Origin of the sequence: Aeromonas allosaccharophila (assembly GCF_016026615.1) — a bacterium.
Lineage (GTDB): Bacteria > Pseudomonadota > Gammaproteobacteria > Enterobacterales > Aeromonadaceae > Aeromonas > Aeromonas allosaccharophila.
In genome coordinates, this window is record NZ_CP065745.1 from 2,525,788 (window position 1) to 2,580,524 (window position 54,737).

The window sequence follows — 54,737 nt, forward strand, 5'->3', positions numbered from 1 at the left end:
GTTCCGATACCAACCCCATGTTCAACATGCCGTGGCACTGGCATCTGGTACTGGGTGGCTTCGCCTTCGGTATGGCCTTCATGGCGACCGACCCTGTCTCCGCTGCCTTTACCAACAAGGGCAAGTGGTGGTATGGCGCCCTGATCGGCGTGATGGTCGTGCTGGTGCGCGTGGTCAACCCTGCGTTCCCGGAAGGCATGATGCTGGCCATTCTGTTTGCGAACCTGTTTGCTCCCCTGTTTGACCACTTCGTCGCTCAGGCAAACATCAAGCGGAGGATTGCACGTGGCGTTTAATAAAGATTCAACCCTCGGCACCGTCAGCGTGGTTACCGGCCTCTGTCTGGCCTGTTCCATCGTGGTATCCGTTGCCGCTGTGGGCCTGCGTTCTACCCAGCAGGAAAACAAGGCGCTCGACAAGCAGAGCAACATCCTCGCCGTAGCCGGTGTGGATGTGAGCGATGTGGCAAAGCGCGACCTGGCCAAACTGTACGGCGAGAAGATCGAAGCCCGTCTGGTGGATCTGACCACAGGTGAATTTGTTGACGGCGATGCCGACAACTTCGACACCAAGCTGGCAGCCAAAGATCCGGCCCGCAGCATCCGTCTTGCCGCTGCTGACGACAAAGCCAGCCTGCGCCAGATCTCCAAATTGGTTCCCGTGTTCTTCGCCAAAGATGCCGAAGGCAAGGTAGACAACATCATTCTGCCCATTTATGGCCAGGGTCTGTGGTCAACCATGTATGCCTTCGTCGCCGTTGCCGCTGATGGCCAGACCATCAAGGGCATCACCTACTACGACCACGGTGAAACTCCGGGTCTGGGTGGCGAGATCGAAAACCCGGCCTGGCAGGCGCTGTTCAAGGACAAGAAACTGTTCGACCAGAATGGCATGCCGGCGCTGCGCGTCATCAAGGGCCATGCCCCTGAAGGTTCAGAGCATGATATCGACGGCCTGTCCGGCGCTACCCTGACCGGTAACGGCGTACAGCATACCTTCGACTTCTGGATGGGTCCCAAGGGCTTCGGTCCTTTCCTGGCCAAGGTTCGTGCAGGAGAAATCAACAATGGCTGACAAGAGCGAAATGAAGAAGTTGCTGTTGACGCCTGTGCTGGGCAACAACCCCATCGCCTTGCAGGTGCTGGGTGTCTGTTCTGCACTGGCGGTTACCAGCCAGATGAAAACTGCGTTTGTAATGACCCTCGCGGTCATGGCGGTCACCGCCTTCTCAAACCTGTTCATCTCCCTGATCCGCAACCAGATCCCGAACAGCGTCCGGATCATCGTGCAGATGGCGATCATCGCCTCACTGGTTATCGTGGTTGACCAGGTGCTCAAGGCGTACGCCTATGACATCTCCAAGCAACTGTCGGTCTTCGTGGGTCTGATCATCACCAACTGTATCGTGATGGGCCGCGCCGAAGCGTACGCCATGAAGAGTGCCCCGCTGCCCTCCTTCCTGGATGGTATCGGCAACGGTCTGGGCTATGGTGCCATTCTGCTGAGCGTGGCAACCGTGCGTGAACTGCTGGGCTCCGGCACCTGGTTCGGCATCGAGCTGCTGCCGCTGGTGAACAACGGTGGCTGGTATGTGCCCAACGGCCTGCTGCTGCTGCCGCCGAGTGCATTCTTCATCATTGGTCTGATCATTTGGGGCGTGCGCACCAAGGATCCCAAGCAGGTGGAGGCGAAGGATTAAGGTATGGAACACTATCTGAGTCTGTTGATTAAATCGATCTTCATCGAAAACCTTGCACTCTCCTTCTTTCTGGGGATGTGTACCTTTCTGGCGGTGTCCAAGAAGGTAAAGACCTCCATGGGTCTGGGTATTGCCGTTATTGTGGTGCAGACCATCGCGGTTCCTGCCAACAACCTGATCTACAACTACGTGCTTAAAGATGGCGCTCTGGTATCCGGTCTGGATCTGAGCTTCCTGAGCTTCATCACCTTCATCGGTGTGATTGCAGCACTGGTACAGATCCTGGAGATGGCGCTGGACAAGTACTTCCCGGCACTCTACAACGCGCTGGGTATCTTCCTGCCGCTCATCACCGTGAACTGCGCCATCTTCGGTGGCGTCTCCTTCATGGTGCAGCGTGACTACAACTTCATGGAGTCTGTAGTCTACGGTGTGGGTTCAGGGGCAGGCTGGATGCTGGCGATCGTTGCGCTGGCAGGTATCCGCGAGAAGATGAAGTACTCCGATGTTCCGGAAGGCCTGCGCGGTCTGGGCATCACCTTCATCACCGCCGGCCTGATGGCGCTGGGCTTCATGTCCTTCTCTGGTATCTCCCTGTAATCGGCTTTCCTGCAATCAGAAAGGAACGATAGATGGAAATTATTTTGGGTGTGGTCATGTTTACCGTGATCCTGCTGGCACTGGTGGCAGTCATTCTGTTCGCCAAGTCCAAGCTGGTGACCGCGGGCGACGTGACAATCAGCATCAATGGTGACCCGGCCAAGGCTGTGACCAGCCCGGCCGGTGGCAAGCTGCTCGGCGTGCTGGCTGGCAGCGGTATCTTCGTCTCCTCCGCCTGTGGCGGCGGTGGCTCCTGCGGCCAGTGCAAGGTACGGGTGAAATCCGGTGGCGGCGACATTCTGCCGACCGAACTGGATCACATCAGCAAGGGCGAAGCCCGTCATGGCGAGCGTCTGGCCTGTCAGGTTACCGTTCGCTCCGACATGGATATCGAACTGCCGGAAGAGATCTTCGGGGTGAAGAAGTGGGAATGTACTGTTATCTCCAACGATAACAAGGCCACCTTCATCAAGGAGCTCAAGCTGCAGATCCCCGATGGCGAGAGCGTACCGTTCCGCGCCGGTGGTTATATCCAGATTGAAGCCCCGGCTCACCACGTGCACTACAAGAACTTCGATATTCCCGAGGAGTATCGCGGTGACTGGGATCGCTTCAAGATCTTTGAGCTGGAGTCCAAGGTCGATGAGCCGATCATCCGTGCCTACTCCATGGCCAACTATCCGGAAGAGTTCGGCATCATCATGCTGAACGTGCGTATCGCTACGCCGCCCCCGAGCAACTGGACAGCCCCTCCGGGACAGATGTCCTCCTACATCTTCAGCCTGAAGGCTGGCGACAAGGTGACCATCTCCGGTCCGTTCGGTGAGTTCTTCGCCAAGGACACCGATGCCGAAATGGTATTCATCGGTGGTGGTGCAGGTATGGCGCCGATGCGTTCCCATATCTTCGACCAGCTGCGTCGCCTGAAGTCCAAGCGCAAGATGAGCTTCTGGTACGGGGCACGTTCCAAGCGCGAAATGTTCTATGTCGAAGACTTTGACATGCTCGCCGCCGAGAACGAGAACTTCACCTGGAACGTCGCGCTGTCTGATCCGCAACCGGAAGACAACTGGGACGGCTACACCGGCTTCATCCACAACGTGCTCTACGAGAACTATCTCAAGAACCACGAAGCACCGGAAGATTGCGAGTTCTACATGTGTGGACCTCCGGTGATGAACGCTGCCGTCATCAACATGCTCAAAGATCTGGGCGTTGAAGACGAAAACATCCTGTTGGATGACTTTGGTGGTTAATCCATGCACAGTGTTGTAAAGACCTGGCTAGCCTTCGGGCTAGCCTTTTTCTTGACTGGGTGCGGTCAGGAAACGGTCCAATCCAAACCGGAGATCCATATCACCGGTAGCACCATGGGCACTTACTACTCCATCAAGGTGGCGGACAGCGCCATCAGCGATCCGGCCAAATTGCAGGCCGAGGTCGATGTGTTGCTGGAGCGGGTCAACGATCAGATGTCGACCTATCGCCCCGATTCCGAACTGTCGCGCTTCAACCAGCATCGCAGTGCCACGCCGATCGTGGTGTCCCGTGACACCGCACGGGTCGTCACAGAGGCCATTCACATTGGCCGTGAGAGCCAGGGGGCGCTGGACGTCACCGTAGGCCCCTTGGTCAATCTGTGGGGCTTTGGCCCGGACAAGAAGCCGACCAAGATCCCCTCCGACGAGCTGATCACCCAGACTCGCCAGAAGACTGGCCTGGGCAACCTGCACGTAGTGACCTCGGTGGATGCCGACACCCTGCAAAAGGATATTCCCGACCTCTACGTCGATCTCTCCGCCATCGCCAAGGGCTTTGGTGTGGACAAGGTGGCCGAGTATCTGGAGTCCCTGGGTGCACGCAACTATCTGGTCGAGATTGGCGGCGAGCTGCGGATCAATGGCGTCAACGGCAAGGGTCACCCCTGGCGCGTCGCCATCGAGAAGCCCACCGCGGGCACCGGCACGGTGCAAGAGGTGATTGTGCCCGGTGACAACGGGGTAGCCACCTCTGGCGATTACCGCAACTACTATGAACTGGATGGTCAGCGCTTCTCCCACACCATAGATCCGCGCAGCGGCAAGCCGATCCAGCACCGTCTGGTGTCGGTCACCGTGATCCACCCTTCCTGCATGACCGCAGACGGGCTGGCCACCGTGTTTATGGTGATGGGGACCGAGAAGAGCCTGGCCTATGCCAACGAGCGAGGCCTGGCGATCTTCGTGATCACCAAGACGGACAACGGCTTTGAAGAGGCCTACTCCGATGCCTTCAAGCCCTATCTGGTCAAGAAGTAAGAGGTAGAGATGCAGATTTTTCTGATCACCTTCGGGGTATTCATGCTGGTGATAGCCGCCATGGCTATCGGTTACATCTTCCAGAAGAAGACCATCTCCGGCTCCTGTGGCGGTCTGGGTAGCGTTGGCATCGAGAAAGAGTGCGATTGCCCGGAACCCTGCGACAACCGCAAGAAGAAGATGGCCAAGGAAGAGGCCCGTCGCAAGATGCTGGAAGAGAACCGCATCATCTGATGACCCCGACCTTTCGGTAAACAAAAGCGCGCCATCGGCGCGCTTTTTACTGGGCGTGATCTTGCATTAGCCGTCAGGGCTGACGCTCGATATAGAGGATCACCTCCCCCAGATGGATGCCGAACTTGCTGATAGCAGCGCGGTTGATCAGGCGATCATCATCCAGCAGATACATCCAGTCATCGAAGCTCACCCGCACCACCTCGCCATCCGGCAGCACCAGATCGAGCTGGTAGCGCCAGTTGAGGGCAAAGCCTTGGGTTTTACCCACCGCCTCCCCCACCACATCGGAAGCAGTACCACGCCAGTGACCATCATCGCCCTTGCTCAGATACCAGGTACGGGTCTGCTGGCGACCATCATCAAAGTAGAACTGCTCGAACAGCTCTCCCTTACCATCTTTCCAACGACCCACCATATCGACCCGAAAGCGACTGGTCACTTCGCCGCTGCGGTCGGTCACCAGGCCGTGAGCCACCAGCTTGCCGTTGAAGAAACGGGCGAGATCCCAGTTTGGCCCCTGCCCCCGATAGCCATCGAGACTGGCGCCACAGCCGCTCAGCAGCAAAAAGGGGATCAACAGCAACCAGCGGTATGCACGATAGAAAGACATCAGACACTCCATGTTCAGGGTTGGCCACGCAGGCGACGAGTCAGGGCGGGATCGCGGCTGTTGTCAGCCAGCCAGATGGCAAGAAAAGCGGCCGAGAATTGTGGATCGGCCAGGGTGCCGAGCGGCTTCTCCTGCCACCAGAAGTGGCCTGTCCCGCCCTTGTCGACATAGAAGGTGAGCTTGTCGCCCGCCTGCACATCGGGCCAGAGTGCGGCGAGCTTCCCGAGCCAGCGCTGACGCTCGGCATCAGAGCCAAGACCGAGCCGCTGCCACTCGGCGGCAGTAGCGCTCAGCAGATCTTCCCGCTCGATGGATCTGGCATAGGTGAGGGTCAGAGCCTGTGGATAGTGACCGGGCTGATAGTGCCCGCTCGCACTGTAGAGGGTGGCATCGTAGAGCTTGAACCAGAGCCAGTTCATCTCCCCCTGCCCGACCGGGCGCAGCTGCTGCCAGGGGGCGGCAGAAGCGTGCACAGCGGTTGCAGCAAAGAGCGTAAACGCCAGCAGTAGCGGGTTAATTCCACCCCATATGCCAGTGGTTGGGGTCTTCCAGTTCATGCCAGTCCATCTCCTGTTCCTGCAGGGTGTTGATATCCTGCATCACCACCTGCATCAGCTCCCCTTTCGAGTTCCGCTGGCAGGCAACCACCAGATAGAAGCGATCAGCGAGCTCGTGCTGGCTCTCTTTGGTCCATTTGGAAAAAAGCAACGAGTCGGTCGAAAAGGTGTTTGTCATGACTCACCCTCCAGCTTGACCATTACCCACAGGAGTACGGGCAACCACCACATCCAGATCACTGCCAGCAGCGCCGTACTGATCCAGATGCCCCAGGGTAAGTTTACTGCCCCCATGGCGGCCCCCGCCACATAAGAGGAGGCTCCGCCAAACACGCCAAACAGCGCCTGCTGCCAGCGGGGCAAGCGCAGCAGCCAGCGCATGCCGTGGCCCAGCGTCAGGGCAAAACCGAGCCAGAGCAGCACCAGCCAGAGGGGAAAACCGGAAGGAAAGCGGAACAAGCCGAGCTGCCAGAGCAGCACATCCAGCAGACAGCCAGCAACCGCGATGGGAAGCAGCCGCCAGTCACGCTGGCGGCTGGGCGAGAAGAGAAAGTGCAGCAGCAACATTGCCAGCAGCGGGCCCGGCTGCTGCCACTTCACCGCCAGCAACCAGTAGAGGTTGAACCCCAGCAGGTGAGCCCACTGCCACATGGTCAGTGACCGCTTACTGGCAAATCACCCGACCAGCCAGCAGGCCCCGGCTTGGCGGCCTCCAGCTGCACCAGACTGATACTGCGCTCCCAGAATCCCCCCTCGCAATAGGCGAAGTAGAAGTGCCACAGCCGGATAAAATCCTGGCTGTAACCGAGCTTGGGTAGCTCGGGTGCCAGCGCCAGAAAACGCTCGCACCAGTGAGCCAGGGTGCGGGCATAGTGATGGCCGTGATCGTGCAATCGCACCAGCTGCATGTCGGTCTCCCGCGCCAGCAAGCCCGCCATCTGGGAGACGCTGGGCAGGCAGCCACCGGGGAATATGTAGCGTTGGATGAAATCGACCCCGCGCAGATACTGGGCATGGCGCTGATCGGCGATGGTGATGGCCTGAATGAGCAGGCGGCCACCGGGCTTGAGCAGCCGCGACAGCTGGCGGAAATAATCGGGCAGGAAGGCGTGCCCCACCGCCTCGATCATCTCGATGGAGACCAGCTTGTCGTAACTGCCCTCCAGCTTGCGGTAGTCCTCCAGCAGCAAGGTGATGCGATCCCCCAGCCCCTCCCGCGCAATCCACTCCTTGGCATAGTCATGCTGGGCCCGGGAGATGGTGGTGGTCGTCACCCGGCAGCCGTAGTGGCGGGCGGCATAGACGGCGAGGCCGCCCCAGCCGGTACCGATCTCCAGCAGATGATCGTCAGGCCCCAGTGCCAGCCGCTCGCAGATGGTGCGCAGCTTGGCCTGCTGTCCCTCTTCCAGAGTGGCCTCGGCGCTCGGATAGATGGCGCTCGAGTACTGCATATGGCTGTCGAGAAAACCCTGATAGAGGGTATTGCCGAGATCGTAGTGGGCGGCGATGTTGGAGCGCGAGCCGGTCAGAGTATTGCGATTGAGCCAGTGGCGCACCTTGTTGAAGGGGAAACTGAGCCAGCCGAGGCGCCGCTCGAGGGAGTCGAGCAGGGTCAGGTTGCGAGCCAGCAGCCGTACCAGCGCCACCGGATCCGGGCTGGTCCAGAGCCCCTCCACCCAGGTTTCTCCGGCGGCAATGCTGCCCCCCAGCAACAGGCGGCGATAGAAGGCCGGATCCTGCACCACCAGTTCGGCATGCAGATCAGTGCCCGCGACGCCAAAGCTGTGGCGCTCACCACCATCCCACAGCAGCAGCTGGCCATGTTCGAGACGCCCCAGCAGTTTGAGCAGCAATTGCCTTGCACTTTTATCGATGAATGAGGCTGAGAGGGTAGATTGAGCAAGTTCCATTAGCGGCTCTCCGGATGGGTAAATATCGGTGTTCGTTTGATAAAAAGACGCAGGGCCTGCCAGTAGATCCCGAGCAGCACCTTCATGGTCATCCAGGGCCAGCGGGCCAGCAGAGCCACCAGCCCCTTGCGGGACAGGGGCTCGCGTTGCAGCGCCAACGTGGCGTCAAACAGCTTGGCTTCACCGGATACGGGATGACTCTCGATATGGATCAGTGTCTCCTGCGCGGGCGGCCTGATACGCCAGTGGTAACGCATCGCCAGCCCCATAAACGGGGAGACGTGAAAATCCTTGTCATGGGGCGCCAGCGCCGCCAGATCCAGCAGATAATAGTGGCGCTCGTTCCAGGGGGTGTTCGAGACCTCCGCCAGCAGATAGCGGGCTTCTCCTTGTCGGTAGCAGAAGTAGAAGTTGACCGGACTGAAGTAGAACCCCAGACAACGGACATTGCCGAGCAGCAGCACCCGTCCCTCGGAGTCGGCATCGCCACCCAGCTCGCTCACCTTCTGCCACACCGCCTGCTTGAGGCTTCCCTCACTGCCCTTGAGATAGTCATGGCGGTGAAACGAGAGCAGCCCCGCCCGCTCCACCCCGAACCAGCGCCCCTGATCGAGCTGCGGCAGTTCGTCGAGATCCAGTCCCAGCATAAAGAGGCTGTAGGAGAAAGCGTGGGCCCGCGGCGCAAAACGGCGGTGGCGCACCGAACCCTGCCAGATGGCGCTGGTGACGCCAGCCAGTTCGTCGGCACGCTCATGTTCAGTGGCCACGGTGGCGCCGCTCATAGCTCGGCTCCGAAGCGCCTGGCGACGTCCAGCGCGCTGCGCACCCCATCCTCATGAAAGCCGTTGTACCAGTAGGCGCCGCAGAAGTGGGTATGATGCTGGCCGCAGATCTCCGCGCGCCGCTGCTGGGCAGCAATAGAGGTCTTATTGAACACCGGATGGTGGTAGACGAAGCGGCGCAGCACCTTGCTCTCATCCACCTTGCCCTTGGGGTTGAGGCTGACGCAGAAGGGCTCCGGCGAGTTAACCCCCTGCAGGATGTTCATGTTGTAGCTCACCAGCGGCCGCGCCTCGTCGTTGCCATCGAGCTGATAGTTCCAGCTGGCCCATGCCTTGCGACGGGTGGGCAGGCAGCGCGCATCGGTATGGAGCCAGACATCGTTGGCCTGATAGGGCATGTCGCCGAGAATAGCCTGCTCCCGCTCGCCGGGATCTGCCAGCAGCGCCAGCGCCTGATCGCTGTGGCAGGCGAAGATCACCTCGTCAAACCGCTCCTCGCCATAAGAGCTCTGGATCACCACGCCGTCCGCGTCCCGCCGCACGCTCTGCACCGGACAGGCGAGGCGGATCTGCGACTGCCAACCCGCCGTAAGGGGGCCGATATATTCCCGCGAGCCACCCGGAATCACGTACCACTGTGGGCGATTGGCCACATCGAGCAGGCCGTGGTTGGCAAAAAAGCGCAGGAAGAAGCCAAGAGGGAAGGCGCGCATATCGGCCAGGGTCGATGACCAGATCGCCGCCCCCATAGGCAAGATGTAATGGCGGGCGAAGTAGTCGCTAAACTCCCCCGCCAGCAGAAAGTCCCCCAGGGTCAGCTCGGGGCCCGCGCCCTGATGTTGACCATCGGCCAGCCAGGCCCGCGCCTCCCGGTTGAACCGCAAGATCTCGGCGACGAAGCCATAGAAACGGGGGCTCAGCAGATTGCTGCGCTGGGCAAACAGGGTATCGAGATTGTGGCCGTTATACTCCAGCCCCTCCGGGCTTTTCACCGAGAAGCTCATCTCGGCCGGTTGCCGTTCCATGCCGATCCGCGCCAGCAACTTCAAGAAGTTGGGGTAGGTGCGATCATTAAAGACGATAAAGCCGGTGTCGATGGCATAGCTGCGGCCAGCCAGATCCACATCGACGGTGGCGGTGTGGCCACCCAGGGTCGGCGCCGCCTCGAACAGGGTAATGTCATGGAGTTTGTGGAGCAGAAAACCGGCTGTGAGCCCCGAGATCCCTGAACCGACGATGGCGATCTTTTTCTTCATGAATGTCTTCCTTTCGATACGAGTGCGCGACCAAGGCGCAGCCAGAGCCCCACCGGCAACACACCAAGCAGGCGCAGCAACCAGATGAAACGGCGGGGAAAGTGGATCTGGTGACGACCAGCGGTCAGCCCGTCCATGATGGCACAGGAGGCCTGCTCCACCGTCACCAGACAGGGCATGGGAAAATCATTTTTGGCGGTCAGCGGCGTCTGGACAAAGCCGGGGCGGATCAGGGTCACCCCGATCCCTTTGCTGGCCAAATCCAGGCGCAAGGTATCCGCCAGATAGTCGAGGGCCGCCTTGGAGGCGCCATAGGCCTCGGCTCGCGGCAGCGGCAGCCAGCTCACCGACGAGCTGACGATGGCCAGCAGTGATCCCGCCCCCAGCAGCGGCAGGAAGGCGGCCAGCGCATGGCCGGTCGCGGTCAGGTTGGTGTCGATCACCCGGGCAAACAGCTCGCTGTCAAACCCCTCGGCTACATCCATGTACTCGCAGTTGCCTGCGTTAAGGATCAGCAGATCCAGCGGCGGCAGCGTAGCGGCTATCCCGTTCATTGCGGCCACATCCCGGGCATCGAACTGCAGCGGTGTGACGCCATGAAGCCCCAACTCCTGCAGCCGTTCGCCATCGCGACCACAACCCCACACCTGCCAGCCTGCACGCCGGTAATCCAGCGCCAGTTGGCGGCCGATGCCGGAGGTCGCCCCGGTGATAAGCACCCGGCCGCTCATGCGCCGAGCCTCATCTTGATAGTGCGCACCACGGGCCCGAGCAGCGGCAACTGCTCGTAGAGCATGGCGCCCAGGTCAAAATAGTCCCGGTGCTGGCATACCTTGCCCGCCTCATCGAACTCAAGGCGGGTGGCCCCCTCCACCGTCACCGGCTCACCACCGCGCAATCTGGGATGGGAGAAGGTCATGGTCCAACCGAGCCAGGCCTGCGCCCCCTGCTGCTGCTGACTGGTGATGACGAAACGGCAGTAGGCGAGACGCTGATAGAGGGCGGCAAAATAGTCGCCAAGGGCCGCCAGCCCCTCGATGCGGTGGGCCGGATCGGTAAAGACCACCTGTTCGGCATAGACCTCGGGCAAGCGATGCAACTGCTGTTTGTCCAGTTGCTGATAGAGGCCAATAAAGCGGGCCAGCGGCTCGTTCATCCTATTTCTCCAGAGAGCGAAACATCTCGATGGCTCTCACCCGGGCAACGGCGTGATCCACCATGGGAGCCGGATAATCCTGTCGCCCCTTGAGTCGCAGCCAGTCGTGGGGCTGATGCACATAAGCGGCAGGAATATCGGCCAGTTCAGTTACCCAGGTACGGATAAACTCCCCTTGTGGATCAAATCGTTGCCCCTGAGTGGTGGGGTTGAAGACTCGAAAATAGGGCGCCGCATCGGCGCCGGTGCCCGCCGCCCACTGCCAGCCGCCATTGTTGGCCGCCAGATCGCCGTCAATCAGCCGACTCATGAAGTAATCCTCCCCGAGCCGCCAGTGGATATGGAGATCCTTGGTGAGAAAACTCGCCACGATCATCCGCAGCCGGTTGTGCATCCAGCCGGTGGCGTTGAGACAACGCATCGCTGCATCGACAATGGGGTAACCGGTGCGCCCCTCGCACCAGGCAGCGAAGGCATCCGGATCCCAGCTCCACGGCAGCGCCGCCGTCTCGGGCTTGAAAGGACGATTCATGGAGAGGGTCGGGATCAGTACCAGCAGGTGACGATAGAACTCGCGCCAGACCAGCTCATTGAGCCAGACAAAACCGGGCTGGGCCTTCGACTGGGGCCGATAGCCAAGCCGCTGCTGGAGCGCCGCCACGCACTGGCGGGGGCTGATAATGCCCGCCGCCAGATAGGGGGAGAGCACGGACGTGCCTGCGATGGCAGGAAAATCCCGGGTCTCGCCATAGTCGAGCACCGCCAGCTCCAGAAAATCGTTCAAACGGCGGCTGGCCTCCGCCTCCCCAACCGGCCAGCGGGGATCGGGCGTGAGTTCACCCAATGCCTCATCAACCCACGACCGTTCGGCCAGCGGCTGCCACGGCAAGGGCTCCCCACGGGGCGCAGGGGCGCGATGAATGACGAAGCCATCTTCATCGAGCGCCTTGAGCCAGGCACGGCTGAAAGGGGTAAAGACCTTGAACATCTCCCCCGACCCGGTCAGCACCCGCCCCGGCGGCATTACGCAGCAGCCGTTGAGCCAGTGACAGCTCACCGCCTGCTCTGTCAGTGCCGCAGTGACAGCGTGGTCGCGACGCTGCTCGTCGATCTCGATGGCATGATTGGCGTAGAGCTGAGTCACCCCCAGCTCTCGGCTTAAATCAGCCAACGCAGCGGGTACCTCGGCAAAGGTCTCCACGCGCAGCAGATGGAGCGGGATGCCGAGCGCCGCCAGCTCACGGCCCAATTCATCCACCTGCGCCAACATAAAGCGCTGGCGGATGGGGGCCATCTTGTGCTGCCGCCACTGGGCAGGAGAGATGATAAAGAGCGCTGCGACCGGTTCATCACCGGCGCAGGCATGGCGCAAGGCCGGGTTGTCGGCCAGGCGCAGATCGTTGCGAAACCAGACCAGTTTCATGACTTTTTCCTCCCGCGTCCGCTGGCGCCAGCCGCAGCAGGTGCGTCAGCCATCAGCTCGGCAAGGCTCGCCTGCCAGCCGTGGGCGTTAAGCCACTCATCATCGTAGAGGCGCCCCAGTTCGCCAAACAGGCGCGTACCAGCGGGCCAGTCGGCTGCCAGCTCCTGTTTGCCAAGACCGACTCCCAGCAGTACCAGCCAAGGGGTAACGGCACGTCCTTCCAGCAGGCTGGCATGGCGCGGCTCCACCGCCCCCAGCAGTTGCACCTCATAGCCCTGACCGATCAGCTCGTAGGCGGCCCAGACCAGATCGAGGGGGCCGACCTGTCCCCAGCTCGCCAACGTGACCGGCACGCCCTTCTCCTGCTCGATCAGGTGGCGGGCGAAGCGGGTATGGAGCCAGCCCAGCCACACCTGTTGCAGCAGCTCGCCATCGGGCCGCTCGCGCCACAACCCGAGCAGCCGCTCCACCAGCGGTTGCAGTACCCGGCTGCGCACCAGCTCGAACGGGTAGCTTGCCAGCAGGTCGTTCAGCTCGGCCTCCGCCTTGCGCTGATTGAAGGCGAGTAACGCCTGACTGAACTGCTCCAGGGTCTGCTGCCAGTGATCGCTCACCGGCTCGGAATGGGGTTCGCTCAGGAGCCCCTTCACCTGCCCGATACTCACTCCCCGCTCCAACCAGCTCAGGATCTCGCCGATCTGGCGAATATCCTGCTCGCTGTAGAGGCGGTGGCCCTTTTCGGTGCGGGCCGGTTGTACCAACCCGTAGCGGCGCTGCCAGGCACGCAGGGTCACGGCGTTGACGCCGGTGAGACGGGAGACCTCGCGAATGGGGTAGATCCCCTCATCAGCCAAAGGAGCAACTTCTTGCGATAAATCAGACATGACGACATCCATCAAACAGAAGGGTGAAGTGCCCCGGCGCAAGGCCTGCGCCGGGGCAACAGAACATATTCAGAGCCCGTCACGCAGTTTCAGCGTGTCGGGGTGAAGGTCGAGATAGACTTCTCGACCGTACAAAACAGCATTCTCAGAGCCCGTAGCGCAATTTGAGCGTATCGGGGTGCGGATTGAGATAAACCTGCTCGGCGAGATAGGGATTGGGGTACTCGCGCAGGTAGTGGCGGATCAGGGTGAGCGGCACCAGCAAGGGGAAGATGCCGGTGCGGTACTTGTCGATGGTATCGGCAAGCTCCTGCTTCTGGGCCGGGGTCAGCACCCGCTTGAAGTAGCCTTGCAGGTGCATCAGCACATTGGTATGGCTGCGGCGGTTGGCCCGCAGGGTCAACGCCGTCATCAATCCCTTGATGTAGTTGTCGGCCACCTCCTGCAGGTTGGCGGACTTGCCCACGTTGCCGAGCAGCTTGCCGAGCGCCCGGTAGTGAGTGGTGGCGTGGGAGAGCACCAGATACTTGTAGCGGGAGTGGAAGCTGATCAGCGCTGAAGCGGTGATGCCACGAGCACAGAGCTGCTGCCAGTCGTGGTAGGCGAATACACGCAACACGAAGTTCTCGCGCAGGATGGGATCGCACAGGCGGCCATCTTCCTCTACCGGCAGCAAGGGGTTGGCTTCCATCAACGCCTTGGCAAACAGGCCGATCCCCTCCTTGGCGCTCCCCTCATTGTTGGCGCCATAGACCTTGACCCGCTCCATGCCGCAGCTGGGGGATTTGGCGCAGAGGATATAACCGGAGATAAAGTCGAGCTGGCGGGCTTTCTGTTCGCTGAAGGCAATCAGCTGTTCGGTGACATCGAAGCTGCCATTGCTCGCCTCGGCGCGGATTTCACCGTTGCGCTTGACCAGCCGGATGGCGGCGCGGGGCGCCCCGAGGCCAATGGCCATCTCGGGACAGACGGGGTGATAGTCAAAGTGAGCGCCAAGATCCCGTTCGCAGAAGCTGGAGCGCTTGTGGCCCCCATCGAAACGCACCTCTTGGCCCAGCAGGCAGGCACTGATACCGACTTTAATCTTGTACATGACATCACCCCTTGTATAAGTCTTGATTCAGTTATAGCAGTTATACAAAGAAATGGAAGTTGTATAACTATTGCGGACTGATACGACACAAGGAGAAGAAAGGGATCATCGGAAAAAGAAAAAACCCATGGCGAACGCCATGGGCAAAAATCAAGACACTACGGACTACAGGAAGGAGGATTAGAAGCTGTACTTCACACCCAAGCTGGAGATGGAGCCTTTTTGCAGATCCCAGTTACGATAGGTGTAATCAGCAGTCAGCGCCCAGTTCTGATTGAGCTTGTAGGCACCGCCCACCTTGAAGTCGTGCATATCGTCGGTCATGTTGGCGTAGCGATAGGCGGTGGAGAGCTCGATATCGCCGATGTCGTAGCGCAGGCCCACTTCACCGTACATGCTGCCGTCGCTCTTGCGGGTGACAATATCCCAACCCTTGACGTCATAGCCCTGCTCGCGCTCCATGGTGTAGCCCATCAGACCGGTTTCACCGTAGAGATTCAGGCCGGTACTGAGCGGAGTGAAGACACCGATACCCAGGCTGCCGATCCCCATGCTGTCATTGCCGTGCTGGGCAGAGGTGCCCTCGGAGAGCAGACGGCCGTAGAAGTTGTTGGCGAACGATTTGGAGAGATCCAGCGTCACACCGCCAAAATCTCGAGTCCCCTCACTGCTGGCATCACGGGGGAACAGAATCTTGTTGTTGCTCAGATAGTCGGATTTGGTGTGTGCCCAGGTCAGGCCGCCCTTGGCGTAGCTGAAGGCATCCTGCGCCATGGCGGAAGTAGAGGCAAACCCGGCCAGAACCAGAAGAGAGACAGTTGCTTTTTTCATGATGATAACTCCATGTGATTGGGCCCGTTGCTAGCGAGCTGGTATGGAGTCATTTTGCGGCGAGGTTCCCTGCTTGCCGAGCGGCAAGCTGTTGCAAAACCATGTCAGATGTAAGCAGATATTGCTGGGGGTGTCAGCGGCAACAAGTTGCCGGCCCACGCGGTTTGCATGGGCAGGATCCGCGAAAAAATCAGCGGAAGACCACCTCGTCAATTTCGACCCGCACCAGCGGCTGACCGGTCAATCCGGCAGGACGGGGGATCTCGAGGGCCAGCGATGGACGGGCTTGCCCCTTGCGCAGATAGGTTTCCGGCAGGCGGTTCTCGGCGACCCAGAAGCGGGCCTCCTGACGACTCAGCTGCACACCCTCAGCACTGAACAGGGTCACCATGCCACGCACCCCGACCACATTGCGGCTGCCGGTATTGCTCACCATAAAGGTCAGCGCCAGCGGGTCAGATCCCTCGATTTTGTCCAGCTTGACCACCACACCGTCGCGCGCCATCTGGGCGAGCAGTTCCGGATTGGCCTTGGCCTGATCGGTCAGCACCGGGGCAGCAACCGCCACCACGGCCCCCGCGTTCCCCTCGGCAGCCACACCCTGCACGGGTTCTGCCGGTTTGACCACCAGATACTCCCAGGTGAAGTCATCGTTGAGTTGAACCTGCCGGCCATCGGGCAGCGTCACCTGAGAGAGAGGAGCCGCCTGTGCCAGCACGGGAGTGAGACACAGGGCAACCAGCAGACGGGACAAGGGTTTCATAGGGCGAAGCTCGGTAACGGATGAAAGGGCGACAGTATAAACAGTCCCGTTACCCCTTGCCTATGACAGCACTCACGTTCTTGACCCCCGCTCCTCCCGCAAGCTAGATGGCGAGATCGTGCCGCTCTTTCTGCGCCATATCCAGGGTCACCAGATCGAACTCGGTCCCCTTGAGAGCAGACAAAATATCCGATTGCATATCAAAGGCCTGGGCACGCTGATGCTCGGGCAGACGCACCCGGGCCAGGGTGGTGGAGCAGTCGCACAGGGTATGGAAAAATACCTGCGCCTCGTCCAGCCCCATGTCGGCCAGTATCTGCTCGGCCTGATCCACCATCCGCAGATAGCGCTGCTTGAGCAGCCGTGGATTGGTGAAGCGATTGCTCAGGCAACCGTTGCTCCCCTTGCCCCAGCGACCGAGCTGACGCTTGTTGAAGCCATAGCGAAAATCGCGGCTCATCACCCCGTTGTCGGCAAAAAACCAGATGGTATTGGCAGGCAGTGAGCCGAACTGGGCCAAATAGTCATCCCGCTCCTCTACCGCAGCCGGGATCAACAAGGGCAGGTGGGCCCACTCGGGACGGCTCTGCACATGCTCACCAATGCGGCGAACCGGGTCGATCAGCCCCTCCATATTTGGCAGGCGATCACAGAAGACGATCTCATCGCTCTTGACGATCCAGTGCTCGATGCCATAACGCTGGCAATAACGCCGGGCACGAGCCACTTCGCTGCGGCTGCGGGTCGGGTTATCGAGGGTGATGGCGCGGATCTTGACGCCGCTGGCACGGCACAGATCGATGCTGTAGCAGGATTCCAACCGTCCCGAAAAAGAGACAATCAGCTCGTCAAAACTTGCCAGTCGCTCAATCAGCAGCTGTTCCCTGGCTTGAAAAGAGTGATCATATCCCTGATTCAGTACAACAACATTGGCACCCATTAAACAGCTCCGAATGATGAACAGGTGTCGTATTGTGCGGGAAACAAGCTGAATAGACCCTTACAGAGTCCGGTTAAAATTAAAACTTGATGATTATTTCCTGTGATTCTGCGGCTAAATCTTCATTTTGGGCGTCATAAATTCGCAATCTGGCCTGACAAACCTGATGGGCCCGCAAGAAACCCTGCGCCTGATCCAGCGAGGTGAAGGTCAGGCGCCCTCCCTCGCTGTCGGTCAGACAGAGGCACTCCCCTTCCGCCTCGATACAGAGCTGATATCCGCTGCCATCCTTGCAGGCGATGATCAGGGTCGCCTCGGGATAGTGACTCAACCAGTTGCGAAACCGGCCATGCTCCATAGTGCTCCCACAGGGGCATCACCCCTTGCCAGTGGTGGGCAAACAGCCCAGCTCACCCAACTGCTGGCGGCAACTTGCCGCGTCGGTAAAGACGATCCCCCTGATGCCGAGGGCCTCGGCGGCCGCAATGTTGGCGGGACTGTCATCGATGAAGAGGCACCCTGCCGGTTTCAGATCGAACGACACCAGCAGATAGCGATAGATATCCGGCTCCGGCTTCATCATCCGCACCCGCGCCGAGACCACCTTGCCACTGAAGAAGCGCCAGAAATCCTGATGCTGCTCCAGCCAGTCGATGCTGGCATGGCCCATGTTGGAGAGGGCATACAGGGTGTGCCCAGCCCCGTGCAGCTCGGCTATCAGGGTTAGCATAGCGGGATCTGGCAGCAGGGAGGCGGGCACCGCCTGCAAAATGGCCAGATTCTGTGCCGCAGAGAGGCCGGTGCGCGCTTGCGCTTCGCGGGCCATGGTGTGCAGCGACATGGTGCCTCTGTCCACCTCCAACCAGTCCGGGTGGTTAAAGAGCCGTTCCGCCAGCTGTTCGGCTCCTTGCGAGCCACGCACCGAACGCACTATGCCTACCGGATCCCAGCTCACCACCACCCGTCCCAGATCGAAAATAATCGCCATCGTTTTTACCTCCTCCACTGCGTTGTTGCCGTCAAAACAGCGTCAATAGAACATCACTCTCACACCATTTTCTTAACCGGATACCCTGCCCCCATCCCCGCCCGTGGGCAAGTTTTACTTGCATCAGACCGGCAAATCCCTTAATGGTTAGGGCGTTACCATCAGGATTTTGACCATGCAGCCAACATTCTTCTTTGCTTTCTCGTTTATCCGGCCCGCTTGAGGGAAGGCCTGTCGTCGTGTGAGCAGAAAGCAAAGACGAATCGAGCCTCCCCTAGTGGAGGCTTTTTTTTGCATTAATATCAATCGATTACTTGGATAGGGAACAATCATGGCAACGCTCGACGAGATCAGACAAGACATCACCCGGTTGGATCAGGAGCTGCTTGCCCTGCTGGCGAAACGCAAGACCCTCAGCATCGAGGTGGCCCGTGCCAAACAGGCCAACCCGCGCCCCATCCGTGACCACCAGCGGGAGCAGGAGCTGCTGGTCGCCCTGATCCAGAAAGGCCGCGTGCTGGGGCTGGATGCCCAGTACATCACCCGCATCTACCACACCATCATCGAGGACTCGGTACTCTCCCAGCAGGCCTATCTACAGAGCCTGCTCAACCCGGAGCAGCAGGAGCCGATGACCAGCGTCGCCTATCTGGGACCGCGCGGTTCCTACTCCAGCCTTGCCGCCCGCAAATATCTGGCGCGCTACAAGGATCAGGTGATCGAGGTGAACTGCCAGAACTTCCGCGAAGTGCTGGATGCGGTGGAGTCAGGCCGCGCCGCCTTTGGCGTGCTGCCCATCGAAAACACCAGCTCGGGCTCCATCAACGAAGTCTATGACGTGATGCAGCACACCAGCCTCTCCATCGTCGGCGAACTCACCTACCCCATCGAGCACTGTATCCTCACCGCCGTGCCGACCGAGCTTGGCCGCATCAAGACCTTCTATGCCCACCCGCAGGTGTTCCAGCAGTGCTCCCACTACCTGAGCAAGCTGGAAGGGGCCCGGCACGAGATCTGCGACTCCTCCTCCAGCGCCATGATGAAGGTGAAGGAGCTGGCGAGCCCAGAGGCAGCCGCCATCGGCAGCGCAGCCGGCGGCGAGCTCTATGGCCTGGACGTGCTGGCCGAGCAGCTTGCCAACCAGAAAGAGAACTACAGCCGCTTTATCGTGGTGGCGCGCAAGCCCATCGACGTGGCGCCGCAGATCCCGGCCAAGACCACTCTCATCATGTCTACCTCCCAGAAGCCGGGTTCGCTGGTCGAGGCGCTGCTGGTACTGCGCAGCCACGAGATCAACATGACCAAGCTGGAGTCCCGTCCGGTGCAGGGCAACCCGTGGGAAGAGATGTTCTATCTCGATGTCTCCGCCAACCTGCAGACCCCGGCGATGCAGGCCGCATTGGTGGAGCTGACCAAGATCACCCGCTATATCAAGGTGCTTGGCTGCTACCCGAGTGAGGATGTGAAACCCACCGCAGTGCCGCCGGTACTGATGGGGAGCTAACCAGCCCAGAACGACAAAAGGCGAGCACCCTGCTCGCCTTTTGTTTTGATGCCTGTTTTCAGGTCAGGCAATCAACTCAGAACTGACCCGCCATCAACTGATTGATGTTGTAGAGGGCACGGGTATCGAGCTCCATCTCGGTGGCATAGGTGTTGCCGCGCGGATAGGAGGCAACCACCCGGGCACCGCGCACCACGCCCGCCACCGACACATCCAGCGAGTTGGAGGTCTGGGTCAGATCGCGGTAGCTGCTCTGGCCGCGCACCTGCTGACCATTGAGCTGCTCGGCCAGCTCGCGATAGGCATCCATCTTGGAAGCGCGAATGGCTTGCAGCATCTTCTCCGACTGGGAGGGGCCGGGCTGGATGTCGATCACCGCATACCCCACCGCCTTGAGCACCGGAAAATCATCGGGCTTGCCACCCTGGGTGTAATCCACCACCCGGTTGTAGCTACAGCCGCTGAGCAAGAGTGCCAACAGGCAACCAAACAGGATTTTCATGATTCGCTCCTCACGGGGTCAGGTTGACCAGATGGCCACCCGGTCTGGCCTGACTGTCACGCATCAGATAACCGCGATTGATCGATGCCCGGCCAAACGAGTTGTTGGCACCGAACAGATATTGTTGCGGGATCAGGCTCTGAGCCGTGGTCTCCACCATCTTGGTGCGCATGTCGATAACGCGGGCGTTAACCAGGATCCCCTTGCTGTTGCGACTGAAGGTACCGACCAGAATGCGGGAGATAGGCAGACGGGAAGAGAGATCCTTGTAGTTGCGGCTCAGCACGAAATCCCCCTGCGGCGTCACCTTGATGCTGCCGGTCAGCTTGAAGTCCACCACCACCTCGCCGCGGCGGTTGAGCTCGTAGATAAAGCTCTCTTCAATCTGTTGCCCCATCCAGTTGGTATCCTGCAGGGTATCGAGATCGACAAAGGAAGCCACTGCTATGGGTTCGGTCAGGGTAGTCAGCGATTTGCGCTCCATCAGCTGATCGGTCATGCGCGCCACCAGCCAGTTGAGCTCCATCCCCTGCGCCGCCTGGCGGGGGTCACCCTGATCCCGATTGATAGGGTCGGAGCCACACCCGGCCAATGCCAGGGCGAGCGCCAACGCCGTGATGAGTTTGTTCATGGATACCTTTCCTGTATCTGCACCTGACTTATTATCGGACGCGCCGGACAAAGCTTGAGCCGGGAATGAGGCATGATTCTTGCTTTTTAATGGTCATTGTCAGCGCCTGCGTGCGCTGCCACCCGGCAAGTGTTGTGATCCATGTCGGCCAGCGGGCGCCATTTCCTCCAAAATGGCGCGGCTGCCCGCCAACTCAAGGTATCTGTTATGAAATTACCGCTGCTGTTGACCCTGCTGCTGGCCAGCCTGAGCGCCCGCGCCGAGCTTATCGAAGCACAGGGCAGCGCCGCCATTCTGGGGGGCGATGAAGTCTATGCCCGCGAGCAGGCAACCCGCGATGCCCTGCGTCAGGCTCTGCTGGCCAGCGGCGCGGCTGTTTCCAGCGTCCAGCGTCTGGAAAATGGCAGCCTGCGTTCCGAGCAGATCCAGATCCGCTCCGGCGGCGACATTCGCCAGTACCGGCTCAAGCGGGAAGAGGTGCGCAACGGCCGCATGTATATCACGCTAGTGGCCGATATTCAGGCCGAGCGCCAGATCTGCCAGACCCAGCACTTCGCCAAGGATTTGACACTGGTGAGGCTACGGATGCGCTATCCGGATCAGGCCAGCTACGGCGCCATGGACGATATGCCGGAAAACCTCTCGCGCCGACTGTTCGAAACCCTCGCCAATGCGCCGCAAGGGGTCGCGGTGCGCCAGTGGCTGGATGAAAACCTGCGCATCGATCCGCTCCATCTGCAACAGGGGGATCGCAGTGCCCTCGAGGAGATCAAGGCGCTCAGCCTGCGTACCGACAGCCAGTATCTGGTGCTCGGCAGCATCGATGATCTCTCCATCGAGCCGCAGGGCAATAAGCTGACCAGCTGGTATGAGGATCCGGTGCGCAACTTTCGCATGCAGCTCTACCTGTTCGACGGCATCAACGGCAGCTTGGTCAACCGCAAGGTTTACGAAGGGCGTGCCACCTGGACCTTTGGCAAGCGGGAACAGGTGGGCAGCAGCAGCGGCCAGTTCTGGCAATCGAGCTACGGCCAGGAGGTCAACTACCAGTTGCAACAAGCCGCTCAGGATCTGGTGGCCCAGCTCACTTGCGCCCCGGTCACCGCCCGGGTAGTCGGCCAGAACGAACGCGGCCCCTACATCAATCTGGGGCGGCGCAACGGCGTCAAGCTTGGCGATCAGTTCCGCATCCAGCACAACGCCGACTTCATCGACCCCTACGGCAAGTCGCGCATGATGCGCAATCCGGCCGACGGCCTGTTCGAGGTGGTGCAGGTATTTGACGATGGCGCCATCATCAGCAGCCAGAACAAATATTCGCCGTTTAACATCCAGAATGGCGATTTGGCAGTATTGGAATAAGAATCAAGGGTTTAAAAGGGAGTTGCTTCTTGTATAATGCCCGCCACACAGCTCCCGTAGCTCAGTAGGATAGAGCGGTCCCCTCCTAAGGGACAGGCCACTGGTTCGACTCCAGTCGGGAGCGCCATATAAAACAAGGGGTTAGCATCGTCATGATGCTAACCCCTTGGTCGTTTTGGATTGGAATACAGGCAGATACATCCCATGTAATCACCTTTCCCATAAATGCTGACCTGTAAAGAGGAGAGGGTGATCTGTTCACAGCTCCTCAGGTTAGTTAGCTTCAAGCTGTAGTGGTCAACTAAATCCGGACACTTAGTTAAGCAGAACCGTTTTTCCTCGGCAAACCAGCTCCGGATGAACCGATATTCCACCTTGCCGGACTTCACCACCATATCCAGCGCCTCGGCACGACAGCTTCGCCGTCTGGCCTCTTTCAGTGACAGTCTCACGAGTTTTGGCACTTCCCTTCCATCACCGTTCCAGGGTTGGATTATCTTGGTTTTCAAGCTTTGAGCTCCTCGCACCAGATAAAATCCGCCGGCGTTGTTCACTTTTTCAAACCGAGCCCTGTCAATGTAACCCGCGTCAGCCAGTAGCAGGCAGTGGGCCCGTCCTTTGGATGTGGCTTGTTTTGTTTGGCGAGGCGTTGTTGCCCAAATCAGCCATCAGGTCACAACTTCCCCAGCCCCAAGTGACCGTTACACTCGGGGCTTTCTGACAGGCAGACCAAGGGTGTTCAGTTTGTTGATTGCACCAACATACGCCATCACTTCCCCTACCTGACCGTTGTATGTTCGCAGACTGATTTTGCCCGTCATCAACTGCTTGAACCGATACATCGCCGTTTCGGCCAGCGAGCGCCGGTGATATCCCGACATCTTCTTCCAGTGCGCCAGCCCTTCCTTGCGCATCACCAGCACCGCCTCATTTCTCGGATGTCCCTTTTCCCATAACCCCGCGTTCTTGCGAGGCGGGATACAGGCTGTCGCCCCTTTGCGCGAGATTAGCTGATGGCTGGCTTTGCTGTCATAGGCACCATCCGCATAAACACGTCCCAGCTTGCGCCGCAAAGGGTTGAGCAAGGTCGGCAACACCTCGGCATCATGGACATTTTCCAGCGAGACTTCCGCCGCCACGATATCGTGAGTGGCTGGGTCTACCGCCAGATGCAACTTGCGCCAGATTCGCCGTTTCTCGGCGCCGTGTTTTCTGGCCTTCCACTCGCCTTCACCAAACACCTTCAGCCCGGTTGAGTCGATAACCAAGTCGGTAATACGTCCCTTTGGGGGCTCTCGATAAGCCACCGTCACCGAGCGGGCTCTCTTGCTGACACAGCTATAGTCCGGTGCGCACAACGGCACATTCATCAACTCGAACAGGGAGTCGAGTAGTCCCTGAGTGGCCCGCAGAGTGAGATTGAAAATCCCCTTGAGCATCAGGAAGGTACAGATGGTCTGGTCAGTGTAAAGCTGGCTGCGCCCCCGCCGCCCATGATGGTCGTGGTGAAACCAGTTGCTCATAGCCTCGGCATCAACCCAGAAGGTGAGAGATCCACGGCTAATCAGAGACTTGTTGTATTGAGGCCTGTTGGTGATGGGGTGAAGTGACTTGCCCATGATGCAGACTTGAAGAGGATGGTGGTGATCAGATCACCAAGTTCTCAGTTAGTTCCATTCAAGCTGCATCGATTTGGGCAACAACGCCGTTTGGCGAATAATGAGATCGCACAAACTGGACTAAGCTACTTTCCTCCGGTGATCTACTATTCGGAACAGCTATTTAGATACGTTATTACCTGATGGATGACTATCTTTAGCAAGATCGATATCAACACAATGACAATGTTCCACCGGAAAGACCACTAACTAAACATCCAGCTTTCGCTGCCTGCAGAAAGTCGGATAAGGGTTGGAACAGAGAACTTTTCATATGCATTTTCTTCTCCTAACTATCAAGACTGCAGAGAACGCATCCTGTATAAATAAAACAAAGCGCCTTCGAATACATAGGGAAGGCGCTCACCATATTTACATTGATGAAAATACGTTCATTATTATTCCGCCAGTGATAATCAGAACCATGGCGAGGATTGCAGGAAAATCTGGCTTTTGCTTATACAAAATCATCGAGCAAATGGTAACTCCAACAATGCCAAACCCGCACCACAACGAGTAAGCGACACCAACCGGAATCGTACTCATTGCGCGCGTTAGTGCGAAGTAACACAGACTGTAGGCACAGACTACCAGGACCGATGGAGCTAGTTTGCTAAATCCATTGGTTTTTTTGATCATTGATGTACCAGTGATTTCAGACCCAATAGAAAGCGCCAACCATAAAAATCCAAGATTAAACATAAATCACTCCCATTATATTAATTTGCGGCTGTTTCATTTAATGATTCAGACGATTCACCTGAAGCACTTTCGTCTTCTTCGCTACCCATTTTTGAAAAAAGGTTCATTATAACAATGCCACTTGCAATAATTGCCATACCGATAATGGCCGCTGTATCTGGATGCTGTCCGTAAAATGCCATACCCAAGGTAGAGACAACCAAAATACCGGTGCCGGACCAAGTAGCATAAGCAAGCCCAACCGGGATATCCTTCACCGCTCGAGATAACGAGTAGTAACAGGTGCAATACAACAACACGAGCAGACCGAGCAACAACATTTTGGTCGTACCTTCACTGCTACCAAACATTTTCAAGGTCGAGGTTGCTGATGTTTCTGAAATAATAACCAACAGCATCCATAACCAGCATTTTGTTTTTGAAGACATAAGTTAAAACTCCAAGTTTTTTATTTAAGGTAAGATTCAGTTCTTTTGTTTTCTTTTACTTTTCAAAAACTCGAACGCGGCATCGGTCAGCTGCGCTTCGGGAACATCGGCAAGTTGCGGATTCATCTCTACATCGCTGACAGTGAGATAACGCCGGACGGTGCTCGTGGTGCTGACCGGCACTGGAGCTGAATCATCACCCGATGCCAGCTTCTCCAGCAGCTCATTTATGTTGCACAAAGTGACACCAATCTCACTCAGGCGGGTCAGTGCAGCATGCATATGGCCTGCGTAAGCTGAATTTGGTTGTGCCCCCAGCAGCTGGTTCAGTTCGCTAGCCGGATCGCAGTGATAGCGCAGCGCTAACACCGGTAACCCAGTCAACAAGGCATCATGCAAACGCTGGGCAACAGGACTGCGGAACGTACCGTTTAGAAGGTCCATCGCCAGCGGATAGTCGAGAAATGGCAACACCAGTGCACGATACGGTGTTTGCGGAAGGGCCTGTTGCCAAACGCTGGTCGCCACAGCTTCACCCAGTGGTTTCCACTGCATTGCATCCTCGATGCCTTCCTCCAGCGCAATATGCAGGCGATGCCCGCATCCAGCCAGGCGGCTTCGAATTGCCTCCCGATAACCCTTAGTGGCTGTAACCATCACCAGCAGCGGCGGCTGCAGGCGCTGGATCATATGTTCGACCAAGCGTTCAATCTGTTCGTCGGTCATGGTAGTTCTCCGTTAACCGATCAGCGTGACCTGCGCGCCGTTTTTCAATCCAGCGGCGTTAGCTTCTTCGGTATCGATATGAAATTCCAAGGCGAAATCGTCACGTACCCGCACCAGCACCTCATTGAAAGTCAGCTGGCGCTCGCCGTTGTTGCGCACGCTCACTTTCTGGCCGTTGGTCACATTCAGCTGACGGGCATCTTGCGGCGACATGTGGATATGTCGCCAGGCGCAAATCACCTGGGAGCGCAATTCAACGTGGCCTGCGGGACCGATGAGCAGCGCACTGCCCGCATTTTCCAATTGACCAGATTCACGGACCGGAGCCTTGATGCCAAGGGTGAAGCAATCGGCATGAGAGATTTCCAATTGCGAAGCCGGACGAGTTGGGCCGAGTACGCGAACGCGGGTCAGGGAGCCTTTGGGACCGACCACAGTGACACACTCCTCTGCAGCAAACTGACCCGGCTGGCGTAGCTGTTTTAGCGGCGTCAGTGCGTAACCCCGACCGAATAACGCTTCGACATCCTGCTGGGCCAGATGCACGTGCCGGTTCGAGATCCCGACCGGTATCGCTGGCGTGACCTGACTCAGCCGGGTGGCAATTTTTTGATGTAGCTGGAGGTCGATCATGCCTTCTTCCCTCTCCTTATCGCGGCACTCTTATCTTCAGCCTGAGCCGGCGAAGACTCTGCTTGCACGATTGGTTGAGCATCACCACTGGTTACGACACTGTTTTCCGAGGATTTGTCCGAAAGCGCTTCTGCTTCAACCGTCACGTCTGCGCCAGCGCTTGCTTTTGTGCACACCGGGTGGCCTTTGAGGTTGCTGAGCGATGCCACAACGCTTTTCTCCGGACGCGCAATCACCAGTGAACGGACCTGCTTGTCGATGGCCGCAGCGACACTGAGTCCGCGTTCGATAGCAGTGTGAATGGCGCTGATTTCGCCTTCAAAGCAGACACTCACCAACCCAGCCCCCACCTTGCGATAACCAATGAAGTCGACACTTGCAGATTTGCAGGCCGCATCCACGGCCTGAATGGCGGCGGCGAATCCTCGCATTTCAATTACGCCTAAACTTTTCATTTTCGGCTCCTGTTAATGACGGACCAAGCGAATATCAAAATCAAATTTCTTAAAGAACGTCTCCAATCGGTCTAATTCATCCGGTGTGTAAGACGGATCCTGAGTAATCGGGTAAGGCATATCCAGACGCTCATATTTTTTACGCCCAAGCTGGTGGTATGGCAGCATGTCAATGCGAAGGATATTTCCCCGTTTCGCTAGCTTTTGTACGTATTCTATTGCGCCAGTGATGGCATCCCACGAGTCATTATATCCACGAATCAGCGGCATCCGGATAATAATCTTGGCACCGTAATCAACCAACCATTCCAGATTGCGACGAATACCTTCATTACCGATACCCAGCATCGATTTATGGTGTTCGCTGTTGATCTGCTTGATGTCGAATAAAAAAGCATCAGTAACAGAGGCCAGCTTTTGATAATTTTCTAGGGTAGTGGTGCCTTGAGTTTCAATGGCCGTATTAATCATCATCTTTTTGCATTCGCCAAATAAGGCGACGGCAAAATCCGTTTGCAGACTCATTTCACCGCCACCGATGGTGACACCACCGCCAGAGGAAATGTAAAAGTCATAGTCTTGCATGATGATCTCCATCAGCTCGCTAACAGTGACATCTTTACCCATTATATCCAGTGCGTTCTGCGTACAGACCTCTTCGCATTTTCGACAACCGATACAATCTTTATTTCGGTCGACAAAATGTTTAATGACCCCATTCTCTTCGGCCCGGTAATGAACCCCGGCCGGGCAAACGTTAACGCAATCACCGCAGTTAATACACTTGTCGTGCGAGAACATCACCTGAAATTGACTGTTAAGTCCTTCAGGATTAGCGCACCAAGGACAGCGAAGATTACACCCCTTGAAGAAAATCAGCGTGCGAATGCCATCTCCATCATATATGGAGTACTTCTGGATATTGAATATACGCCCGGTCAATTCAGTATTTGCAATCACGCTTGCCTCCATCTCCGGATATGGCAGGCCGCAGTCTCATTTTCTGAGACCTGCCATCACGGAGCACTTCAGATTTATTCTTCAATACAGAGAAATTGTTCTCAACGCCTCGACTAGAACTTCTCTATCACGGTGCGGCTGATGATCTCGTCCTGCACCTCTTTACACAGCTCGACAAAATAGGCGCTGTAACCTGCGACACGCACGATCAGGTCGCGGTATTTCTCCGGGTCCTGCTGCGCTTTTTTCAGCACTTCATTGTCGACATAGCTGAACTGCATCTGGCCGTTACCAAGAATCGAGGCAGTACGCAACAAAGTGATCAGACCGTGACGTCCCTCCTGGGTATCCAGCAACCCCTTGAGGAACTTGAAGTTGTGCACCATGCCGATGTTCATGGTCTCCACATTCATCTTGCTCACAGACTTGATGACAGCCGTAGGACCTTGCTTATCCGCCCCCTGGGTCGGGCTGATACCGTCAGAGAGCGGCATCCATGCCAAGCGACCGTTAGGCGTGGCGTTGGTCAATTGACCAATAGGCGTGTTATTGGAGATAGACAAGGTGCCGTGGCTCATAACCGAGTAGAGCATCTTGTACTTGCCGCACTCTTTCTCCGTCCACTCGGTGATATCCAGCGCATACTGGTCAACATAGTCGTCATCATTACCGTATTTCGGTGCATTCAAGCAGTCACGGCGCAGCGCTTCATGCCCTTCGAAGTTGGCCAGCAGTCCATCGCGGACCTGCTCAAGCGTGTACTTTTTGTCTTCAAACACCAGCCTGCGGATCGCGGCCATAGAGTCGACATAGGTTGCAAGGCCAGAGAAGATTAGTCCAGGCCCATAGTTGAGCATCGCGCCACCAGCGGAGACATCTTTTCCGCTCTCCATGCAACCTTCCACCATCAGAGACATAAGCGGTTTCGGGGCAACATCGCGATGTACCCGCTGGCTGATCACAGTCCCGATTGCCGAGAGGCGCACGATGTGGGCAATCTGCTTTTTCACCGCCGCATCGAACTCCTCAAAGGTACGCAAATCACGCAAGTCACCGGTATCCAGCCCCTGGTAGCTGTCAAACAGCACCATGCGGCCACGGTTGAGCACGAATTCGATGGCGATAGGCCATTGGGTGTATCCGGTGGAGGTCCACTGATAGATACGGCCCGACTTTTGCGGCTCGACGCAACCCATCAGGCAGTAATCGCGAGCATCTTCAAAATCAAAGCCCTTGCGCAGCATCATCTTGATGTGGGAGTCATCGAAGTGGCAGGCAGGGAAACCCATCCCCGCTTTCACAACGTCGACGATTTTTTCCATGTATTTCTGCGGCGACTGGTTATGAATACGGCACCCCAGTGACGGCTGATAAACCTTCACAAAGCGTACGGCATCCATGATGAGGTAGGTCAGGTCGTTACAAGCATCGCCACCACTGCGCTTTTGGCCACCCACGGTCAGGTTGATGAACGGCTGATAACCGGCGAAGTATTTCGCCCCCAGCTCGCTCGACATCCACATCAGTTCGGCACATTTGATGATGAACGCCTGCATCATTTCCAACGCACTATCGTGAGTCAGGCGTCCCTCACGAATATCGGCTTCGAACATCGGGTAGCAGTACTGGTCAAGGCGACCGAGTGACAGTCCGGTCTGGTTCTCTTCAATCTCGAACAGCGACTCTACAGTCCAGATACTCTGCAATGCTTCTTGCAGGGTTTTTGGCGGATTGGCCGGTACATTCTCGTTCACGTCAGCAATGGTGAGCAGCTCGGCGCGACGCAGGGCATTTTGCTCTTTCGCAGCCAGATCTCGAGCATGGGCTGCGATGCGCCGAGCGTAGTTGACCACCCCGTCGCAAGTTTCGATCGCAGCTTTGTAGTAGTAAATACGGTCGATATCTTCCGGGTTCTCCATGCTCAGCTGGTCGAGATGAGCCTGAGCATCAGCTTTGATACCGTTCATCCCTTTGGTGAACAGCAGCACGTCGTAGCCAGGGCAGGTATCACCGCCACCATTAATCTGGTGATAGGAGAGATCGCTAACGAAGGTCTCACCGCTGAATTCCCAGATACCGGCTTCACGATATTGTGCTTCGCAAACCTCATCCAGCGAGCGTCCTTCCCAGAACGGAACTATCTCTTCACGGATGGTCTTTTTATCCGCTTCACTGATTTCAAAAGGGTCTTGCGGACGAGTGCTCATGGTATCGAGTTCATCGTGAACCCAGCGCCAGGCGATATCCGGTGAGAATGCGCCCGCTCGTGGCTTGCCACATGGATGGCCAACGATCAGCTCATCGTCCTGGATCAGGATCGGGGCGGTTTCGCAGGCGTGACGGAAGGCTTTGGCACGCAACAAAATGGTCGGCATACCAGGGTTGGCTTTGACGACTTCGGTAAAGGCGAGCGCGCGATAGATAGAGACGCTGGGGCGCACGGTCAGATAGCGATTACGCAGGCGTTGCAGACGCGGCGTTAAGCCCTCCATCACAGCAGGATCTTTTGCACAGGCGGCGAACGGTAGCGTCGAGACCTGCTGCACTCCGCTAAATAGACGCACTGGCAAATTGAGCGCGCTGAGGTTTTGCTGCGCACTCATGAACATGTCGGATAGTTCGTTAATTCGCGCGTTCTCGAGGCTGGCGCCATGGAGCAAAGCATCAAACATCGGGTAACCGTCGATGGCGCAGGTGGCGCGTACTTCGCTCAGCTCTGCCAGCTTGAACCACAGGCTCTCGACAATTTCGTACGCCTGTTGTTCGGTCAGCGCACCGTTGGCGATATCGCGCTGGAAGTAGGGCAGCAGCGCCTTGTCGGCACCTTCCGGGTTGACCGCGTAGCTGCCGTTATCGAGTTGAAGCGCCAGCTGGAACAGATAGAACGCTTGGCATGCCTCTTTAAAGTTACGTGCAGGGTGGGCCGGGACGTGATGTAAAATGGCGGTACTTTCACGCAGTTCAGCCTGACGGAACGGGTTGGTTTCGGCGGCGGCCAGGGTTTCGGCGCTGTTGGCCAGGTTTTGTGCTAATGCCATCAGGGCATCGCAGGCGTAGATGGCGGCTCGGCAGCCGTTCACCTCGTCCATGCCGCTGCGGCTGACGGCGCTGCCCAGGGCGCGGGTTTTCTCTTCCAGCTGCTGCTTGATGGCCAGCACGCCCTTCTCCACCACCAGTTTGTAGTCGGGGGAGTCGATATCGCTATTCAGATTCAGGAACTGGAATGTAGACGGGCGATGCATGGTATTTTCATCGTGGAAGATCGCACCGTGCTGTTTACGGGTTTGGTTACCAACAATCAGCTCGTCAGTGCTGATGGCAAGTGGTAACTGGCGCATCAGTTCATAGAAACGGCGCGCCGGTTTTACGGCAGCGGGCATACCCGCGATATCGCTGTCCAGCCTGCTCAGAATCGTTGCGTGTTCTGAACACAGGGTGCTGGTATGCGCCAATAAACGTTCAGCCAGCACTTTGACGCGCGGCGTTAAGCTGTAGTGTGCCATGAGGTTCTCCAGTTCTTGTTCTTAGCAATCCAGAGCAGCGCTGCCGCTCCATGCGTGGCGATAGAGTTCGGTTAATGCCTGTGCATCCGGTGTGCGTGGGTTGGTCACGCTACAGTTGTCGCGCAGCGCCTGGTTGACCATCTCTGCCAGACGCAGGTCAAAGTCGACCGCGACGACATCGGTGTCACCAATCCCGGTCGGCATGTTCATTTCATCTTTCAGTGCTTGAATGGCTACCAGCAGGCTGGTAACGCCTTCGCGCGGAGTGTGGGCGGGCAAGTCCAGCAAGTGAGCCAGACGGGCATATTTATGAGCAGCCTGGGTATCGCACTGCCCCTGATAATCAGCGTTCCATGCCACTACCTGCGCCATGAGGAGTGCGTTGGCGCGGCCGTGTGGTACGCGGAACACACCGCCGAGGGCGTGGGCCAGACTGTGGGTAATACCGAGTGATGCGTTGGTAAATGCCATGCCCGCCATGCATGAGGCGTTGTGCATCTTTTCCCGTGCTAGCAAATCGTGACCGTTTCGCCAGCAGGTGGGCAGGTAGCGAAACACCTGCTGCACGACCTTCTCGGCCAACGCATCGGAAAAGTCGCTGGCCGCACGAGAAACATAAGCCTCAAGCGCATGGCACAACACGTCCATCCCGGTGTCTGCTGTGATGGCAGGCGGCACCGATGCCACCAGCGAAGGATCGAGAATGGCGATATCCGGCAGCAGCGATGGGTCTACCAACACCAGCTTCTCGGCGTGGGCTTTAACCACGGAGAAACTGGTGACTTCGGACCCAGTTCCGCTGGTCGTCGGGATGGCTACGAAACAGGGACGCTCGCGACTCAGGTCCGGACGAGTTTGCGCCAGGGCGAAAATAACCGCTTTGGCCGCATCAATCACCGAACCGCCGCCCAGCGCGATCACCAAATCCGGATAGCTGCTGTCCATGAGCTTCATACCGCGTACCACGGTAGCGATATCCGGATCGGCGACTACATCATCCCAAGTCTGGAAGGCAAGGCCGCGTTGGCGCAGGATCTGCGTCACCCGGTCAGCAAGGCCAAACTTCACCATCATCTTGTCAGTGACCAGCAGTACGTTGCTGGCGGGCAACTCGGTCAGCACAGCGAGCGCATCCTGACCAAAACGGATCCGGGGTTTCAGCAAAAATTCACTCATTGGGTTATCCACTCCTTAAGCATCCCGAAACACGTTCTCGACGATGGCAACCACTGACATTGCTTTGTAGCGGTCTCTGTTAAGCGCGAGATACTCCTCGGCCAGTACGATGTCGTGCATGCCTGCACCGACGCTATCAATCGCAACCCAGGAATGGTCCTTCATCGGCTTTTGCTCGTCGTCCAGCTGGGTTATCAACAGCAGGTTGCTACCGCGCAGCTCATCGCATTTCTGCGTGGCAACGACATGTCCTGTTACCTTTGCGAGAATCATCGTTTTTATCGCCTTATCTCAATGCGTTACTTGCCAAGGCGCTCAAGCACCTGACGGATGACGCGCTCCACGTTCTGCTCACTGATATCCCCTTCAACGCCTGCTGCAACGCAGGCAAAGCGGTCATCGGCAGCCGTATTTGCCTGTACAGGAGCAGTGAAACGGGCGTCATCAAGGATGCTGCAGCGCTGGCCCGCTGGCGGATTGGAAACCGGCTGCGGATCAACCTTGTGATCCGGTGCGCGTAGTTCATCAATAGAGCGCACGCCATAACCCACCTTGCGGATGTTAAGCAGATTCATTGGCCCGACGTTGTCGGAGCTGGAGCCACCACCAATGGCACCACAACCAAGCGTCAGCGCCGGTGTAATATTGGTGGTTGCACCGATACCACCGAGGGCGGCGGGGGTGTTGATCAGAATGCGGTTAACCGGTTTTTCAAGGCTAAACTGACGGATCACATCCTGGTTTCGGGTATGGATCACCAGGGTATGCCCCAGGCCTTCGTTGGTCAGCAGCTCGACCACGCGATGACAGGCTGCACGCCAGTCCTCTTCTACGTACAGGCCGAGTACCGGGCACAGTTTTTCACGGGAATAGGGGTTTTTATGGGAGACGGTGGTCTGCTCGGCGACCAGCACGCGGGTGCTGGAGGGAACGCTAAAACCTGCCAGTTGGCTGAGATAGATCGCCGTTTTGCCCACAACTTTAGGGTTGATGGTGCCGTTTGGCCGCAGCAGCAGGGCGGCCATTTTGGCAGCCTCGTTTTCGTTCATGAAGTAGGCGCCCTGAGCGTCCAGCTCACGATGAACGTCGTTATAAATACAGCGTTCGACGATGATCGACTGTTCGGATGCACAGATCACACCATTGTCGAAGGTTTTACTGGTGATGATGTCTTTCACCGCCTGATGAATGTCGGCGCTGCGCTCGATGAAGGCTGGACCGTTCCCCGGACCGCCGCTGATAGTCGGAGTGCCGGAAGCATAGGCCGCACGTACCATACCTTCACCGCCGGTTGCCAGGATCAGTGATACATCTTTGCTGTGCATCAGCTCGGACGTAGCCTCCAGAGTCAGCTCAGTGATCCCGTCAACAATCCCCACCGGGGCTCCAGCGGCTTCCGCTGCACGTTTAACGATTTCAATCGCCTTCCAGCTACACTGACGAGCACCAGGATGCGGTGAGAAGATGATGGCGTTGCCTGCTTTCAACGCGATCAGTGTTTTGTAAATCACCGTAGACGTCGGGTTAGTCGATGGCACCAGTGCGCAGATCACGCCGAGTGGCACACCCACGTCCATCACTTTCTTCTCCTGATCGTCATGAATGATACCGACGGTCTTCGTATCTTTGATGGCATCGTAAACGCGCAGCGAAGCAAAACGGTTCTTCAGAACCTTATCTTGCCAGTTGCCAAAACCGGTCTCTTCTGCAGCCATCTTTGCCAGAACTTCGGCGTGACGCGCAGCTTCTTCGGCCACGTTCTTCACGATGGCGTCGATTTTCTGCTGCGAAAAGGTGGCCATAATCACCTGCGCCTTTTTGGCATTGCGCACCAGTTCTCTCGCGTTCTGGCGGGAGAGCAAATCGGTATCGAGTTCAATCATGAAACTATCCTTCATCAGACGTATAAAGTGCGAACGGGGCGTGCCCTGTCAGGTCATGCTTTGTGCTGTGCCGCGATTTTTTCGATGTCGTTGTGCGGACGAGCGATGACGCGAGAGGTAACAACTTCGCCAATACGCTTTGCAGCCTCCACACCGGACTCAACTGCAGCATTGACTGCCCCGACGTCACCTTTCACCATCGCAGTGACCAGACCAGAACCGACGTTCTCATAACCGATCAGTTCGACGTTGGCGGCTTTGCACATGGCATCAGCCGCTTCAATACAGGCCACCAGACCTTTGGTCTCAATGAGACCCAGTGCTTCTTTCATCATGCTATCTCCCGTTACTCGGCAATTTTGTAGTGAGCGACAATCTTGCTGATGTCGTTGTGTGGACGAGCAATGACCAGCGAGGTCACGACTTCACCAATGCGCTGAGCAGACTCCACACCGGAATCCACCGCAGCTTTCACTGCTCCGACATCACCTTTCACCATGGCGGTGACTAGGCCCGAGCCGACGTTCTCATAACCGATCAGTTCGACGTTGGCGGCTTTGCACATGGCATCAGCCGCTTCAATACAGGCCACCAGGCCCTTTGTTTCAATCAAACCCAATGCATCACCCATTTGAACTCTCCCAGCCTTAAGCCTTGTGTTTAATGACGATTTTGTTGATGTCGTTGTGTGGACGAGCGATAACCAGCGAGGTCACTACTTCACCGATGCGCTGTGCCGACTCCACGCCAGAATCCACTGCCGCCTTCACTGCGCCGACATCCCCCTTTACCATGACAGTGACCAGGCCGGAGCCAATGTTTTCATAACTGATCAGCTCCACGTTGGCGGATTTGCACATGGCATCCGCAGCTTCAATGCAGGCCACCAGACCTTTGGTTTCGATAAGCCCCAATGCATCACCCATGGTGATCTCCTCAGAACAGGTTGTGTTGTGTGGTTAAGGAACACCGTCCGTATCACGACATTGAGCCACGGTTGCGGCGTTCAATCGCCACTATAGGCATTGGCGGCATTCATGGAATTTGAATCTAAAAAATTTCAATATTTAGTTTTTTATTCTAAATTTATGATTTTCATACGCAGTATTTATGTATTCATGCTGCAGTCGTGAGGAGGTTTTCGCCTTGCATAAGGCCTGATTCAGGCTCAGGAAAATATCTTTGTTCGATGTTAATGACTTGTTGACCAATGGGGGCCGAGAGGTAATTTAGCCGGTCGCCAACTGTGGCAGAGCTCATGTTTTGCCGGTGACGCTAAATGTGGAAAGTGAGTGGGATGTGGTAGGAAGGAGTGATAAGGCGGTGACTGCGGGCCAGAAAATGGATGTAGGAATTGAGAGCGGGGCGCGAGAGCATATGGGGCTGGTTGGAACAGCGGCAGGATCCAACCATGTTGCGCGATACGCAAGAGGCGCCTGTCGGTATGGGGGTAAAGGAAGAAAGAGCGGGGCAGCAATCACCACGGGGCTGCCTTTACGGAAAAAGGGCTAGCACGCCGCATAAGGGGGGAGCCATCAAGTGTATTTGAGCGCGCCAAATTGTCGGAGCGGGGCTTATAGGTGCTGGCGTCATCGACGCTTGGGTCGGAGCATCCGCCGTATTGACGGGACTAGTTCACTTTGCTGCCGGATTTGAGGGTGCAGATCCAGAGCGGCGAGTTGATGGAGCTCAGCAGTATGGCCTGCTGATTGAGCCGCTGTGCACTCAGAAACAACCCATCGTGACTGTCGGACATCTCGCGCATGAAGTAGTCGAAGACCACATCCGGTGACTGGTCGATGGAGGAGGCACTCGCTTCCCATTTGTTGATGCGGTACTGACGCTCGTTGGTAGAGACGCGGCTGCTGCTGTAGGTGAACGTGACATAGCGCTGGAGGTAGAGCCAGCCTGCGGCTGAGTCGGTATAGCCTTCAACCACCATGGAGCCCTTCCCCTGACGGCCGAAATTGAAGTGAATATTGCCGTTGACGTTCTCTTTGTTCATGTCTTCAAAACGCATGATGCCTTTGGTGGCGCAGCTCATGACGCCATCATTTTCGGTGGGCAGCTGATAACAGGCATAGACTGCCGCAGCGAGGAACACGGAGCAGGACAAAAGAAAGAAGGGACGCGGCGCAAGTCTCATCACGGCTTCCAGGAGTAGTAGAAATAGTTATCGCAATAGCTGAACGAGTTGTCTTCGTGCATGGCGCAATGGGCAAGAAATACCCTGCCCAAGCCGTTGGTCTCCAGTCTATCTCCGTAGAAGAACAGAAAACGTTCGCCAGGTTTACAGCTGATGTTCAAACGCTGCCGCACCTGGTCGAAATGCTCACCGTACGCTGTGGCGCTGACCGATCGCAGCATCTCGTCGCTGGCCAGCAATTCGCACTGGTTATTGGAGACCCGTGTCAGTGTAACGGGGCGGGGCTCACGGCCATTCAACAAACCGAATGCCACCAGCAGCAGGGCAAAAACGAGCATGCAGCCACCTGCGATATACCAGCATATTCCTCGTGAGTGCGGAGTGAGGGAATATTGCCACTCGGCAGGCTCAAGAAGCGGTTCGGAGGTTGCCACCGTGGATGGTGGGGGAGCTATTTCAATGGGCGGTGTGGGAACATTATCAATAGGCTCAATGATGACGTCCGGATTCAGCTGCAAATAACCGCGCGACACCGTGATGATGATATTGTCGATATCGTAGTGGCGAAAAGCCTTGCGCAATATGCTCAGGTACTGGTTGAGATTGCTGTTCGATGAAGTTAATCCGTTATCATCCCAGACTTTTTTAAGCACCTCTTCGCGGCTCACGATCCCTGTATTTCGCAAGAAAAAATAAAAAAGCGCATTAGCGGTAATGGATAATTGGCTGTCCGGCTCAACACTTTCCCGCAGAGTCAAAGAACCATCCGTCGCATCATAAATGAAGCGGGCATTGATGTAGTAGCGCATCTCGGCCTCAATCCATGTGCTTTATGTGGGGAGCGTCATATTATGCAAGGTTTCTACCAACGCCTGGCGGTGCTCTGCAATCATGGTGCGCCCTTCGGTTAACTCCGATAGCCAGATGCCGTCCGCTGCATAACGCACCAGCGTACCAGTATGGCTATTGTCCAACTCATCACCTTTCTCCAGATGCTCCAACATCCAGTCACGCCAGCATTTTCTTAGTACTGGCTCATCCGGCATTGCCAGCGATAGCACCATCAGCTGGCGACTTTCCTGGGTGTCCGTCAATTCAGGAGCAGAAAGATAGTGCAGGTAAGCACGAGTAAAACGGCCATATTCAGTCTTGTCAGCAGCCATCCGTGCTGAGATAGCCTCTTCCATAATTGCCAGTAGACGAGCAAAAAGAGCAAATATCAGTGATTGCTTATTAGGGAAATGGTGTAGTAATCCACCTTTGCTCACACCTGCTTCCGTGGCTACGGCATTCAAAGACAGAGATGCTATGCCGTCTCGAGCAGCGATTGTGGCTGCTGACTCCAGCAGTTGTTCCTGCAAACGGACAGGATCCTTTTTACGGTGTACTGTTTCCATGTTCATTACAGAATCATACCGGCCAGACGGTATGATTGTTTTTGATCGCTATCAACTGGTGCGAGTTGTACCGATGCGGAATACCATTATTGTGTAGTTGGTCACAGTTACTCATTTAAATCATTATGGAATCAGGTTGTGAGCTTGTTCATTTAGGAACGGCCAAGAGATCGGCAACGGTAGATCCAGCCACCCCCCCACCCAGCAGTAATGACCCTCTCCTTTCTGCATTCAGAGCCTGCACGCTCTCTGATAGACTACTTCTCTTTGGCTTGTCCTTGATGGCCAAGCCCTGCGCCGTCTTGCAAAGGAGTGTTGGATGTCCGGTTGTTCCTGGTGGGATAGATCCACCGGTTTTGCACTGCTGACCATCGTGTTGTGGGCTTCGCTGGCGGCGCTGACGTCACGGGTCACCAGCGTGTCACCGCTGGTGCTGGTCGGGCTGGTGCTGTTTTTCTGCGGGGTCGGGGCCTTGCCGTTCTGGCGCCAGTGGCGTGCTCGCCCCATTACCTGGCTGGTGACGGTTACGGCATTGCTGCTCTACCATTTGCTGCTCTTTATGAGCTTTCGCCATGCCCCGGTGCTGGAGGCAAACCTCATCAACTACCTTTGGCCGCTCTGCATCATTCTGTTCACCCCGCTGTTACTGCCCGGCCATCCACTCCATGCCCGTCACCTGCTGGCTGGCGCCTTTGGTCTGGCGGGCTCCATGCTGGTGATGGTCAACGGCGAGCTGCAACTGCAGCAGGCCTATCTGCCGGGATACCTGCTGGCACTGGGCGCGGCGGTCGTCTGGGGAGCCTATTCGGTGCTGTCACGCCGTCTGCCACCAGCACCCGCCGTGGTCACTGCAGCAGCCTGCCTGCCCGCAGGTTTGTTGGCGCTGCTGCTCGCTCGTCTGCTCGAAGGGCCTCTGCCGCTCGCGCAGATCCCCACCAGTGACTGGTGGCTGATCATCGGGCTGGCGCTGGGCCCTATGGGGGCCGCCTTTGTCACTTGGTATCTGGCGCTGCGGGATGGGGATCCACGGCGGATTGGGGCGCTTGCCTACCTGACACCGCTGCTGAGCACATTGCTACTGGTGTTGCTCAATGGAGAAACGCTGACCTCGCGCCATCTGCTGGCTGGCGCCCTGATCATGGGAGGCGCCCTGCTCGGTATGCAGGGCCCACGCAACAACGCGCAAGCATCCCCAGCCAGTTAACTCGGCAAAATGGGGCCACCTGACCCGCGCTGTCATAAAAACGCCACCATCCCTGTTTAGGCTCGGGCCATGCTCCCCCATGGTCTGTGCTGACAGGAATCGCCCCGTGAAAATCGCCCATTACGCCACCCTCTCCTCTCTGGTTCTGTTACTGGTCGCGGGAGGGCAGGCGCTGGCCCTCTACTACGGCTGGCAACAGCTTGCCCATACCAATCAGGCTCAGCGCCAGCACGAAACGCTGCAACAACGGGTGACCGTGACCCTGCAAAACAGTCTGCGTGACTACCTCAACAGCGGCGATCCGCAGCAACTGACCGCGGCAGAGAAGATCCGCCAGCAAGCGCTCTCCTCGCTGGCCGCTCAGGATGATGCCGTGGCTGCCCCGCTCAGGCTGCAACTCGAACAGATGGCGCAGCGTATCACGCACGACTATCAGGCCGCAGGCAAGCTCTCGGGCAACAGCCAGCTGCTGCTGCAAAATGCGGAGAGTGAGCTGGGCAGCCAGGCTATGGCGCTGATCCGCTATGGGGAGCAAGGTGCCAGTAGCGAACAAGCTGTCGCAGCGCAGCAATATCGCAGCGGCGCGGCCGAAATCCTGGCTGGCCTGCCGCGCATCGCCCATTTGCGCCAAAGCTATATGGAGCAGGGCAACGAGAAGCTGCTCGAGGGGATCCGCTTCGAACTGGAGGCGCTGCAAAAACAGGCGCAAGCGCTGCAAGCCTTGCCACTGCTCGGCCTTTATGAAGAGGCGCCCGCCGATGAGTTCACGCTGGGGGAGCCGGTGCGCAAGGAGCTGGGAGATCAACCGCGCAGCGAATTGCGATCGCTGCTGGGCCGCTATCCGCAGGAGCTGGCCAACAGCCGCACGGCGCTGCAACAGCAACAGGCTGGCCGCCTGGCTGTGCAACAAGACATCATGGCGATGTTGCAAGCGACCAGGCAGATGGGGGAGCAACTTGCCCGCGAGCGGCAAGTTGTCAATCAGGAGCTGGCCACCATCCTCGGCTCGCTGGCGCTCTGTCTGGTGGTGGTCGCTCTGCTGTTTGCGCTGGTGCAACGACGCTGGCTGCTCACCCCCTTGTTGCGACTGCGCCGTGCCTTTATGCTGCTCGATCAGACAGGGCTGGCCGAGCCGTTGCCTGCCGGACACGATCGCAACGAGCTGGCCGATATCGTTGCCAGCTACAACCGGCTGATCGGCCGCCTGCAACTGGACCAGCAACAGAAAGAGGGGCAGCTGTCAGCAGTATCCCTCAGTCTGCAAGGAATGGTCAGCCAGGTTGACGAGATCCACCACAGCACCCGCACCACCGAACAGGTAGTCGACGAGAGCGGTCAGATGATGAACGAGCTGAACCAGCTGGCCGGAGAGGTCCACCAGGTCGCCGCCGACATCGCCCGGCATGCCCACCATAACGAACAAGCGATGAGCCAGAGCGAAGATCTGGTGGGTAGTATGCTGCACGCCACTCATCAGACCGGACTGGCAATTGACGAGAGCGATGAGGCGCTGCAAGCCCTCACCCGCTCGGTTGCCGATGTGACGGCCATTGTCGATGTGATCGGTCATATCGCTCAGCAGACCAACCTGCTGGCCCTCAACGCCGCCATTGAAGCGGCCCGCGCGGGGGAGCAGGGGCGCGGCTTTGCCGTGGTCGCCGATGAAGTGCGCCACCTCTCGGCCAATACCCAGCAATCCCTCAATCAGATCACCGATATTCTGGGGCGTCTGACCCAATCCGGTGAACTGCTTGGCACCGTACTGAGCCGGATCACCAGCGAATCAAGCCGCCAGCGGGTACAGGCGGAGCAACTGCGCCAGACCACCCGGGCGGTGCGGGAGATAGCCCGCAACACCGCAGTCATCGCCCTGCAGGGCGCCGACAACGCCAAAAGTCAGGAGCACAAGCTGGCCAGTTTTGCCGATCTGATCGCCCGTATCCATCAGCATGCCCGTCAGGTGAGCCAGCTCTCGGTAGAGGTCTCGTCCCATATCCACCATCAGGCGCAGCAGATCCCCCGCATCCTCGGCCAGCAAGGCTGACCTTGCTTCTTAGCGCCCACTTCCCTGTCAAGCGACTTTCCCTCCTCTGGAGGGAAAGTTTTTTTGCGCCACAAAATTATCTGTTACCTGCCGGTTAACTGCGCCCTTCTCCGCTGCAGTATGAAAACCCGCACTGGCGCTGGTCGCAGCCACAAAAAAACGCTTTCATTACCGTGATACCTACCGCGAGGCTGTTTACGACCTTGCCCATGATTATTTGCACTCGGTCATACTTTTGAAACGTTGAGGGAACTTTTCATTGATATTTCGCACCGCGAACGTACTCTTGGAGTTGTCCGATAGCCAAGAATCGGAACACTAAAAATAAAGCTGTGATGATCAGAACAGCCAGCGTCGAGATGCCAAGACATTACGACGGACAGGCAACCTAAACAGTGATTTTTTGCCCCTCGGGGTTTTGATTGCAATACCAATAATCGAGCGGAAGGCACGATGCCAATCGCCGAAAAAGCTAAGTCCATAAAATCAGGAGCTATCTTATGTTTAAGAAATCCGCACTGGCTGTTGTCATTGCTTCAGCTTTCGCACTGCCTGCTCATGCCGATATCAAAAATGTTGATATCTACGGTCAAATCGCTATTTCTGCTTGGTCTGGTGCAAACTGGGCCGAATCTGATGGTAAGGGTGGTTATGACAACCCCATCAAGGTAGAAAACGAATCTCGCATCGGTTTGCGCGGCAGTAAAGATTTGGCCAATGGCCCCAAGTTTATTTGGCAAATCGAATCCGGTGACGTAGGTGATTCCGGCGAAACAGGCAAGTTTGGTGTGCGCGATACCTTCGGTGGTTTCGAGTGGGAAGGTATTGGTAAAGTACGCGCTGGTCGTATGCTGACTCCGCTGTACGAGCTGGTTGACTGGCCCTACAGCAGCATTACTACTGGGAACGTATTTGACTGGGCTGGTGATGTAATCGGTGGTGGTAACTACGATCGCCAATCAAATATGATCCGTTTTGACTCCGCAAAATTTAATGGTTTTAGTTATAACTTGGCTCTTGGCCGTGGTAACGAAAGTGATGCGAGCTCAAACTTCTACGGTTTAGGTGCACACTACACTACAGGTCCATTGACCCTCCATGCAGCTTATGAGCGCGGCCTTGACCGAGCTATCAGCAACACAGAAAACGGTAAACATAGCTACCTTAATAACCTGTGGGGCCAGCAAACAGTTAACTTTGATATCATTGATAAAGGTACTGCAGATACCAATGCATATCTGGCTGGTTTCGAGTTGGCATTTGAAAATGGTTTAGGTTTCTACGGTGCTTACAAGCGTCTGGAATCGAAATATAACGAAGTAGCAATTGGCGAAATCGGCAATGCAGCAAACCAATTCTCTTTGGATAAAGTAACTCAAGATAGCTATAGCCTTGGCGCAATTTATAACTATGGCTTGTGGCAATTCAAACTTGCTTACGCAGCTAACCTGGACCCGGATGTTACCGCACAAGGCACATCAGGAAATGCCAATAACATCTCTGATTCAATCCTGTCTGCACAAGTTATGTATTTCCTGGATGATTCCGCAGTTACTTATCTGCGCCCATACCAGCTGCAACGTCGTGGCGCTTACCAAGTACAGGATGGAGATAAAGAGTTCGGTATCGGGGCTGGCGTAGAATACTACTTCTAATCACGCCGAGTTATCCCTGTATTTAATGCCTACTTGGCGGGTCCTTACAGGGCCCGCCTTTTTAGTTGTGATGAAGACAAGAGGTAAACCAGAAATGAAAAAAACCATTATGGCAGTATTAATCGCCACACTACCCTCTGTCAGTCAGGCTGCAGTCAATCTGGAAATAGGCAGAGGGGTAGAACTCGTTGCGGTCAATGGTATCCCGGTTGACTCCCCACTGTTTATTGGCAAGGTAGACAATCAATCTTTGCCCGACGGAGACAATCAAATTGCGATTAAAATCTCTCAATTAGTCAAAGATAAAAACAATACTAAAAAATATAATTCTCACGTACATGTCTTGACATTTAATGCTGCAAACCAAGCTGTATCGGTTGAAGCACCTATGTTGCAAACATGGGAGCGAGGAGAGGAGTTTGACAAACAACCACAATGGAAACTTTCGTCATCCGGCAACACCGTTTCATACAAACTAGGTGAGCTGGTCTCTATGACCAATATGTCCGTGCTCCGTAATTTTGGCGAAGAGCTTGACGCATTTAACCGTAGCAACCAACCGGCAGCACTGCCTCAACTAGCAGGTGCAATGCAGGGAAATGTGAAAAACGTATATGACCTCCCGACACAAGGCAGCAAAGTGATTCCCGCAGCCGTAGCCACAAAGTCCATTCAGCCTTCAGATACCAGTGGATCAGCCTCCCAACAAGCGCGATTCTGGTTTGATAAAATGACCCCAACCGAGAAACGTGATTTTATCTCTTGGGCAGCGCAAAACCTGTAAGAAACACTGTTTATCACACTGAGCCCGCTTTTATGCGGGCTTTTGTTTCATGTATCCTCAACCGACACATCGCACAGAGATTTCCCATCATGCCCCGTTTTGTTCTGATCACCGGTTGTTCCAGCGGAATTGGCCTCGCCGCCGCACAGGCGCTGGGGCAACACGGTTTTACCGTGATCGCTTCGGCGCGCAAGGCGGAAGATGTGGCCCGCTTGCAGCAACAGGGATTACTGGCAGTACAACTGGATCTGGCGGATCCCGCCTCCATCGAGTTGGGCGCCAGTGCGGCGCTCCATCTGGCGGGCGGGCGCCTCTATGGCTTGTTCAACAATGGCGCTTATGGCCAACCCGGTGCGCTGGAAGATCTGCCCACCGAGGCACTCAGGGAGCAATTCAATACCAACCTGTTTGGCTGGCACCATCTGATCCGACAGGTGCTGCCGCCGATGCTGGAGGCCAAAGAGGGACGGATAGTGCAGAACAGCTCGGTACTGGGGCTGGTTGCCATGAAGTATCGCGGCGCCTACAACGCCAGCAAATTCGCGCTGGAAGGCTATAGCGATACTCTGCGCCTCGAACTGGCGGGCAGCGGGGTACATATCAGCCTGATCGAACCGGGCCCCATCGATACCCGTTTTCGTGCCAATGCCCGCAGCGCCTTCTTGCGCCACATTGATCCGGCCCAGAGCCGTCATCAGTCTGCTTACCGCCAGACCCTGACGCGGCTGGAAAAAGAGGGGGCCACCAGCGGCTTTACCCTCTCCAGCGAAGCCTGCATCCCGCCACTGCTCCATGCACTGACCCACGCCCATCCCAAGGCGCGCTATCCGGTGACCACTCCGACCCGGCTGTTTGCCTTCTTGCGACGGGTATTGCCCACTCGCTGGCTCGACAAACTGCTGGCCAAATCGGCCTGATCCGGTGATTGGCGACAAGCATCCCGCCCGGATTGGGTTAGCTGTATAGCGACGGAATCCAATCCGCCAACCTTGTTTGTCCCTCTCTTCAATAGTGCTCACCATTGCTGTAGTAGGCACTCTTGACCAGTGGGATCACCTGCACCACCACATAGGTCTGCTCCCCCAGCACCTGCTTCAAATGGCGCGTGATCAGGCGCGCGGCGGCGTCCTGCATCTCCTGCGGCCGTTCGAACCAGTGCAACTCGACAAACGGAAATCCCGCCTCTGGCTCGCCGTGACGGATCCAGCAGCTCTCCACCCGCTCCATGGTGACAAACTCCGGCTTGCCGCCGGTCAGCTCGCAAAGCTCGGCCAGCAGCGGGCCGCTCACCTGTTGCAGGGTATCGAGCGTCACGGCGCGAAAACGAAGATGGGGCATGGCAAACCTCTTGGCTATCTGAAATGAGGACTTATCATAGGAGTTATTGTCAGCAAGAGAAGTCACCCGGCGCACATTAAGGATCCCCATGAGATTTCATCGCACCCTCTTTGCCTTCCTGCTCTGCCTGCTGTTACCGCTGCACGCCTTTGCCGATCCCGCCTTCTATCGGGTGAGCAAGGGCAACCAGCAACACTGGCTGCTGGGCTCCATCCATGCGGGCAAGCCAGCCCTCTATCCTCTGCCCGAGCCGGTGGAGCGCGCCTGGCTGCAGAGCCGCTCACTGGTGATGGAGGTGGACATGAACAGCATCACGCCGGATCAGTGGCAACAGACCGCCTCCCTCACCCGGCTGGTGGATGGCAAACCGCTCAAGGATCATCTGCCTGCCGAGCTCTATCAACGCACCCTGATGGCGGGCGCCCGCTATGGCATCGACGAGGCCACCCTTGCCACCCTGCGCCCCTGGTTTGCCGCCATTACCCTGACCCAGGCCGCCATGGCCCGCTCAGACTTCAACAGTGAACTCGGGATAGACCAGCACTTTGCCACCCGGGCCGCCAAAGAGGGCAAGCCGGTAGTGGGCTTTGAAACCCTGCTGGAGCAGCTCGGTTATCTGGCCAGCGTGGGTGACAACCAGACCCTGATGCTCGCCAGCACCCTGGATGAGCTGCCGATGCTGGAGAGCGGGTTCGCCGCCGTGATGAAGGCGTGGCAACAGGGGGATGAGGCGACGCTGATCAATCTGCTCAAGGAGGAGATGGCCCCGCCCGCGCTACAGAGCTGGATGGAGCAGACCCTACTGGCCGAGCGCAATCACAACTGGCTGAAGAAATGGTCCACCCTGCCCAACGAGAGCTTTATCGTGGTAGGCGCCCTGCACCTTTACGGTGAACAGGGATTGCTGGCGTTGCTGGAGCAACAAGGGTGGCACATTACCCCGCTCACCACCCCGGGTCCGGTGCAGGCTAAGGAACAAGGAGTACAGTGAGAACGATCACAGAACACACTGGTTATTAAACAACCTTCAAGGGAGTTGATCGGGATCATCCCGGACGGGGCAAAGAGGTATTTATCATGCCTGTCATCAACCGGGTGACAGGAGCAATAAAATGGACTTTTGGCTGGACCTGATGTTTGGCAACAGCGTGGGATTGATGTCGATGCTGGTGATTATCGGCACCTTCTTGCTCATCAGCTCTTACGCGGCCTATTTCATCTACAAGGTAATGCACTCGCAACCACCTCATTCACAGCAGCCCCATTCTCAACAGCCAAAAGAGGGAAAATAATCCTCTGACCACAGGCGGCAGTTCACACTGACCGCCTGTGCTGTTTTATGGTTCGCGACTGTGATTCCCGGGCCTGGCTGCACTAATGTCCATGCTGGGCGCCCCTTATCCCCTCCCCCTTTCCCCGTTTTCTGTGCCGGTTACGGCCGTTATAATGGCTGCCACTTTTTCTTATGGGGAGCCTGCCGTGTCTCATAACGACGAACTCTCGCTATTTATGAATGAAGTGGCCGACGTGCGGCCCATTCGCAGCGACAACATCCATCCCCATGCGGTCAAATCCGCCCCGACCGAGGCGCAGCTCGCTCGCCGTCAGGCTGCCACCGCCGAGCAACTCGCCCTCGACCACCTCACTATGGAGGCCATCGAGATGCGCGATCCGCACGAGATCGTCGGCTTCAAGCGTGATGGGGTGCAGGAGGGGGTCTACAAGAAGCTGCGGCTCGGCAAATACGAGCTGCAGGCCAGCCTGGATTTGCACCAGAAAACCCTCAACGAAGCGCGCCAGACGCTGGTGCAGTTCATTGCGGATTGTGAAGTCCGGGATATCCGCTGCCTGCTGATCCTGCACGGCAAGGGGGAGCGCAGTACCCCGCGCGCCCTGCTGAAAAGCTATGTCAGCGCCTGGTTGCCGCAACTGCCCGCCGTCATGGCGATCCACAGCGCCGAGCGTCGCCACGGCGGCAGCGGCGCCCTCTACGTGCTGCTGCGCAAAAGCGAACGCAAAAAAGCGGAAAACCGCGAGCGGCACCAGAAGCGGCTCGGCTAACCCGCCGCGCACCACCACGCCTTTGACCCGCCTGCGTGAAGGTGGTCAACGATGCAGCGGCGGTGTTAGCATCGAACGGCCCCGATCATGCCAGGTACGGGGCGGCATACCATCAGGGACGATAACAAGGACAATCCCATGTCATATCAAAAGCTTGAACAACATCAGCAACAGATCCACCGCTTTAGCCACCTCGCCGCCATCTGCGGCTGGGATCAGGCGGCCATGATGCCGGAAGGGGGCAACGATGCCCGCGCCGAAGCGATGGCCGAACTCGGTCTGCTGATCCACCAGAAGCGCACCGCTCCCGAGCTGGGCGACTGGATTGCCAAGGCCGAGAGTGAGCCGCTCGATGAAGTGCAACGCGCCAACCTCGGTGAGATCAAGCGCCAGTGGCAAGATGCCAGCCTGCTGCCCGGTGAGCTGGTCGAAGCGCTATCGCTGGCCGGCAGCAAGTGCGAGCACGCCTGGCGCAGCCAGCGCAAGAACAACGACTGGGCCGGTTTTGCCCCCAATCTCGAGGAGGTGGTGAAACTCTCCCGTGAAGTGGCGCAGCTGCGGGCTGATGCGCTTGGCGTGCGCCCCTACGACGCCATGCTGGCGCTCTATGAGCCGGGCATGACCAGCGCGCGGCTCGATCAGATCTTCGGCGATCTCGCCAGCTGGCTGCCGAACCTTATTCAGACCGTGAGCGAACAGCAAAAGGGCGATGCCCTGCTGCTGCCGCAAGGCCCCTTCCCTATCCCGACCCAACAGGCGCTCGGTCAGGAGGTAATGGGACTACTCGGCTTTGATTTCGCCCACGGCCGCCTCGATGTGAGCAGTCACCCCTTCTGTGGCGGCGTGCCGACCGATGTGCGGATCACCACCCGCTACAACGAGCAGGAGTTTGTCTCCAGCCTGATGGGCATAGTGCACGAGACCGGTCACGCCCGTTACGAGCAGGGGCTGCCCCGTCATCTGCTCGGTCAGCCGGTGGCCGAGGCCCGCTCCATGGCGATCCACGAGAGCCAGAGCCTGTTTTGCGAGATGCAGCTGGGCCATCATCCGGCCTTCCTCACACTGCTGGCGCCACGCATTCGTCACCACTTCGGCGAGCAGGCGGCGTTTGCACCGGACAATCTGGCCAAGCTCTACAGCCGGGTCGAGCCGGGCTTTATCCGGGTCGATGCGGACGAGGTGACCTATCCGGCCCACGTCATCCTGCGCTACGAGCTGGAGCGCGATCTGGTGGAAGGGAAGATCGAGGTGGCCGACATCCCCGAGCTGTGGGACGCCAAGATGCAGCAGTGGCTGGGGCTCTCCACCAAGGGCAATTACCGCAATGGCTGCATGCAGGATATTCACTGGACAGACGGCTCGTTCGGCTACTTCCCGAGCTACACCCTGGGTGCCATGTATGCCGCCCAGCTGCGCTTTGCGCTCGAAAAAGAGCTGGGTAGCATGGGTGAGGTGATCGCGGCGGGCCGTCTGCCGGAGATCTTCGGCTGGCTCGGACGCAACATCTGGTCACAGGGGAGCCTGCACAGCACAGACGAGCTGGTGCGCTGCGCCACCGGTGAAGCGCTCAATCCGCACTGGCTGCGACAGCATCTGGAACAGCGCTACCTGAAGTAATGAGCGCAGCAAGCTAACAGCAGAACGGGGCCCTTTTTAGTTGACCACTACAGGGCCCCGTTTTTATGGCGGTTCATTTTTATGGCGGTGCATGGTGCAGCACCCCGTCACTGCAATGCAGCAAAAAGAGATGATTCAGAGGGGATCAGGGGAACCCAACAACTCGCGCAGTTGCAGGATATTGCCCTCAGGGTCGAAGGCATTGCGCACCACAAAGCCGGGTCCTGTCCACTGCTGTGGCAGCAAGCCGCCACCGAGATCCGCCGCCTTCGCTTCTGCCCAGGCAAGGCTGGGGACGGTGAAGAACAGCTTGATAGCCCCCTCTTCCCGTAGTTCTGGCGGGCGGTTGATAACGACCAGCTCGGCATAGGGCTCTGGAATGGCGTGGATCAGCAGCTGGATATCGCTGTTTTCCAGCACCACCAGCTGCTCATCCTGACTGCAGACCACCATCTGCAGCAGGGTACGGTAAAACTGGGTAAGCAGGCCCGGATCCTTGGCATAGATCAGGGCACCGGCACGAGCGGGGCCTGGCATGGAGCACTCCTCAATAGTGAACGGCTGGGTGGACAGATCTCCACCTTCTCACAGTTGCGCGCCCCGTTCGATCCTTTTTAGCGGCTCGCCAGCCTCACTGCACAAAGTGCCACTGCCGCAGCGCCAGTGTCGGCGGCGGCCCCTGATCTTCGCCCATATCCGCCATGCCCAGCGCCTCGTCATAATGCACCCCGCCCGCACCGCTCTCGGTCAGATGCTTGGCGCGCACCGCCCCGTACAGACCGCCACTACCGGCGATCTTCATCTCGGTGAGCGGAGCATAGAGGGCGGCATAGAGCGGGGTATTGCCCGACAGCTTGACCCCATCCTTGCCACTGTATGCGGAATAGATGGAAATCGCCGGATTACCTGCCGGTGTCAGTCCCTGCTTGCCTGCCGTGACCTCGGCTCCAGCCCCGAGATCGATCTTGCCGCTGACGATCAGCGTCAGGCTGCTGCCCGGCTCGACCGTCAACTGGTTACTGCCGCCCATGGTGAAATCCTTGCCGATCAGCAGCACCACATCCCCCTTGATGGTGAGCTTGGCATCCGACCCCATATTGAGGCTATCGAGCTGATACACGGTCTGCTCCTTGCCAAACAGCTCCCCCTTACCGGGCAGCGGCAAGGCAGGCTTACTCTGGTTACTGCTGGTGACCGAGCCGGTGGAGGGATCCGTAGTCAGCACCATCTGCTGGGTCGCCCCCAGCGTCAGCGGGCCATTGATTGGCAGCGTTGCAGGGGGAAACGATTTGGGCAGCGCGGCCACATTGAGCGGGTCACACACCTGCCCGGCTACCGGTGGCAGCTTGGGGTGGGTGCGGTATTGGGGGTCCAGATACTTCTGGTGATTCGCATCGAGGAATGACCCGTTCCCACCATAGTTCAACTTGTCGTCAGCAATGCTGGTGCCATGACCCATAGAGACATCACCATTGATCGACACGGCTCCGGCAATATGGCCCCCTTTCAAGGAGAGATTCCCACTCCCGTTCACACTTCCCTCAACTCTGACGACCGCATTAGAGGGGGAAATGGTGATATCGCCGCCAGCAAGTACATTCCCCGCAACAGGTGAAGATCCGTTCAGGGTCACCGAGCCGGTCGCCCGTACATCACCCCAGATGGGGGAGTGACCATCGAGCACCACATTGGCCTTGTCGCTAACGGTCGCCACCTTGGCATTCTGGTTGATGTTGGTGCCGCCATATTTGCCCTTACGCGAGTCATAGCTATCGATAAGACCGCTGCCAGAGAGGCTCAACCCTTCGCACGCCACCACCGAATCCTGGAAGATCAGATTGCCCGGTTCACGCTTGAGGGCAAACAGCGCGTTGAGGCTGGCATTTCCCTCCAGATAGCGGCCATGGCTCTGCAACGCCAGCTTGCTGTCGGCTTCAGTATCAAGCTGCTCGATGCTGAAGCGGCTACCCGCCATCGCCCCTTCGCCCTTGCCCGGCACTTTCTGCACCAGCCGATCCCACTCGATGCGCGGCTCGGCGCCAAGCGCCTGACGCAGGGCGCGATAGCTCTCGTTCATTCCCTGCTCGGCACTGAGCTGCGCATTGATCTTCTTATGAAAATTGCCGCTCAGGCGAGTCTGCAACTGGTTCTCCTGAATGCTGGTAAACACCAGCAGACTCGACAGCAGGCTCACCACCAGCACCACCAGCAATACGGCTCCCCGCTGCCTCTGCAATCCCTTGTTCATCCTGCTCCCCCAGTTGTGGCGTTGGCACCGGATGTGGCCAGCGCTGCCGCCCAGACCGCCTTGCGACGGGCCACCTGCACCTCTACCCCCGGCGCCAGATAGCCGGGCAGCCCTTCGGGCAAGATGCGGATATTGACCAGCGTCCCGTGCTGACCGAATTCAAGATCCTGAAGATGCGCCAGCAACAGGCGCGGGCCGTCCCCGTCATCGCAACTGAGTACCGGCGGTGTGAAGCGGTACTGCTCGGTAAAATCGGCAGTTTTCTGGTTGCCAAGGCAGGAGAGCACCTGACTGCCCCCCTCCACCTTGAACGCGAGCATCAGGCGATCAGGGGTGACGGCAATCAGTTGATCCGCCTGCTTGATGCTGTTGGTAAAGGTGAGAGTGGCAAAGCGCAACACTTCGTTTGCCTGCTCCAGCGCCTTGCTCTGCTCGACCGTGCTCTTGATGGGCGCGTACCCGGCAAAAATCGCCAGTATCAACATCAGACCGAGCACCATGGAGATCATCAGCTCGACGAGACTGACGCCTCGCTGTCGGGAGGGAACGCTCAGCATAGGGGGGGGAATCCTGCGTTCAGCGCCACCCGCTTGGCACCGGAGACTCGCTTGTCCTGCCACTCGATAGCGACCACAAAGTTGTCGCTGTAGCGGTTCGGCAGCACCAGTCGGTGGCCATCCTGCAGGGTGAAACGGGCGAGAAAATCGGCCTGGGTGAACCGCTCCGGCTTGCGCTGCACTTCGCACAGCGAACTCCAGATCTGCTCCACGCTGTTGCTCGCCTCGATCGTGGCCAGCGTGCTCTGCAGGCTGTAGTGCGCCTGCTGCAACGAGACCATCTGCCCCTTGGCGAGACCGAGAAACACCATCACCGCCAACACCATGGAGACCATGATCTCCACCAGATTGAAACCCTGCTGGCGAGCAGGCGCGGCGTGTCTCATGAGCAACTCCCTTGCAGCAGCTGACCGCTCGGCGCCACGCAGAGCACGCGCAGATCACCGAGTCGATTGGCCAGAGTGATCTCGGTGTGACGGCTGCTACCGGTTGGCGCGATCCGGATCGGCTCAAACGGCTTGATCACCACGCCGCCAGCGGGTGCTGCCGCCTGACGCAGCAACTTGCTGTCGGCCATCACCTCCCAACCGCCGCTCTCGGTGCCCTGCAGCACCACCGGCAGAGTCAGCTTGACCGCTTCGCTGCGGGCAAAACGGTAGGCAGAAGCGAGCTCGGTGGCAGAGCGCTCGAGCCGCTCGGCCGCGAGGCGCTGACTCATGGAGGGCACCGCAACCAGCAGCAAGATGGCGGCAATGCCGACCGTGACCATCAACTCAATCAGGGTAAATCCGCGCACGTTCATCTTATGATCCCCAGCAGTCATGACGGTTCGCCGCGCGATAACCGGTGTGATCGAGCGTCAGAGTACCGCACTCATCCTGTTGTCGCGTCGTAGGAATGGCTTTGAGCAGGTAGTCGCCAGCGTCTTGCTGGCTGTAGCTGAATTGGTAGAAGTCCGTGCTGGAAGGGGGGGCAAACGTGTCGGGATAACGGCCCTGTTGGGTATAGATACGTTCGAGGGCGAGCGCCTGCTCCAGCAGTTGCTGCTGCGCTTCATAACGACGCCCCTGTTGCAGATACCCCTGATACGCAGGTAGCGCGATGGCCGCGAGAATGCTGACAACCGTCATGGCGATCAGCAATTCGATCAGACTAAACCCCCGGCAATGGGGCCATGCCGTACAGTCGCTCACTTATCATCCTTGGCAAGTGTTGTTGTTATTGGTCGGCCGCTGGCCGCAAAGAGCGTGACTTAATAATCACGAAAAATTAACTGACTCGATTGAACAACACAAAACCGCTTCCCTCAATGATAAAAAGATAATTATGTGATCTGTTATCCGTTTTTAATCAGCTTGCAACACCACTAATCTCGCAAGGCAAATAAAGTTGAGCCAATCCCCCTGCCGAGTCGCTCCGGGTGAAACGACGGGGTGGCAGATTTTTGCTATCCCTGTCCGTTTCTGGCTAGTCATGGCCCCCACGTCCCCTTACTCTCTTGCCATCTGTTCCAGCAAAATATCCCAGCAAAGGCGTCATGCAATGAATGCAAAGCCAAGCCCAGAGTCGTCACACGATGAGCGGATCAACGCCCTCAGCCGCGAACAGTGCCACGCCGCACGGCTCGCCCGCGATGCGCGCTTCGATGGCCGCTTCTTTACCGGCGTGATCTCGACCGGCATCTACTGTCGACCGGTCTGCCCGGCACGACCACCGCACGAGCACAATGTGCGCTACTTCCAAAGCGCCGCTGCCGCCGAGCAGTGTGGGCTGCGCCCCTGTCTTCGCTGTCGACCGGAGTTGGCCCCCGCAGCCCGTGGAGATCTGCCTGTTGAGCTGGCACGCATACTGGCCCGCATCGATCGCGGCGAGCTGGCGGACGGCACGCTCGCCGAACTGGCTGCAGAGGCCGGGATCAGCGAACGCACGCTGCGCCGCCAGTTCGAGCAGCACCTCGGCGCCTCGCCAAAACAGGTAGAGCAGACGCGCCGCCTGCTGCTCGCGAAACGGCTGCTGACCGAAACCGGGCTGCCCATCACCGACATCGCGTTTGCGGCAGGCTTTGCGAGTATCCGCCGCTTCAACGACGCCTGGCTGAACGCTTACGGGCTGGCCCCGCGCACCTTGCGCCAGCAAGAGCAGCACGATGACGCGACAGAACACATGGGCTCGGAGCCGCGCGGCGCAACCCTGACGCTGCAACTGCCCTACCGCCCTCCGTATGATGTGGCGGCCATGTTGGCGTTCTACCGGCTGCGGGCGATCCCGGGGCTGGAGCGGGTGGATGGTGAGGTATATGAACGGCGCTACCGGGTCGGCGATCAGGTTGCGCTGGTGCGCATCGCGCAGGGCAAGGGGCATAGCCTGCAGCTCACCGTCTATGATCTGCCGCTCGCGGCGCTGCCCGATCTGCTGTATCGGGTGCGCCGGATGTGGGATCTCGATGCCGATATGCAGCGGATCGGCGATCGGCTCGGTCAGGATCCGCTGCTAGCCCGTTTGCAGGCGCGCTGGCCGGGCGTGCGGCTGCCCGCCGGCTGGGATGAGTACGAGGTGATGCTGCGCGCCATCGTCGGCCAGCAGGTATCGGTCAAGGGGGCCATCACCCTGCTCGGGCGACTGGTAGCCCGCACCGGGGCGCAATTCGGGGTGGCGCAACTACCGACCCCCGCCCAGTTGTGCGAACTCGATCTCGACGGCATCGGCATGCCCGGCAGCCGCCTTCGCACCCTGCGGGGAGTGGCCGAGGCGCTGGCCAGCGGCGAACTGACCCTCACGACAGCCAGTGACGAGCAGTTGCTGGCGCTACCGGGCATAGGCCCCTGGACGGTCTCTTACTGGCGGCTGCGCTGCGGGCTGGATACCGATGCTTTCCCCGCCTCCGATCTGGTGCTGCAAAAAGCGCTCGGGGGCGGTGCCAAGCTGCCGGTGAAAGAGGTGTTGGCACAAAGCGCGGCGTGGCAGCCGTGGCGCAGCTATGCGGCCAGCTGGCTGTGGCACGCCATGAGTGAAGCGCCCAATTTGCTGATCCATGCCACCAGCAACGAACAACAGCCAGATACCCAACAACAGGAGATAACCCCATGATCCGCTACGATATCCTGCCGACCCGCTGTGGCGATCTGCTGGTCGCCATCAATGAATCCGGTCTGGTACACGTAGACTTTGTGGCGGGCCTGCGGGCACTGCCAGATATGAGTGGCTGGCAACAAGAGCGCGAGGCGCTGGCCCCCTTCCTCGCCGAATTTGACGCCTATTTTGCCGGTCGCTTGCAGCGCTTCTCCCTGCCCCTTGCCGCCCACGGCACCGCTTTTCAGCAAGCGGTGTGGCAAGCATTGTGTGATATTCCCTACGGCGAAACTCGCAGCTACAGCGATATTGCCCGAGCCATCGGCAAACCCGCTGCGGTGCGGGCAGTGGGCGCTGCAAACGGCCGCAATCCACTCTCGATCATCGTTCCCTGCCATCGGGTGATCGGCCAAAACGGCAGCCTGACCGGCTATGCGGGGGGATTGGAGATTAAAAAAGCGCTGCTAG

At 57.8% G+C, this 54,737-nt stretch carries 63 protein-coding genes, 1 tRNA gene, 1 pseudogene and 1 other annotated feature (2 of these 66 only partly in view); of the genes and pseudogenes, 21 read left to right on the forward strand and 44 right to left on the reverse strand.

Annotated features, from left to right (window positions below):
- The 7 genes in view from I6G90_RS11325 to nqrM are tightly spaced (at most 32 nt apart) and all read left to right on the forward strand, a layout consistent with a single transcriptional unit that may run on beyond the window.
- Positions 1-296, forward strand: the end of a protein-coding gene (locus tag I6G90_RS11325; protein WP_042058348.1) for an NADH:ubiquinone reductase (Na(+)-transporting) subunit B. It extends 934 nt beyond the left edge of the window; only the last 296 of its 1,230 coding nucleotides appear in the window; its start codon lies off the left edge, out of view; the stop codon is at positions 294-296.
- The gene (locus I6G90_RS11330; RefSeq protein ID WP_058052197.1) at positions 286-1,074 is read left to right on the forward strand and encodes a Na(+)-translocating NADH-quinone reductase subunit C; all 789 of its coding nucleotides are present in this window, start codon (positions 286-288) and stop codon (positions 1,072-1,074) included. The genes I6G90_RS11325 and I6G90_RS11330 overlap by 11 nt, the downstream gene beginning before the upstream one ends.
- Positions 1,067-1,699 carry an NADH:ubiquinone reductase (Na(+)-transporting) subunit D gene (locus I6G90_RS11335; protein WP_005338644.1) on the forward strand — a complete coding sequence of 211 codons (633 nt, stop codon included), beginning with the start codon at positions 1,067-1,069 and terminating at the stop codon, positions 1,697-1,699. The genes I6G90_RS11330 and I6G90_RS11335 overlap by 8 nt, the downstream gene beginning before the upstream one ends.
- 3 nt (positions 1,700-1,702) lie before the next feature.
- On the forward strand, positions 1,703-2,299 hold the full coding sequence (gene nqrE / locus I6G90_RS11340) for an NADH:ubiquinone reductase (Na(+)-transporting) subunit E (protein WP_005338645.1): 597 nt from the start codon (positions 1,703-1,705) through the stop codon (positions 2,297-2,299).
- Positions 2,300-2,331: 32 nt separating this feature from the next.
- Positions 2,332-3,555 carry an NADH:ubiquinone reductase (Na(+)-transporting) subunit F gene (gene nqrF, locus I6G90_RS11345; RefSeq protein ID WP_005338656.1) on the forward strand — a complete coding sequence of 408 codons (1,224 nt, stop codon included), beginning with the start codon at positions 2,332-2,334 and terminating at the stop codon, positions 3,553-3,555.
- 3 nt (positions 3,556-3,558) lie between these two features.
- Positions 3,559-4,596 carry an FAD:protein FMN transferase gene (locus I6G90_RS11350; protein ID WP_139408026.1) on the forward strand — a complete coding sequence of 346 codons (1,038 nt, stop codon included), beginning with the start codon at positions 3,559-3,561 and terminating at the stop codon, positions 4,594-4,596.
- A 9-nt stretch (positions 4,597-4,605) separates the two neighbouring features.
- Positions 4,606-4,830: a (Na+)-NQR maturation NqrM gene (gene nqrM / locus I6G90_RS11355; RefSeq protein ID WP_005338668.1), complete on the forward strand. Its 225-nt coding sequence runs from the start codon at positions 4,606-4,608 to the stop codon at positions 4,828-4,830.
- 73 nt (positions 4,831-4,903) lie between these two features.
- On the opposite strand, the gene I6G90_RS11360 is transcribed toward nqrM, so the two are convergent.
- From I6G90_RS11360 to I6G90_RS11440, 17 genes are all read right to left on the reverse strand, one after another.
- Positions 4,904-5,443 carry a DUF3833 domain-containing protein gene (locus tag I6G90_RS11360; RefSeq protein WP_197927551.1) on the reverse strand — a complete coding sequence of 180 codons (540 nt, stop codon included), beginning with the start codon at positions 5,441-5,443 and terminating at the stop codon, positions 4,904-4,906.
- A 14-nt stretch (positions 5,444-5,457) separates the two neighbouring features.
- A complete protein-coding gene (locus I6G90_RS11365; protein ID WP_197927553.1) occupies positions 5,458-6,000 on the reverse strand; it encodes a chalcone isomerase family protein in 543 nt (180 codons plus the stop codon).
- Entirely contained in the window at positions 5,957-6,178 is a 222-nt protein-coding gene (locus tag I6G90_RS11370) for a TIGR02450 family Trp-rich protein (RefSeq protein ID WP_197927555.1), read from the reverse strand. The genes I6G90_RS11365 and I6G90_RS11370 overlap by 44 nt, the downstream gene beginning before the upstream one ends.
- On the reverse strand, positions 6,175-6,651 hold the full coding sequence (locus tag I6G90_RS11375) for a DUF2878 domain-containing protein (RefSeq protein ID WP_197927557.1): 477 nt from the start codon (positions 6,649-6,651) through the stop codon (positions 6,175-6,177). Before I6G90_RS11375 ends, I6G90_RS11370 begins: the two co-directional genes overlap by 4 nt.
- A gap of 2 nt (positions 6,652-6,653) precedes the next feature.
- The gene (locus tag I6G90_RS11380) at positions 6,654-7,910 is read right to left on the reverse strand and encodes an SAM-dependent methyltransferase (protein WP_111808121.1); all 1,257 of its coding nucleotides are present in this window, start codon (positions 7,908-7,910) and stop codon (positions 6,654-6,656) included.
- Complete coding sequence (locus tag I6G90_RS11385; RefSeq protein ID WP_197927559.1) at positions 7,910-8,692, reverse strand: DUF1365 domain-containing protein; 783 nt, start codon at positions 8,690-8,692, stop codon at positions 7,910-7,912. Before I6G90_RS11385 ends, I6G90_RS11380 begins: the two co-directional genes overlap by 1 nt.
- A complete protein-coding gene (locus I6G90_RS11390; RefSeq protein WP_197927561.1) occupies positions 8,689-9,948 on the reverse strand; it encodes an NAD(P)/FAD-dependent oxidoreductase in 1,260 nt (419 codons plus the stop codon). The genes I6G90_RS11385 and I6G90_RS11390 overlap by 4 nt, the downstream gene beginning before the upstream one ends.
- Positions 9,945-10,679 (reverse strand): SDR family NAD(P)-dependent oxidoreductase, encoded by a 735-nt coding sequence (locus I6G90_RS11395; RefSeq protein ID WP_197927563.1) that lies wholly within the window; start codon positions 10,677-10,679, stop codon positions 9,945-9,947. The genes I6G90_RS11390 and I6G90_RS11395 overlap by 4 nt, the downstream gene beginning before the upstream one ends.
- Positions 10,676-11,104 carry a nuclear transport factor 2 family protein gene (locus I6G90_RS11400; protein WP_139477589.1) on the reverse strand — a complete coding sequence of 143 codons (429 nt, stop codon included), beginning with the start codon at positions 11,102-11,104 and terminating at the stop codon, positions 10,676-10,678. The genes I6G90_RS11395 and I6G90_RS11400 overlap by 4 nt, the downstream gene beginning before the upstream one ends.
- Before the next feature lies 1 nt (position 11,105).
- Positions 11,106-12,527 (reverse strand): deoxyribodipyrimidine photo-lyase, encoded by a 1,422-nt coding sequence (gene phrB, locus I6G90_RS11405; protein ID WP_197927564.1) that lies wholly within the window; start codon positions 12,525-12,527, stop codon positions 11,106-11,108.
- Positions 12,524-13,411 (reverse strand): MerR family transcriptional regulator, encoded by an 888-nt coding sequence (locus I6G90_RS11410; RefSeq protein ID WP_197927565.1) that lies wholly within the window; start codon positions 13,409-13,411, stop codon positions 12,524-12,526. The genes phrB and I6G90_RS11410 overlap by 4 nt, the downstream gene beginning before the upstream one ends.
- 145 nt (positions 13,412-13,556) lie before the next feature.
- Positions 13,557-14,504, reverse strand: coding sequence for a YbgA family protein (locus I6G90_RS11415; protein ID WP_197927566.1), 948 nt, complete (start codon positions 14,502-14,504; stop codon positions 13,557-13,559).
- 180 nt (positions 14,505-14,684) lie between these two features.
- Positions 14,685-15,335 carry an autotransporter outer membrane beta-barrel domain-containing protein gene (locus tag I6G90_RS11420; protein WP_197927567.1) on the reverse strand — a complete coding sequence of 217 codons (651 nt, stop codon included), beginning with the start codon at positions 15,333-15,335 and terminating at the stop codon, positions 14,685-14,687.
- Positions 15,336-15,525: 190 nt separating this feature from the next.
- A complete protein-coding gene (locus tag I6G90_RS11425; protein ID WP_197927568.1) occupies positions 15,526-16,098 on the reverse strand; it encodes a DUF3157 family protein in 573 nt (190 codons plus the stop codon).
- Between the two features lie 103 nt (positions 16,099-16,201).
- Entirely contained in the window at positions 16,202-17,038 is an 837-nt protein-coding gene (locus I6G90_RS11430) for an adenine nucleotide alpha-hydrolase family protein (RefSeq protein ID WP_042058310.1), read from the reverse strand.
- Positions 17,039-17,117: 79 nt separating this feature from the next.
- Positions 17,118-17,396 carry a DUF6482 family protein gene (locus I6G90_RS11435; protein WP_075113990.1) on the reverse strand — a complete coding sequence of 93 codons (279 nt, stop codon included), beginning with the start codon at positions 17,394-17,396 and terminating at the stop codon, positions 17,118-17,120.
- Positions 17,397-17,414: 18 nt separating this feature from the next.
- Positions 17,415-18,026: an HAD family hydrolase gene (locus tag I6G90_RS11440; RefSeq protein WP_197927569.1), complete on the reverse strand. Its 612-nt coding sequence runs from the start codon at positions 18,024-18,026 to the stop codon at positions 17,415-17,417.
- 171 nt (positions 18,027-18,197) lie between these two features.
- Positions 18,198-18,319: a sequence feature (Phe leader region), on the forward strand.
- A gap of 38 nt (positions 18,320-18,357) precedes the next feature.
- Between I6G90_RS11440 and pheA the strand changes: the two genes are divergently transcribed.
- The gene (pheA, locus tag I6G90_RS11445; protein WP_005338715.1) at positions 18,358-19,530 is read left to right on the forward strand and encodes a prephenate dehydratase; all 1,173 of its coding nucleotides are present in this window, start codon (positions 18,358-18,360) and stop codon (positions 19,528-19,530) included.
- A gap of 76 nt (positions 19,531-19,606) precedes the next feature.
- On the opposite strand, the gene I6G90_RS11450 is transcribed toward pheA, so the two are convergent.
- Positions 19,607-20,032 carry an LPP20 family lipoprotein gene (locus I6G90_RS11450; protein WP_042058298.1) on the reverse strand — a complete coding sequence of 142 codons (426 nt, stop codon included), beginning with the start codon at positions 20,030-20,032 and terminating at the stop codon, positions 19,607-19,609.
- Between the two features lie 10 nt (positions 20,033-20,042).
- Complete coding sequence (locus I6G90_RS11455) at positions 20,043-20,663, reverse strand: FlgO family outer membrane protein (protein ID WP_042058296.1); 621 nt, start codon at positions 20,661-20,663, stop codon at positions 20,043-20,045.
- Between the two features lie 207 nt (positions 20,664-20,870).
- Here I6G90_RS11455 and I6G90_RS11460 point away from each other — a divergent pair, with 207 nt between their 5' ends.
- Both I6G90_RS11460 and I6G90_RS11465 read left to right on the forward strand, forming a co-directional pair.
- On the forward strand, positions 20,871-22,025 hold the full coding sequence (locus I6G90_RS11460; RefSeq protein ID WP_197927570.1) for a flagellar assembly protein FlgT: 1,155 nt from the start codon (positions 20,871-20,873) through the stop codon (positions 22,023-22,025).
- Between the two features lie 50 nt (positions 22,026-22,075).
- Positions 22,076-22,152, forward strand: a tRNA-Arg gene (locus I6G90_RS11465).
- A gap of 193 nt (positions 22,153-22,345) precedes the next feature.
- Here I6G90_RS11465 and I6G90_RS11470 read toward each other — a convergent pair.
- The 18 genes and pseudogenes from I6G90_RS11470 to I6G90_RS11555 all read right to left on the reverse strand — a co-directional run.
- Positions 22,346-22,633, reverse strand: a pseudogene (locus I6G90_RS11470) (IS4 family transposase); the annotation flags it as partial.
- 93 nt (positions 22,634-22,726) lie between these two features.
- Complete coding sequence (locus tag I6G90_RS11475; RefSeq protein ID WP_197927571.1) at positions 22,727-23,644, reverse strand: IS5 family transposase; 918 nt, start codon at positions 23,642-23,644, stop codon at positions 22,727-22,729.
- Between the two features lie 411 nt (positions 23,645-24,055).
- Positions 24,056-24,385, reverse strand: coding sequence for a DMT family transporter (locus I6G90_RS11480; protein ID WP_042658334.1), 330 nt, complete (start codon positions 24,383-24,385; stop codon positions 24,056-24,058).
- A 17-nt stretch (positions 24,386-24,402) separates the two neighbouring features.
- Positions 24,403-24,813, reverse strand: a complete 411-nt coding sequence (locus I6G90_RS11485; protein WP_197927572.1) for a DMT family transporter — start codon at positions 24,811-24,813, stop codon at positions 24,403-24,405.
- A 36-nt stretch (positions 24,814-24,849) separates the two neighbouring features.
- Positions 24,850-25,539, reverse strand: coding sequence for a hypothetical protein (locus I6G90_RS11490; RefSeq protein WP_197927574.1), 690 nt, complete (start codon positions 25,537-25,539; stop codon positions 24,850-24,852).
- 12 nt (positions 25,540-25,551) lie between these two features.
- Positions 25,552-26,172 (reverse strand): phosphate propanoyltransferase, encoded by a 621-nt coding sequence (locus tag I6G90_RS11495; RefSeq protein WP_042658331.1) that lies wholly within the window; start codon positions 26,170-26,172, stop codon positions 25,552-25,554.
- Complete coding sequence (locus I6G90_RS11500) at positions 26,169-26,627, reverse strand: BMC domain-containing protein (protein ID WP_197927576.1); 459 nt, start codon at positions 26,625-26,627, stop codon at positions 26,169-26,171. Before I6G90_RS11500 ends, I6G90_RS11495 begins: the two co-directional genes overlap by 4 nt.
- Positions 26,628-26,639: 12 nt before the next feature.
- Positions 26,640-27,587 carry a choline TMA-lyase-activating enzyme gene (gene cutD / locus I6G90_RS11505; protein ID WP_197927578.1) on the reverse strand — a complete coding sequence of 316 codons (948 nt, stop codon included), beginning with the start codon at positions 27,585-27,587 and terminating at the stop codon, positions 26,640-26,642.
- Positions 27,588-27,700: 113 nt separating this feature from the next.
- Entirely contained in the window at positions 27,701-31,090 is a 3,390-nt protein-coding gene (cutC, locus tag I6G90_RS11510; protein ID WP_197927580.1) for a choline trimethylamine-lyase, read from the reverse strand.
- Between the two features lie 21 nt (positions 31,091-31,111).
- A complete protein-coding gene (locus tag I6G90_RS11515) occupies positions 31,112-32,266 on the reverse strand; it encodes a 1-propanol dehydrogenase PduQ (RefSeq protein WP_197927582.1) in 1,155 nt (384 codons plus the stop codon).
- A gap of 15 nt (positions 32,267-32,281) precedes the next feature.
- Positions 32,282-32,539, reverse strand: coding sequence for a EutN/CcmL family microcompartment protein (locus I6G90_RS11520; RefSeq protein ID WP_042658327.1), 258 nt, complete (start codon positions 32,537-32,539; stop codon positions 32,282-32,284).
- 26 nt (positions 32,540-32,565) lie between these two features.
- A complete protein-coding gene (locus tag I6G90_RS11525) occupies positions 32,566-34,149 on the reverse strand; it encodes an acetaldehyde dehydrogenase (acetylating) (RefSeq protein ID WP_197927584.1) in 1,584 nt (527 codons plus the stop codon).
- Positions 34,150-34,202: 53 nt separating this feature from the next.
- Positions 34,203-34,484 (reverse strand): BMC domain-containing protein, encoded by a 282-nt coding sequence (locus I6G90_RS11530; RefSeq protein WP_429086761.1) that lies wholly within the window; start codon positions 34,482-34,484, stop codon positions 34,203-34,205.
- 11 nt (positions 34,485-34,495) lie between these two features.
- Positions 34,496-34,780, reverse strand: a complete 285-nt coding sequence (locus tag I6G90_RS11535) for a BMC domain-containing protein (protein WP_011705244.1) — start codon at positions 34,778-34,780, stop codon at positions 34,496-34,498.
- 16 nt (positions 34,781-34,796) lie between these two features.
- A complete protein-coding gene (locus tag I6G90_RS11540) occupies positions 34,797-35,075 on the reverse strand; it encodes a BMC domain-containing protein (RefSeq protein WP_010634659.1) in 279 nt (92 codons plus the stop codon).
- 704 nt (positions 35,076-35,779) lie between these two features.
- Positions 35,780-36,295 (reverse strand): FidL-like protein, encoded by a 516-nt coding sequence (locus tag I6G90_RS11545; protein WP_042658326.1) that lies wholly within the window; start codon positions 36,293-36,295, stop codon positions 35,780-35,782.
- Positions 36,295-37,104, reverse strand: coding sequence for a winged helix-turn-helix domain-containing protein (locus I6G90_RS11550; RefSeq protein ID WP_197927585.1), 810 nt, complete (start codon positions 37,102-37,104; stop codon positions 36,295-36,297). The genes I6G90_RS11545 and I6G90_RS11550 overlap by 1 nt, the downstream gene beginning before the upstream one ends.
- Before the next feature lie 21 nt (positions 37,105-37,125).
- A complete protein-coding gene (locus tag I6G90_RS11555) occupies positions 37,126-37,698 on the reverse strand; it encodes a TetR/AcrR family transcriptional regulator (RefSeq protein ID WP_197927586.1) in 573 nt (190 codons plus the stop codon).
- 313 nt (positions 37,699-38,011) lie between these two features.
- On the opposite strand from I6G90_RS11555, the gene I6G90_RS11560 reads away from it, so the two are divergent.
- From I6G90_RS11560 to I6G90_RS11580, 5 genes are all read left to right on the forward strand, one after another.
- Complete coding sequence (locus I6G90_RS11560) at positions 38,012-38,896, forward strand: DMT family transporter (protein ID WP_197927587.1); 885 nt, start codon at positions 38,012-38,014, stop codon at positions 38,894-38,896.
- A 106-nt stretch (positions 38,897-39,002) separates the two neighbouring features.
- A complete protein-coding gene (locus tag I6G90_RS11565) occupies positions 39,003-40,940 on the forward strand; it encodes a methyl-accepting chemotaxis protein (RefSeq protein WP_197927588.1) in 1,938 nt (645 codons plus the stop codon).
- A gap of 500 nt (positions 40,941-41,440) precedes the next feature.
- Positions 41,441-42,595: a porin gene (locus I6G90_RS11570; protein ID WP_197927589.1), complete on the forward strand. Its 1,155-nt coding sequence runs from the start codon at positions 41,441-41,443 to the stop codon at positions 42,593-42,595.
- A 94-nt stretch (positions 42,596-42,689) separates the two neighbouring features.
- Entirely contained in the window at positions 42,690-43,379 is a 690-nt protein-coding gene (locus tag I6G90_RS11575) for a YccT family protein (RefSeq protein WP_197927590.1), read from the forward strand.
- 89 nt (positions 43,380-43,468) lie between these two features.
- Positions 43,469-44,296, forward strand: coding sequence for an SDR family oxidoreductase (locus I6G90_RS11580; protein WP_005343603.1), 828 nt, complete (start codon positions 43,469-43,471; stop codon positions 44,294-44,296).
- A gap of 88 nt (positions 44,297-44,384) precedes the next feature.
- Here I6G90_RS11580 and I6G90_RS11585 read toward each other — a convergent pair whose 3' ends face one another.
- Positions 44,385-44,717 (reverse strand): DUF1904 family protein, encoded by a 333-nt coding sequence (locus I6G90_RS11585; RefSeq protein ID WP_197927591.1) that lies wholly within the window; start codon positions 44,715-44,717, stop codon positions 44,385-44,387.
- 88 nt (positions 44,718-44,805) lie between these two features.
- On the opposite strand from I6G90_RS11585, the gene I6G90_RS11590 reads away from it, so the two are divergent.
- The 4 genes from I6G90_RS11590 to I6G90_RS11605 all read left to right on the forward strand — a co-directional run bounded on the left by I6G90_RS11590 (position 44,806) and on the right by I6G90_RS11605 (position 48,395).
- Positions 44,806-45,708, forward strand: coding sequence for a TraB/GumN family protein (locus I6G90_RS11590; RefSeq protein WP_197927592.1), 903 nt, complete (start codon positions 44,806-44,808; stop codon positions 45,706-45,708).
- Between the two features lie 121 nt (positions 45,709-45,829).
- On the forward strand, positions 45,830-46,009 hold the full coding sequence (locus tag I6G90_RS11595; protein WP_005338733.1) for a DUF3149 domain-containing protein: 180 nt from the start codon (positions 45,830-45,832) through the stop codon (positions 46,007-46,009).
- A 187-nt stretch (positions 46,010-46,196) separates the two neighbouring features.
- The gene (gene smrA, locus I6G90_RS11600; protein WP_005343584.1) at positions 46,197-46,778 is read left to right on the forward strand and encodes a DNA endonuclease SmrA; all 582 of its coding nucleotides are present in this window, start codon (positions 46,197-46,199) and stop codon (positions 46,776-46,778) included.
- 138 nt (positions 46,779-46,916) lie between these two features.
- Positions 46,917-48,395 (forward strand): carboxypeptidase M32, encoded by a 1,479-nt coding sequence (locus I6G90_RS11605; RefSeq protein ID WP_197927593.1) that lies wholly within the window; start codon positions 46,917-46,919, stop codon positions 48,393-48,395.
- 135 nt (positions 48,396-48,530) lie between these two features.
- On the opposite strand, the gene I6G90_RS11610 is transcribed toward I6G90_RS11605, so the two are convergent.
- From I6G90_RS11610 to I6G90_RS11635, 6 genes are all read right to left on the reverse strand, one after another.
- Positions 48,531-48,932: a VOC family protein gene (locus I6G90_RS11610; RefSeq protein ID WP_197927595.1), complete on the reverse strand. Its 402-nt coding sequence runs from the start codon at positions 48,930-48,932 to the stop codon at positions 48,531-48,533.
- A gap of 94 nt (positions 48,933-49,026) precedes the next feature.
- Complete coding sequence (locus tag I6G90_RS11615) at positions 49,027-50,643, reverse strand: DUF7305 domain-containing protein (protein ID WP_197927597.1); 1,617 nt, start codon at positions 50,641-50,643, stop codon at positions 49,027-49,029.
- The gene (locus I6G90_RS11620; RefSeq protein ID WP_197927599.1) at positions 50,640-51,200 is read right to left on the reverse strand and encodes a PilW family protein; all 561 of its coding nucleotides are present in this window, start codon (positions 51,198-51,200) and stop codon (positions 50,640-50,642) included. The genes I6G90_RS11615 and I6G90_RS11620 overlap by 4 nt, the downstream gene beginning before the upstream one ends.
- Positions 51,194-51,586 (reverse strand): type IV pilus modification PilV family protein, encoded by a 393-nt coding sequence (locus I6G90_RS11625; RefSeq protein WP_197927601.1) that lies wholly within the window; start codon positions 51,584-51,586, stop codon positions 51,194-51,196. Before I6G90_RS11625 ends, I6G90_RS11620 begins: the two co-directional genes overlap by 7 nt.
- Positions 51,583-52,002, reverse strand: a complete 420-nt coding sequence (locus tag I6G90_RS11630; RefSeq protein ID WP_197927603.1) for a GspH/FimT family pseudopilin — start codon at positions 52,000-52,002, stop codon at positions 51,583-51,585. Before I6G90_RS11630 ends, I6G90_RS11625 begins: the two co-directional genes overlap by 4 nt.
- A 1-nt stretch (position 52,003) precedes the next feature.
- Positions 52,004-52,393 carry a type IV pilin protein gene (locus I6G90_RS11635; RefSeq protein ID WP_197927605.1) on the reverse strand — a complete coding sequence of 130 codons (390 nt, stop codon included), beginning with the start codon at positions 52,391-52,393 and terminating at the stop codon, positions 52,004-52,006.
- 349 nt (positions 52,394-52,742) lie between these two features.
- Here I6G90_RS11635 and I6G90_RS11640 point away from each other — a divergent pair, with 349 nt between their 5' ends.
- The gene (locus I6G90_RS11640) at positions 52,743-54,287 is read left to right on the forward strand and encodes an AlkA N-terminal domain-containing protein (protein ID WP_197927607.1); all 1,545 of its coding nucleotides are present in this window, start codon (positions 52,743-52,745) and stop codon (positions 54,285-54,287) included.
- Positions 54,284-54,737: the 5' portion of a methylated-DNA--[protein]-cysteine S-methyltransferase gene (locus I6G90_RS11645; RefSeq protein WP_197927609.1), read on the forward strand. Its footprint extends 47 nt past the window's final position; only the first 454 of its 501 coding nucleotides appear in the window; its start codon is at positions 54,284-54,286; the stop codon falls past the right edge of the window. Before I6G90_RS11640 ends, I6G90_RS11645 begins: the two co-directional genes overlap by 4 nt.

Bases quoted from the DNA above. Each gene is read 5' to 3' on its own strand.
- I6G90_RS11335 (WP_005338644.1), top strand. From the start codon at position 1,067: ATGGCTGACAAGAGCGAAATGAAGAAGTTGCTGTTGACGCCTGTGCTG.
- nqrE (WP_005338645.1), top strand. From the start codon at position 1,703: ATGGAACACTATCTGAGTCTGTTGATTAAATCGATCTTCATCGAAAAC.
- nqrF (WP_005338656.1), top strand. From the start codon at position 2,332: ATGGAAATTATTTTGGGTGTGGTCATGTTTACCGTGATCCTGCTGGCA.
- I6G90_RS11350 (WP_139408026.1), top strand. From the start codon at position 3,559: ATGCACAGTGTTGTAAAGACCTGGCTAGCCTTCGGGCTAGCCTTTTTC.
- nqrM (WP_005338668.1), top strand. From the start codon at position 4,606: ATGCAGATTTTTCTGATCACCTTCGGGGTATTCATGCTGGTGATAGCC.
- I6G90_RS11360 (WP_197927551.1), bottom strand. From the start codon at position 5,443: ATGTCTTTCTATCGTGCATACCGCTGGTTGCTGTTGATCCCCTTTTTG.
- I6G90_RS11365 (WP_197927553.1), bottom strand. From the start codon at position 6,000: ATGAACTGGAAGACCCCAACCACTGGCATATGGGGTGGAATTAACCCG.
- I6G90_RS11370 (WP_197927555.1), bottom strand. From the start codon at position 6,178: ATGACAAACACCTTTTCGACCGACTCGTTGCTTTTTTCCAAATGGACC.
- I6G90_RS11375 (WP_197927557.1), bottom strand. From the start codon at position 6,651: ATGTGGCAGTGGGCTCACCTGCTGGGGTTCAACCTCTACTGGTTGCTG.
- I6G90_RS11380 (WP_111808121.1), bottom strand. From the start codon at position 7,910: ATGGAACTTGCTCAATCTACCCTCTCAGCCTCATTCATCGATAAAAGT.
- I6G90_RS11385 (WP_197927559.1), bottom strand. From the start codon at position 8,692: ATGAGCGGCGCCACCGTGGCCACTGAACATGAGCGTGCCGACGAACTG.
- I6G90_RS11390 (WP_197927561.1), bottom strand. From the start codon at position 9,948: ATGAAGAAAAAGATCGCCATCGTCGGTTCAGGGATCTCGGGGCTCACA.
- I6G90_RS11395 (WP_197927563.1), bottom strand. From the start codon at position 10,679: ATGAGCGGCCGGGTGCTTATCACCGGGGCGACCTCCGGCATCGGCCGC.
- I6G90_RS11400 (WP_139477589.1), bottom strand. From the start codon at position 11,104: ATGAACGAGCCGCTGGCCCGCTTTATTGGCCTCTATCAGCAACTGGAC.
- phrB (WP_197927564.1), bottom strand. From the start codon at position 12,527: ATGAAACTGGTCTGGTTTCGCAACGATCTGCGCCTGGCCGACAACCCG.
- I6G90_RS11410 (WP_197927565.1), bottom strand. From the start codon at position 13,411: ATGTCTGATTTATCGCAAGAAGTTGCTCCTTTGGCTGATGAGGGGATC.
- I6G90_RS11415 (WP_197927566.1), bottom strand. From the start codon at position 14,504: ATGTACAAGATTAAAGTCGGTATCAGTGCCTGCCTGCTGGGCCAAGAG.
- I6G90_RS11420 (WP_197927567.1), bottom strand. From the start codon at position 15,335: ATGAAAAAAGCAACTGTCTCTCTTCTGGTTCTGGCCGGGTTTGCCTCT.
- I6G90_RS11425 (WP_197927568.1), bottom strand. From the start codon at position 16,098: ATGAAACCCTTGTCCCGTCTGCTGGTTGCCCTGTGTCTCACTCCCGTG.
- I6G90_RS11430 (WP_042058310.1), bottom strand. From the start codon at position 17,038: ATGGGTGCCAATGTTGTTGTACTGAATCAGGGATATGATCACTCTTTT.
- I6G90_RS11435 (WP_075113990.1), bottom strand. From the start codon at position 17,396: ATGGAGCATGGCCGGTTTCGCAACTGGTTGAGTCACTATCCCGAGGCG.
- I6G90_RS11440 (WP_197927569.1), bottom strand. From the start codon at position 18,026: ATGGCGATTATTTTCGATCTGGGACGGGTGGTGGTGAGCTGGGATCCG.
- pheA (WP_005338715.1), top strand. From the start codon at position 18,358: ATGGCAACGCTCGACGAGATCAGACAAGACATCACCCGGTTGGATCAG.
- I6G90_RS11450 (WP_042058298.1), bottom strand. From the start codon at position 20,032: ATGAAAATCCTGTTTGGTTGCCTGTTGGCACTCTTGCTCAGCGGCTGT.
- I6G90_RS11455 (WP_042058296.1), bottom strand. From the start codon at position 20,663: ATGAACAAACTCATCACGGCGTTGGCGCTCGCCCTGGCATTGGCCGGG.
- I6G90_RS11460 (WP_197927570.1), top strand. From the start codon at position 20,871: ATGAAATTACCGCTGCTGTTGACCCTGCTGCTGGCCAGCCTGAGCGCC.
- I6G90_RS11475 (WP_197927571.1), bottom strand. From the start codon at position 23,644: ATGGGCAAGTCACTTCACCCCATCACCAACAGGCCTCAATACAACAAG.
- I6G90_RS11480 (WP_042658334.1), bottom strand. From the start codon at position 24,385: ATGTTTAATCTTGGATTTTTATGGTTGGCGCTTTCTATTGGGTCTGAA.
- I6G90_RS11485 (WP_197927572.1), bottom strand. From the start codon at position 24,813: ATGTCTTCAAAAACAAAATGCTGGTTATGGATGCTGTTGGTTATTATT.
- I6G90_RS11490 (WP_197927574.1), bottom strand. From the start codon at position 25,539: ATGACCGACGAACAGATTGAACGCTTGGTCGAACATATGATCCAGCGC.
- I6G90_RS11495 (WP_042658331.1), bottom strand. From the start codon at position 26,172: ATGATCGACCTCCAGCTACATCAAAAAATTGCCACCCGGCTGAGTCAG.
- I6G90_RS11500 (WP_197927576.1), bottom strand. From the start codon at position 26,627: ATGAAAAGTTTAGGCGTAATTGAAATGCGAGGATTCGCCGCCGCCATT.
- cutC (WP_197927580.1), bottom strand. From the start codon at position 31,090: ATGGCACACTACAGCTTAACGCCGCGCGTCAAAGTGCTGGCTGAACGT.
- I6G90_RS11515 (WP_197927582.1), bottom strand. From the start codon at position 32,266: ATGAGTGAATTTTTGCTGAAACCCCGGATCCGTTTTGGTCAGGATGCG.
- I6G90_RS11520 (WP_042658327.1), bottom strand. From the start codon at position 32,539: ATGATTCTCGCAAAGGTAACAGGACATGTCGTTGCCACGCAGAAATGC.
- I6G90_RS11525 (WP_197927584.1), bottom strand. From the start codon at position 34,149: ATGATTGAACTCGATACCGATTTGCTCTCCCGCCAGAACGCGAGAGAA.
- I6G90_RS11530 (WP_429086761.1), bottom strand. From the start codon at position 34,484: ATGATGAAAGAAGCACTGGGTCTCATTGAGACCAAAGGTCTGGTGGCC.
- I6G90_RS11535 (WP_011705244.1), bottom strand. From the start codon at position 34,780: ATGGGTGATGCATTGGGTTTGATTGAAACAAAGGGCCTGGTGGCCTGT.
- I6G90_RS11540 (WP_010634659.1), bottom strand. From the start codon at position 35,075: ATGGGTGATGCATTGGGGCTTATCGAAACCAAAGGTCTGGTGGCCTGC.
- I6G90_RS11545 (WP_042658326.1), bottom strand. From the start codon at position 36,295: ATGAGACTTGCGCCGCGTCCCTTCTTTCTTTTGTCCTGCTCCGTGTTC.
- I6G90_RS11550 (WP_197927585.1), bottom strand. From the start codon at position 37,104: ATGCGCTACTACATCAATGCCCGCTTCATTTATGATGCGACGGATGGT.
- I6G90_RS11555 (WP_197927586.1), bottom strand. From the start codon at position 37,698: ATGAACATGGAAACAGTACACCGTAAAAAGGATCCTGTCCGTTTGCAG.
- I6G90_RS11560 (WP_197927587.1), top strand. From the start codon at position 38,012: ATGTCCGGTTGTTCCTGGTGGGATAGATCCACCGGTTTTGCACTGCTG.
- I6G90_RS11570 (WP_197927589.1), top strand. From the start codon at position 41,441: ATGTTTAAGAAATCCGCACTGGCTGTTGTCATTGCTTCAGCTTTCGCA.
- I6G90_RS11575 (WP_197927590.1), top strand. From the start codon at position 42,690: ATGAAAAAAACCATTATGGCAGTATTAATCGCCACACTACCCTCTGTC.
- I6G90_RS11580 (WP_005343603.1), top strand. From the start codon at position 43,469: ATGCCCCGTTTTGTTCTGATCACCGGTTGTTCCAGCGGAATTGGCCTC.
- I6G90_RS11585 (WP_197927591.1), bottom strand. From the start codon at position 44,717: ATGCCCCATCTTCGTTTTCGCGCCGTGACGCTCGATACCCTGCAACAG.
- I6G90_RS11590 (WP_197927592.1), top strand. From the start codon at position 44,806: ATGAGATTTCATCGCACCCTCTTTGCCTTCCTGCTCTGCCTGCTGTTA.
- I6G90_RS11595 (WP_005338733.1), top strand. From the start codon at position 45,830: ATGGACTTTTGGCTGGACCTGATGTTTGGCAACAGCGTGGGATTGATG.
- I6G90_RS11605 (WP_197927593.1), top strand. From the start codon at position 46,917: ATGTCATATCAAAAGCTTGAACAACATCAGCAACAGATCCACCGCTTT.
- I6G90_RS11610 (WP_197927595.1), bottom strand. From the start codon at position 48,932: ATGCCAGGCCCCGCTCGTGCCGGTGCCCTGATCTATGCCAAGGATCCG.
- I6G90_RS11615 (WP_197927597.1), bottom strand. From the start codon at position 50,643: ATGAACAAGGGATTGCAGAGGCAGCGGGGAGCCGTATTGCTGGTGGTG.
- I6G90_RS11620 (WP_197927599.1), bottom strand. From the start codon at position 51,200: ATGCTGAGCGTTCCCTCCCGACAGCGAGGCGTCAGTCTCGTCGAGCTG.
- I6G90_RS11625 (WP_197927601.1), bottom strand. From the start codon at position 51,586: ATGAGACACGCCGCGCCTGCTCGCCAGCAGGGTTTCAATCTGGTGGAG.
- I6G90_RS11630 (WP_197927603.1), bottom strand. From the start codon at position 52,002: ATGAACGTGCGCGGATTTACCCTGATTGAGTTGATGGTCACGGTCGGC.
- I6G90_RS11640 (WP_197927607.1), top strand. From the start codon at position 52,743: ATGAATGCAAAGCCAAGCCCAGAGTCGTCACACGATGAGCGGATCAAC.